Origin of the sequence: Arthrobacter halodurans (assembly GCF_041877255.1) — a bacterium.
In the GTDB taxonomy this organism is placed as follows: Bacteria; Actinomycetota; Actinomycetes; order Actinomycetales; family Micrococcaceae; genus Arthrobacter_N; species Arthrobacter_N halodurans.
This window is the reverse complement of record NZ_JBHDLJ010000001.1, coordinates 229,816-286,280: the sequence shown is the minus strand read 5'-3', so window position 1 is coordinate 286,280 and position 56,465 is coordinate 229,816. Positions and strand designations below refer to the sequence as shown.

The following is a 56,465-nucleotide window of genomic DNA, read 5'->3' as shown; positions in this document are numbered from 1 at the left end:
GGGGCGGCCTCCTCGCGCGGCGCCTTCGACCTCTCCTCGCTCGCCGGCGGCCCCGCGGCCGCCTCCGCCGACGGGGCTGCGCCGTCCGGGACTCCGGGAACCGCCGGAGCCGGATCCCCGGCACCGGCCGCCACGGGCGACACCTGGGTCCGGTCGGTCACCCAGCAGGAGTTCCCCGAGCTGATCCAGCTCTCCAACCGCGTTCCCGTCGTCGTCTCGCTCGGCAGCGGCGGCGTCCCGGCCTCGGCCCAGCTCGACGCGGCCATCGGCCGGGCCGTGGACGGCTACGCCGGACGCCTGGTCCTCGCGACGGTGGACACCGACCGCGAACAGGCCATCGCGCAGGCCTTCCGCATCCAGCAGGTCCCGGCGGTCGTGGCGTTGCTCAACGGCCAGCCCGTGCCGATGTTCCAGGGGGCCATGGCCGAGGACCAGCTCCGGTCGCTCCTGGACGAGCTCCTCCAGCTGGGCGTGCAGCACGGCGTCGCGGGCACCGTGCCACCGTTCGGCGGGGCGCCGGAGGAGGCCCCCGTGCCGCCCCTCCACCAGGAGGCGATGGACGCGATCGACGCCGGCGACTTCGACGGCGCCGCGGCCGCCTACCGCAAGGCCCTGGCGGAGAAGCCCAACGACCACGACGCGGCCACCGGGCTGGCGCACGTCGAGCTGCTCCGCCGCACCACGGGAGCGGACCTGGAGGCGGTCCGGCGGTCCGCAGCGGAGAACCCCGATTCCGTGGATGACCAGCTGGCCGTCGCGGACCTGGATCTCACCGGCGGGCACGTCGAGGACGCGTTCGCGCGGCTCGTCGCGCTGATCGGCCGAACCGGCGGCGACGACCGGGAGACGGCCCGCGCGCGCCTCGTCGAGCTGTACTCGGTCGTCGGCAACCAGGACCCGCGGGTCGCCGCGTCGCGCCAAGCCCTGGCGCGCGTGCTCTTCTAACGGGGGAGCCCGGGCCGGGCCGGGCGGCCGACGGGCGGCAGCGACGGCGGATCCGGGGCCCGCCGCCGTGGGTCAGCGGAGGACCGCCAGCCGTGGTTCCGTCGTCCGCAGGGATGACGCGCCCGGGCCCCCCGGCCGGGGCGCGGCCCGGGATTCGTCCCGAGGGATGATGCCAGCGTGCGCCCGCCGCTGCTAGGTTCGGCGTATGACTTCCGCACACACCGCCGGCCCGGCGCCGGCCATCGCCATCCGCGGGCTGGGCAAGCGTTTCGGCGAGAAGGCAGCCGTCAACGGGATCAGCCTCGACGTCCCGGCCGGCTCCTTCTACGGCCTCGTGGGACCCAACGGCGCGGGCAAGACCACCGCCCTGTCCATGGCCACCGGGATGCTGCGGCCGGACGCCGGACAGGTCTGGATCCACGGACGCGACGTCTGGAAGGACACGCTGGGCGCCAAGTCGCTGCTCGGCGTCCTGGCCGACGGCGTCCGGCTCTTCGACCGGCTCACCGGACGCCAGCTCGTGACCTACGCCGGACTGCTGCGCGGAATGGACACCGCCACCGTGCAGGAGCGCACCGACGACCTGCTCCGCGTGCTCGATCTCGAGGACGCGGCGTCGAAGCTCGTGGTCGACTACTCGGCCGGCATGACGAAGAAGATCGCCCTCGCCACCGCCCTGATCCACTCTCCCCGCGTCCTGGTGCTGGACGAGCCGTTCGAGGCCGTGGACCCGGTGTCCGCGGCAAACATCCGCGACATCCTGACCGACTACGTCGGCCACGGCGGGACCGTCGTCGTCTCCAGCCACGTCATGGATCTGGTCCAGCGCATGTGCACCCACGTCGCGGTCATCGCCCAGGGCAACCTGCTGGCGTCCGGGACGGTCGAGGAGGTCCGCGCGGGGTCCAGCCTCGAGGACAGGTTCGTCGAGCTCGTCGGCGGCCGCGGCACCAGTCAGGGGCTCTCGTGGTTGCACACCTCCTGAGGCTCAAGGCGCGGCTGCTGGCCAACGGCTTCCGCCGCAGTCCGTGGCAGCTCGTCGGCGTGATCATCGGCGGCCTGTACGGGCTCTTCGTGACCGCCATGCTGCTCGTCGGTCTCTTTTTCCTCGGCGGGCAGGGGGCGGACACCATCGGCACGGCCCTGGTGCTGGCCGTCTCGGCCACCGTGCTGGGCTGGGCCCTCATCCCGGTCGTCTTCACCGGTGTGGACCTCACGCTGGACCCCGCGCGGTTCACCACGTTCACCATCCCCCCGCGCCAACTCGTCACCGGCCTGCTGCTCAGTGGATTCATCGGCGTACCCGGCGTCGTCACCCTGCTGCTGCTCGCCGGGCAGGGACTGGCCTGGCGGGCCTCGCCCGCGGCGGCCGTCGCGGCCGTCGCCTGCGGCATCCTCGCCGCGGTGCTCTGCCTCGCCGCCGCCCGCCTGACCTCCGCCGCCGCCACTGCGCTGACGGGGAGCAGGCGTTTCCGGGAGATCGCCGCGATGCTCCTGATCGTGCCGCTTGTCCTTCTGGGCCCCATCATCAGCAGCGCCACCGCGGGCATCGAGGGTGCCATGGCGTGGCTGCCGACCGCCGCCACGGCTCTGGGCTGGACGCCGCTCGGCTCCTTCGCGGCCGTCCCGGCCGACGTGGCGGCGGGCGCCTGGGCGACGGCGGCCGCCCGGTTCGCGCTCTCGGTGGCCTACCTGGCCGGAGTCCTCTGGCTGTGGAAGGGCTCGCTCCTGCGGGCGCTCGAGACGCCGCCGCGCGAGAGCGGCGGAGGCAAGGGCGCCGAGGGCATCGGGGCGCTGCGCTTTTTCCCCGCGACCCCCTGGGGCGCCGTGGCCGGGCGGGCGCTGATCTATTGGCTGCGCGACCCGCGGTACGCCGTCAGCATCATCGTGGTCCCGCTGCTTCCCGTGCTGGCCGTGTACTGGTCGGCCCAGTCGGGGAACTACTCGTTCCTGCTCTATCTGGCGCCGGTGCTCGCGATCCTGCTGTCCTTCAGCATCTCCGCCGACGTCTCGTACGACAGCACGGCTTTCGCGCTGCACGTCGTGTCGGGCCTGCGTGGCGTCGACGACCGGCTGGGGAGGGTCGTCGCCTGCGCCGTGATCTCCGTCCCCGTGGTGCTGGTGGCCGCGGTCCTCCCGCCCCTGCTGCTCGGACAGACGGAAATGCTGCCCGCCGTGCTCGGTGTGTCGGTCGGGGCGCTGCTGAGCGGCTTCGGCGTGTCGTCGGTCGCCTCCGCGCGTTTCACCTACGCCGTGCCGCAGCCGGGTGACAGCCCCTTCAAGACGCCCCCCGGCGCCGGAGTGCGGATGATGGTGGTGCAGGTGGCGACGATGCTGGTCATGACGGTCCTGCTGCTGCCGGCGGGCGCGCTGCTGGTGGCCCAGCTGGTCACGGGCGACGCGGTGTACGGCTGGTGGGCGCTCGCCGTGGGACCGCTCGTGGGCGCCGTGCTGTTCGGCATCGGACTCAGGCTCGGCGGCCGCTGGTGGGACGCCCGCCTGCCCGAGCTCATGCAGGCGACCGTCCTGAATCGCTAGACCGCGTCGGCGGGCCACGCCCGGGGCCGCCCGGAACCGGCGCCGGCCGTCCGTGGTTCGGCGTCGTGTCCCCCGCGTGGTCCCACGCGTCGTGGGGGAGCTCGCGCTGGGCGCCGACGGGGCCGCCGACGGTTGGTAGACTGGGACGCATGAGCTTGCCTGCAGACCCCTTCGAGAACGATCCCCGCGACCCCCGCACCGGGGGAGGCACCGCGACCATCGAACGCGAGGAGCAGCTCCAGGAGGTCGAGCCGGGGGACCGCGAGCGCTTCGCGCACTATGTCCGCAAGGAAAAGATCATGGAGTCCGCCCTCACCGGCGAGCCGGTGATCGCGCTTTGCGGCAAGGTGTGGACGCCGGGCCGCGATCCGCAGAAGTTCCCGGTGTGCCCCGAGTGCAAGGAAATCTACGAGGGCATCCGTCCCGGCGGGGACGACAAGAAGTAGTTCCGCCCGCCCGGCGTATCCCGTCGGCGGCCGGTTCCGCGCGCCCGCGTCCGGCGCGCGCGGACGGACGATCGAAGCAGCGGCAGGGCCGGCGGCCCGCCATGACACACGCCATCGAGCGTTCCAAGGAGGTTGGCCGTGGACGACGCCCTGTTCCATCTGGGTGAGGACATGCCGCCCGCGTACCCGGAGCGCGCCGCCTGGGGCACGGCCCCGAAGCTCCGCCAGTGGCAGACCGAGGCGCTGGAGTCCTACTTCGCCAAGGGCCCGCGGGACTTCCTGGCCGTCGCGACCCCGGGTGCCGGCAAGACGACGTTCGCGCTGCGCGTTGCCGCGATGCTGGTGGACGCCGGCACGGTCAACCGGATCACCGTCGTGGCGCCCACCGACCACCTCAAGAGGCAGTGGGCGGACGCCGCCGCACGCATCGGACTCTCGATCGACCCCAACTTCAGGAACGCCGATGGCCGCCACGGGTCCGGCTACATCGGCGTTGCCGTCACGTACGCCCAGGTCGCAAGCAAGCCGCTGCTGCACCGGGCCAAGACGGAAGCCGCGCGCACGTTGGTCATCCTCGACGAGATCCACCACGGCGGCGACGCGCTGAGCTGGGGCGACGGCATCCGCGAGGCGTTCGAACCGGCCACCCGCCGGCTCGCCCTGACCGGTACGCCGTTCCGGTCGGACACCGCGCCGATCCCCTTCGTCGAATACGCGGAGGGCAAGGACGGGATCCGGCGCTCCAAGGCGGACTACGTCTACGGCTACGGCGACGCCCTCAAGGACAGCGTGGTCCGTCCGGTGATCTTCATGGCGTACTCGGGCCAGATGCGGTGGCGGACCTCCGCGGGCGAGGAGATGGAGGCCCAGCTCGGCGAGGGTTTCGCCAAGGACATCACCGCGCACGCCTGGCGCACCGCCCTGAATCCGCAGGGGGAGTGGATCCCGTCGGTGCTGGCCACCGCCGACCGTCGGCTGACCGAGGTTCGGAGGACGATCCCGGACGCGGGCGCGCTCGTGATCGCGACCGACCACGAGGACGCCCGGGCGTACGCGGCCCAACTGAAGCGCATCACGGGCGAGCCGGTCACGACGATCCTCTCCGACGACGCGAAGGCCTCGTCCAAGATCGAGGAGTTCTCCGCCGGGGACGCGCGGTGGATGGTCGCGGTGCGCATGGTGTCCGAGGGTGTCGACGTCCCCCGCCTGGCGGTCGGGGTCTACGCGACGTCCACGTCCACTCCGCTGTTCTTCGCCCAAGCCGTCGGCCGCTTCGTGCGCTCGCGCAAGCGCGGCGAGGTCGCGTCCGTCTTCCTGCCCTCGGTGCCGATCCTCATGGAGCTCGCGAACCAGATGGAGGTGGAGCGCGACCACGCGCTGGACCGCCCCGAGAAGCACGTGGAGGACCCCGACTTCGTTCCCGAGGAGGCCCTCATGGACGAGGCCAACCGGGAGGACAAGGCGTCGGACGCGCTGACCAAACAGAAGTTCGAGGCCCTCCACTCGCAGGCCGCCTTCGACCGCGTGCTCTACGACGGCGGCGAGTTCGGCACCGGTGGATCCATGGGGTCGGAGGAGGAACAGGACTTCCTGGGCATTCCCGGCCTCCTGGACGCCGACCAGGTGGGCATGCTCCTGCGGCAGCGCCAGCAGGAGCACGCGACGCGCCGCGGGCGCAAGTCCGCCGTGCAGGGGGACGGGACCTTGCCTCCGGTCGTGGACCACCGGCGGCTGATGGACCTGCGCAGCGAGCTCTCCAAGAATGTCTCGGCCTGGTCCGCGCGCACCGGAACGCCGCACGGGGTCATCCACACCAAGCTGCGCGAGGTCTGCGGCGGCCCGGCCGTGGCCCAGGCGAGCGCCGATCAGCTGACGAAGAGGCTCACCAAGCTGCAGGACTGGTTCGTCGGCCGCAGGTAGCGCGGAGCGCACGTGATCCGTTTCCGGCCCGGACCCGTTCCGGCCCGGAACCCGTCGGCATCGCGGTCCGTGCACTTCTCGGCGCCGGCGCCGCATAGGCTCCCGTTGTCTAGGCTCCCGTTGTCTAGGCTCCCGTTGTCTAGGCTCCCGCTGTCGGCGCGCCGGTCGGCGGCCCATGCCATCGGCGACCCCGGCCTCGTGGGCGCCCGGGGCTTCGGCTACGCTGTGCGCACCGGGCCGCGGGCGCCCGGACCCGCCCGCCCAGGCCGGCGGAAGCCCCGACGGAGGAGGCCCCGGGATGGAACTGCTGCAGGTGGCCCAGCGCGCGACCGACCTGCCGCGCGCCACGGACTTCTACACCCGGCTGCTCGGCACGGGGCCGGTCGGCCGCTTCGACCCGCCCGGGCTGGTGTTCTTCCGCCTCGGGGGCACCCGGCTGCTCCTGGAGGCGGGAGCCCCGAGCTCCCTGATCTACCTGCGCGTGGACAGCGTCCGCGCCGCGGTGCGGCGGCTGCGGGCCGAGGGTGTCGCCGTCGTCGGCGAGCCGCGGATGATCTTCCGGCACGACGACGACGCGCTCGGCACCGCGGGCACGGCGGAATGGCAGGCGTTCATCCTCGACAGCGAGGGCAACACGGTCGGTCTCGCGAGTCTGGAGGCGCCGGAACCGGAATGACGGGGCCTAATCCGCGTGGATCTGCACACCGGCGCGCCGCAGCTCGTCGAAGACGGCCCGCGCGTTGTCCGGGCTGACGGCGGCGGTCAACGGGGCCAGCACGGCGGTCGTCAGGCCGGCGTCCACCGCGGCGAGCGCCGTGGCGCGCACGCAGTGGTCCGTGGCGATGCCCGCGATCTCGACCTCGTCGATGCCGCGGTCGGCCAGCCAGCGCGCCAGCGGCACACCCGGCGCCCGGTGGGTCGGCCCGGGCTCGGGGGCGTCGTCCGCTTCCGGGGCGGCCAGGCGCCCCTCGAACCCCGAGTAGGCGGCCTCGTAGCGACCCTTCCGGAAGAAGGCGTCGATCCGTCCGGGCGGCAGGGCGGTGGCCAGCGCTGGGTGGAGGTCGGCGCCGGGCGTCCCCGCGACGCAGTGCCTCGGCCAGCTGTCGACGAAGTCGGGTTCGCTGGAGAAGTGGGTGCCCGGGTCGATGTGCCAGTCCTGGGTCGCGACGACGGCGTCGTATTCGCCGGGGTGGTCCCGGACGTGCGCCGCGAGGGCCGCGGCCACCGCCGCGCCGCCGTCGACGGCCAGCGAGCCGCCCTCGCAGAAGTCGTTCTGCACGTCCACGATGATCAGTGCCTTACCCATCATGCCGCCTTCCGGAGCCCCGGGGGCCCCACCGTTGCCTTTTCGATGATGTCCTAGAGCGCCGCCCCGGCCTGCCGCGCCTCGTCCACGAACTCGGTCGGGACGACCGGCTCGCCGCGCTGCAGCCTGCGGGCGACGCCCGGCAGCTCCTGCACGCTGTCGTGGTGGCGTTGGGCTGCGCGCAGCACTCCCTCGTGCCCCGTCCAGCCGGGCAGCAGCTCTCCGCCGTCGACGAACTGGTGCAGCAGGTCGCGGTCGTTGGCGTCCCCGGCGGGGCGCTCGCCCACGCCGACCAGCTCGGCCGTCGCCCGTCCGCGCTCGTTGAGGCGGCGCAGAGCGAACTTGCGCCCCCCGACGCTGGACTTGTTCTTGGCGGCCTTCGCGACGTCGACGAACTCGCCGGCGTCGTTCCGGCGGCTGACGAGCTTGTAGACCATGGAGGCGGTGGGGGCCCCGGAGCCGGTGACCAGCGACGTGCCGACCCCGTAGGCGTCCACGGGCGCCGACTGGAGCGCGGCGATCGCGTACTCGTCGAGGTCGGACGTCACCAGGATGCGGGTGTTGTGGTTGCCGAGGTCGTCCAGCAGCGTCCGGACCCAGCGCGCCTGCTCCACGAGGTCGCCCGAGTCCAGCCGGACGGCGCCCAGTTCCGGGCCGGCGACCTCCACGGCCGTCCGCACGCCCTGTTCGACGTCGTAGGTGTCCACGAGCAGCGTGGTGTCCCGGCCCATGGACGCGACCTGGGCCTCGAAGGCCTCGCGCTCGGAGTCGTGGAGCAAGGTGAAGGAGTGCGCGGCCGTGCCCACGGTCTTCAGGCCGTAGCGCTGTCCCGACTCGAGGTTGGACGTGCTCGAGAACCCGGCGATGACCGCCGCCCGAGCCGCGGCGACCGCCGACTCCTCCTGCGTGCGCCGTGAACCCATCTCGATGCACGGCCGGCTGCCCGCCGCCGCGACCATCCGCGACGCCGCGGAGGCGATGGCCGAGTCGTGGTTGAGTGCGGACAGGATGAAGGTCTCCAGGACGCAGGCCTCCGCGAAGGTGGACTCCACGATGAGGATCGGCGAGCCCGGGAAGTAAAGATCGCCCTCCGCGTAGCCGAAGATGTCGCCGGTGAAGCGGAATCCCTCCAGGTACTCCAGCGTGCGGGAGTCGACGACGCGGTTGCGCTCGAGGAACTCCAGCTGTTCCGCGCCGAAGCGGAAGTGCTCCAACCCCTCGAGAATGCGGCCGGTCCCGGCCACGACGCCGTAGCGGCGGCCGTCGGGCAGGCGGCGGGCGAAGGCCTCGAAGACGGACCGGCGGTGTCCGGCGCCCGAATGCAGCGAGGCCTGCAGCATGGTCAGCTCGTAGTGGTCGGTGAAGAGCGAGGTGGGCTGCTGCCACATGGGAGGGACTCCTCGGTCGGCGGGATCGGCAGGGCGGCGGCTCCCCGCCCTTTCTGCCACTCTAGCCCGGGCGCGCGCGGGTCGGTCGTAGAATGGAGCCATGCCAGTGATCACCGCCCAGACCGAGGTCCTTCCCCGGGCCGAGACCGAGGGACGCGTCGAACTCGATGTCCCGTACGTGCTGATCGTCTGGAACGATCCCGTGAACCTGATGAGCTACGTGAGCTACGTCTTCCGCAGCCACTTCGGCTACAGCGAGGCCAAGGCCGACGCGCTGATGCTGGAGGTCCACCAGAACGGCCACTCCGTCGTTTCCAGCGGAACGCGGGAGAAGATCGAGGCCGACGTGGCCGCGATGCATGCCTTCGGCCTGTGGGCCACCCTCCAGCGCGCCGACGAGTCCTGAGCGTGGCCAAGGCGTTCAAGAGCACCCACCGTGGCCTGACCTGCCACTTGGAGAAGGCGGAGCGGGACCTCCTGCGCAGCCTCTTCGAGGATGTCGTGACCATGCTCGAGCCCGAGCCTCCGGTCTCCGGAGCGGCGGACGAGGACCCGCTGTGGGCGGTGGTCGGGATGGATCCGCGGGCCCACGCCGTCGACTTCGCCGCGCCGACGGACGACGCCGTCCTGCGGCTGCTTCCGGATGCGGTGCGGGACGACGCCGAGGCCTCCCTGGAGTTCCGCCGCCTGACGGAGCGGGGCCTGCGCGAAGCGAAGGTCGGCGCGCTGCGCGCGGCCGCTTTGGCCGTGGAGACCTCGCCCGTGCTGCTCGCCCCCGGGACGGCCCCGAAGTTCGCCGCGGCGCTCAACGACGTCCGGCTGGTCCTCGCGCAGCGCCTCGGGCTCGAGACGGAGGAGGACGCGGCGCGGGTCCACGCCTTCGACGACTGGAGCGCGGCCGAGAACGTCGACGAGTACCTGGCGCTGGTCTACAACTTCGTCACCTGGCTGCAGGAATCGCTGATGCAGGCGCTCAACGAGTCACTGTGACGTGGCCGACACTTCGGTCGCGGACGCCGGGCTCCGGCGCCGCAGGCAGTATTCTCTGATGACCATGACACACCTTCCAGGCCCGCGCTCCTTCGCGGACACGGTGTCCTCCCCGCGAGCATCGTCGCCGCTGGGGATCTTCGACTCCGGCGTCGGCGGCCTCACCGTATCCCGCGCCATCATCGACCAGCTGCCCCACGAGTCCACGCTGTACGTGGGCGACACGGCCAACAGCCCCTACGGGCCACTGCCCATCGCCGAGGTCCGCGCCAACGCGCTGGGCGTGATGGACGAACTGGTGGATTCCGGCGTGAAGCTGCTGGTCATCGCGTGCAACTCGGCCTCCTCGGCGGTGCTGCGCGACGCGCGCGAGCGCTACACCGCCCGGTACGGGATCCCCGTCGTCGAGGTCATCCAGCCGGCCGTGCGCCGCGCGGTCGCGGCCACCCGCAACGGGCGCATCGGGGTCATCGGCACCGCGGCGACCGTGGGCTCCCGGGCCTACGAGGACGCCTTCGCCGCCGCGCCGCACCTCGCCATCTCGTCCGCGGCGTGCCCGCGGTTCGTGGAGTTCGTCGAACGCGGCATCACCACCGGCGACGAGTTGCTCGAGACGGCCGAGCACTATCTCGCGCCGCTCAAGGCCGCCGGGGTCGACACCCTGGTGCTGGGCTGCACTCACTACCCGCTGCTCACGGGCGTCCTCTCCTACGTGATGGGCGACGCGGTCACGCTCGTCTCCAGCGCGGAGGAGACCGCAAAGGACGTCTACGGCGCTCTGCTGCGGCACGGTCTGTCCCGGCCCGACGGCACGGAGCCCACCCACCACTTCGTCGCCACCGGGGACGCGGACTCCTTCGAGGTGCTGGCCCGCCGGTTCCTCGGTCCGGAGGTCCTGGGGGTGGAGCACGTCGACCACGTCTCGGCGCGCTACCCGACGGGCTCCATGGCCCGCATCACCCCGGAGATGATCGCCCGGGCGAACGCCGCCGCGGGGGCGCGGCCATGAAGCTCACGATCGTGGGCTGCAGCGGCTCCTTTCCGGGCCCCGGCTCGCCGGCGTCGTGCTACCTGGTCACCGCGCACGACGGCTTCCGCCCGTGGCGGATTCTGCTGGACCTCGGGAGCGGTTCCCTCGGCGTCCTCCAGCGGTACATGGACCTCAAGGACATCGACGCGATCTTCCTCAGCCACCTCCACCCGGACCACTGCATGGACCTGTGCGGACTGCATGTGGCGGTGCACTGGGACCCGGCGGGCTGGAACCGCGACCGCGTCACCGTCTGGGGACCCGCGGCCACCGCGGACCGGATGGCAACCGCCTACGGGCTCCCGCTGGATCCCGGCATGCACGAGGACTTCGACTTCAACTCCTGGGCGGCCCGCGAGCCCGTGGAACTCGGCCCCTTCACGATCACCGCGGTTCCCGTGCGCCACCCCGTGGAGGAGGCGTACGCGCTCCGCGTCGAGGCCCGCGAACCGCTGGCCGACGGGTCGGTGCGCACCTCCGTGCTGGCCTACTCCGGGGACACCGACACCTGCGACGGCCTGATCGAGGCCGCCGCCGACGCCGACATGTTCCTGTGCGAGGCCGCGTTCGAGGAGGGGCGCGACGACGGGATCGACGGCGTGCACCTCACCGGCAAGCGCGCCGGGGAGATGGCCACCGCGGCCGGCGCACGCCGCCTGCTCCTCACCCACGTCCCGGTGTGGACGGACATCAACACCGTGGTGGACGAGGCCCGCGAGACCTACGGGGGCGGGCTGGCCGTCGCCGTCTCCGGCGTCACCTACGGCGTCTGGTCCGGCGACCGCCTGGGGGAGCCGGCGGATCCGCCCGAGGCCAAGGACCCGACCCGCGCCTGACCCGGGCCCCTCGGCCCCTAGCGTCCAGTGGCCTCCCGCGGCTCGCTGCGCTCGGCGCGGGTCCCTCGGCCCCTAGCGTCCAGTGGCCTCCCGCGGCTCGCTGCGCTCGGCGCGGGTCCCTCGGCCCCTAGACTTGGACGCATGACTGACGCCACCACCGAGTCCACCGTCCTGCGCGCCGACGGGCGCACCCCCGGCCAGCTCCGCCCCATCAGCATCACCCGCGGCTGGTCGACGCAGGCGGAGGGTTCCGCCCTCATCGAGTTCGGCAACACGCGCGTGCTGTGCACCGCGTCCTTCACCGCCGGGGTGCCGCGCTGGCTCAAGGGCGAGGGCAGCGGATGGGTGACCGCCGAGTACGCGATGCTGCCCCGCGCGACCAACACGCGCTCGGACCGCGAGTCCGTCAAGGGCAAGATCGGCGGCCGGACCCACGAGATCTCCCGCCTGATCGGCCGTTCCCTGCGTTCCATCATCGACACCAAGGCGCTCGGCGAGAACACCATCGTCCTGGACTGCGACGTGCTGCAGGCCGACGGCGGGACGCGCACCGCCGCGATCACCGGCGCCTACGTCGCGCTGGCCGAGGCCGTGCGCTGGGCACGCGAGCAGAAGCTCATCAAGCCCAACGCCCGGGTCCTCCGCGACACGGTCGCCGCCGTCAGCGTGGGCATCATCGACGGCGTCCCCATGCTCGACCTGCCCTACGTGGAGGACGTCCGCGCCGAGACCGACATGAACGTCGTCGTCACGGGGTCCGGGAAGTTCGTGGAGGTGCAGGGGACCGCCGAGGGCGCGCCGTTCGACCGGGACGAGCTGGACCGCCTGCTGGACCTCGCGCTCGCCGGCACCGTCGAGCTGTCCCGGATCCAGCGCGAGACGCTGGGGGAGGCGGCGTGACCGCATCCCCGGCGGACGCCCCCGGATCCCGCCCCGTCCTGGTCCTCGCGACCCGCAACGCCGGCAAGCTGCGGGAGCTGCGGGAACTGCTCCGCGACCGCGTCCCCGGGCTCGACGTCGACGCGCAGGTCGTCGACGCCGCCGCGGTCGGCGCCCCCGACGTCCCCGAGACCGGGACCACCTTCGAGGAGAACTCCCTGCTGAAGGCCCGCGCCGTGGCGGAGGCGACCGGCCTGGTCGCCATCGCCGACGATTCGGGGCTCTCCGTCGACGTGCTCGGCGGGGCGCCGGGCATCTTTTCCGCCCGGTGGGCCGGCTCCCACGGGGACGACGCCGCCAACCTGCGTCTGCTGCTGGACCAGCTGGCCGACATCGGCGAGTCCCACCGCGCTGCGGCGTTCGTGTGCGCGGCGGCGCTCGCCGTCCCGGGCGGCGGGGAGCGCGTCGAGATCGGCCGCCTCGCCGGAACCCTGCTGCGCGAGCCGCGCGGCACGGGCGGTTTCGGCTACGATCCGATCCTGCGTCCCGAGGGACTGGAGACCAGTTGCGCGGAGCTCTCGCCGGAGCGGAAGAACGCCATCAGCCACCGCGGGCAGGCCTTCAGATCGCTGCTGCCGCACATCGTCGAGGCGCTGGGCGCCCGGTCCCGCGGCTGAGTCCTTCACCACACCCCCGGGCGCGGTCCGGCCAATCGTCCGCGGACTAAGGCAGACTTGTAGGCGATGAAGACTATGATTGCGCTCCAGACAGCCCTGCAGGACCCGACCCCGTCCTCGGGGGGACTCCTCTCGGACATCGCCGACTGGGCGGTCAACCTCATGGAGACGATCGGCGCCCCCGGCGCGGGACTGGCGATCGCGTTGGAGAACCTGTTCCCGCCGTTGCCGTCTGAAGTCATCCTGCCGCTGGCCGGGTTCACCGCCAGCCGCGGATCCTTCACGCTGGTCGAGGCGCTGTTCTGGACGACGCTCGGTTCCCTGGTGGGCGCCGTCGCGCTGTACTGGATCGGGCGGGCGCTCGGCCGGGAGCGGACGCGCCGGCTGTTCGCCAAGGTGCCGCTGATGGACCTGAACGACGTCGATCGGGTCGAGGCGTGGTTCGACCGCCACGGCGCGAAGGCGGTGTTCTTCGGCCGGATGGTGCCCCTCTTCCGGAGCCTGGTCTCGATTCCCGCGGGCGTCACCGCGATGCCGCAATGGAAGTTCATCGGCCTCACGACCGCCGGCAGCCTCATCTGGAACTCCATCTTCGTGGTCGCCGGCTTCTACCTCGGCGAGAACTGGCACATCGTGGAGGAGTACGCGGGGATCTTCCAGAAGGTGGTGATTGCCGCCGTCGTGCTGTACCTCCTGTACTTCGTCGTCAGCAAGGTCCGCAAGGTGCGGCGGGCGCGCGCCGAGGACGCCGTCGACGGCCCGGCCGCGTAGGGCGGTGCACAGCGAGATGTCCTACGACTTCACCGCCATCGACTTCGAGACGGCGAACGGCTTCCGTGGGTCGGCCTGCAGCATCGGACTCAGCAGGGTCCGCGGAGGGCTGATCGTCGAGGAGGCCTCCTGGCTCATGCGCCCCCCGGCCGGCTATGACCACTTCGATCCGCGGAACGTCCAGATCCACGGCATCACCGCCGACAGGGTCGCCGACGCGCCACGCTTCGGCGAGGTGTTCCCGCGCATCGCGGACTTCGTCGGCAGGGACACGATCGTCGCGCACAACGCCGCCTTCGACCTGGGCGTGATCCGGTCGGCCCTGGAGGTGTCCGAGCTGTCCGGACCGGCCTACGACTACGCATGCACCGTGATCCTGTCCCGGCGCAGCTACCAGCTGGCGTCGTACTCACTGCCGTTCGTCGCCGAGGCGGCGGGCGTGCCGTTGAGGAACCACCACGACGCCGTCGAGGACGCCCGCGCCTGCGCCGGGATCATGATCGACATCGGGAGGATCCACGGCGCCGCCACCGTCGACGGGCTGATGGATGGGCTGGGCGTTCGCGGCGGCCGGGCCGAGGCCTACGCGCCCGGCGACCCGCTGTCCAAGGCGACCTCCGACGCGCGCAACTGGCGCAGCTCGGCCGGCGAGGTCCCGCGGCAGCCGGACTGGGCCGTGTGGCCGCAGGAGGGAGTGGATCCCGCGCCGAACCCGGATGCCGACTCCACCCATCCGCTCTTCGGGCAGAACGTGGTCTTCACCGGCAACCTCGGCATCAGCCGGCAGGAAGCGAAGAACCGGGCCGCCGCGGTCGGCGCGGCCACGGCCAGCCGCGTGACGCGGAAGACCTCCGCGCTGGTCGTGGGCGACGGGTTCACCGCCTCGGACCTGCGGGGCGGCCGCCTGACGTCCAAGGCCAAGCACGTGTTGCGGCTCAGGGACAACGGGGCCAGCATCGAGGTGCTCGCCGAGGGCGAGTTCCTGCAGATGGTCGGCGGCATCTGGCCCGCCGGCAGCTGAGTCCCGGTCCGCCGTTGCGCACCCGGGGCGGACGTCGGGGCGCTCCGGCGCGGCGGCCCGGACGTGCCGCGCGCGCCAAGGGCACGACGGCGGCCTAGCCGAACGTGACGCGGCGCCAGCGCCGCGTCATTTCCCTCATGACCCCCGCCGACGCCGTGCGGGCCTCCCAGTCCTCCGGCAGGGCGGCCGTTCCGTGCGCTGCGGCCACGAGCGCCCCCGCGAAGGCGGCGGCAGCGGGGCGGCCGGCCAGCGGGCGCGTCGCCGCGTCGAACAGGGCCGCCGCGGTCCCCCGTTCCGCAGAGCGGGCGGGACGCTCCCGGAGCAGTTCCCCGGCCGCCGTCACCGCCGACACCGCGGCCCGCAGGGACGCCCATGCTCCGTCCGCGGACCCACCGGAGTGGTCGTCGGCATCCGACGCAGCGTCCGATCCGGCCAAGGCGTCCCGCACCAGGATCGCCGCCCGCGCGGCGGCCGCGGTCGCGTCCGGCGCGCCGTGGGTCAGCGCCGCGGCGTCCGTGGCCAGCTTGGCCGTCGTGGCGCGCGTGACGCGGGGGAGGAGGGCGCACACCGCGGCCCGGGCCAGGACGCCCGGCCCGTCGGCGGCGGGCAGGTGCGGGCGGCCCACGGAGCCCATGTCAGGGTGCGCCAGCCCCGCGAGGTCCTGCGGGTCCGCCGGCGCGATGCCGCGGACCGCCAGCGCGCCGAAGGCCCGGTCGATCCACCGCGGCTGCGGTTCGGGCGCACCCGGGGGGAAGCCGCCCGTCGCCAGGCGGTACCAGCGCAGACCGGCGAGCCACATGCAGGCCGCCTCGTCGGACCCGACCCCGTCGTTGGCCCACTCCAGCGCCTCGAGCAGTCCGTCCATGAGGTACAGCTGCAGGCTGGATCCCCCGTCGGGGGCGTCCGGCGCCGGCGCGCGCCCCGCGGTCGGGGCCACGGCCGTCGCGGCGAGAACGGCGAGCACGCGGTCGGAGAACTCGTCCGCGGTGAGCGGGGTTTCGTCGGTGGAAGTCACCGATCCAGTCTAGTGACGCGGACCGGACCCAACGCGTGGGCGCGAGCCAGTAGCGTGGAGTCATGCGACTGCTACACACCTCAGACTGGCACCTCGGACGGTCCTTCCACGGAGCGGGGCTGCTCGACGCGCAGCGGGGGTTCATTGACGAGCTCGTGCGCACGGTCACCGAGCGCCGGATCGACGTCGTCCTGATCGCCGGCGACGTCTACGACCGCGCGCTGCCCGGTGTCGACGTGGTCGCGCTGTTCGACGACGCACTCGTGCGCCTGCGCAACGCGGGCGCCCAGGTCGTGGTCAGCAGCGGCAACCACGACTCCGCCACGCGGCTGGGCTTCGGTGGCCGGCTGTTCGCCGAGGCGGGACTGCACCTGCGGACCCGGCTGGACGAGGCGGCGACGCCCGCCGTCTTCGAGCGGGACGGCCACAGCGTCGCCGTGTACGCGCTGCCCTACCTCGAGCCGCGCATGGTCGCGGAGCGGCTCGGAGTGGCGGCGCCCGGCCACGCACCCGTCGTGGAGGCCGCGCTCGCGCTCGTGCGCGAGGACCTGGCCGAACGGCGGGCGGCCTCGGCGGTGCCGGTCGCGGCGGTCGTGCTCGCCCACGTCTTCGCCGCGGGAGGCAAGGCGTCGACGAGCGAGCGCGAGCTCGGCGTGGGCGGCCTGGACGTCGTACCCGTCTCGCACTTCGCGGGCTTCGACTACGTCGCCCTCGGCCACCTCCATGGGCACCAGGAGCTCGCGGAGCACGTCCGGTACTCGGGATCGCCGCTGCCGTACTCGTTCTCCGAGGCCGGCCACAGCAAGGGGGCCGTGCTCGTGGAACTCAGCGCGGACGGGCTGCGGCACGTCGAGCGGATCGAGTGGCCGGCACCCAAGCGGCTGGCCGTGCTGCGCGGTGAGCTCGATGCGCTGCTCGGCGACTCCGCGCTGGCCTGGGCGGAGCAGGCGTGGTGCCAGGTCACCCTGACGGACAGCGAACGGCCCGGCCAGGCCATGGAGCGGCTGCGCCGGCGATTCCCGGACACGCTCGTGCTCGCCTTCGAGCCGGAGGGTCGGGCCGAGGGCGCCCCGAAGACATACGGCGACAGGTTGCGGGAGGCCGAGGACCCCCTCGGGGTCTGCGAGGGCTTCGTCGAGCACGTGCGCGAGCGCCGGACCAGCGACGCGGAGAGCCGGCTGCTGCGCGACGTGCTGGGTGCCGCCGCGGCGGCCGAGGTGTCCGCATGAGGATCCACCGCCTCGAGGTCGAGGCCTTCGGGCCGTTCGCGTCCCGGCAGACGGTGGACTTCGACGAGCTGTCCGCGGGCGGGCTGTTCCTCCTCAACGGGGAAACCGGCTCCGGCAAGACCAGCGTCCTGGACGCCATCTGCTTCGCCCTCTACGGGGGTCTCCCGGGCGCCCGCGAGGGAACCACCCGCCTGCGGAGCGACCATGCGCCCGACGGCGCCGCGCCCGAGGTGGTGTGCGAGTTCAGCACCGGCGGCCGGAGGTTCGAGGTGCTTCGCTCGCCCGCGTGGGAGCGGCCCAAGTCACGGGGCACCGGCACCACCAAACAGCAGGCGCAGAGTCGGTTGCGCGAGCTGGTCGGGGGGCAGTGGGAGGAGAAGTCCACCCGCAACGACGAGGTCTCGACGGAGGTCACGGCACTGCTCGGGCTGGGCAAGGAGCAGTTCACCAAGGTGGCCATGCTCCCGCAGGGGGAATTCGCGGCCTTCCTCCGGGCCAAGGACCGGGAACGGGAGGCGCTGCTGCGCCGACTCTTCGACACCGGGACCTACGCGTCCGTGGAGTCGATCCTCCACGAGCGGCTGTCGGCGGCCAGGGCTGAGGCCGAGGAGGCCGAGCGCCGTCGCGCCTCCGCCGTCGGACAGCTGCGCGCCGACGCCGCAGACACGCTCCGAAGCCGGCCGGACGCGGGGGCCACCGCGACGTCCGGGCCGTCCGACCCCGGCGCCGAGGTGGCCGAAGCCACCGACGAGGCGCTTCCCTCGGTGATCGCCCGTCTGCTCTCGGCGGCTCTGGCCGCGGGCGACGTGGAGACCGCCGCGGCCGAGGACCGCCTCGCCTCGTCCCGGGATGCCGCCGCGGCGCTCGCGGCCCGCGCGGACGACCACCGGCAGCTCGCCGAGTACCTGCTGCGCCGCCGCCGCCACGAGGAGGGCGCCGCGGCCGCCGACTCCGCGGCGCGGGCGCTCGGCGGCCACGCCTTGGCCGCCGCCGCCGAGCCGTTCCGGGCCGCGCTCCAGTCGGCGGAGCGCGCGGCCTCGGAGGCCGGCGCGCGCGAGGCCGACGCGCGCGCGGCCGTCGAGGACAGCGACCTCGCCGCCGGGTACCTCGCGACGGCGGGGGCGGTGGCCGCCGCGCGCGACCTGGCGGCCGACGACGTCGCGGTGGCCGCCGCGGCGCTGCCCCAGGAGGAGGAGGCGGAGGAGCTGCGACGCCGACTGCGCGGGCATCTCGACGAGGCCGCCGGGCTGGGCGAGGGCATCGCCTCCGACGAGGGCCGGCTGGCGGAACTGCGGGCCGGCATCCCGGCCCTGCGCGAAGAAATGGAGCGGCACGCCGGACCCGCGGCATCACTCGACGTCCGGCGGGCCGAACGGGACGCGGCCGCCGCCGGCCTGGACGCGGTGCTCCGCCGCGACGCGCACGCGCCGCGCCTCGCCGGGGCCGAGGCATCGTGGGTCTTGGCGGAAAAGGAACGCCTCGACGCCGTGCAGGAGCTGGCGCGTCTCGGGAGGCTCCGCCTGGCCCAGGCGGCGGCCGCCCTGGCGATCGCCCTGGAAGACGGCCAGCCCTGTCCCGTATGCGGCTCCGCGGAGCACCCGGACCCCGCGGCGCGTCCGGGCGCGGACGTCGTCCACGAGGCCGCGATCGAGGCGGCCGAGCGCGTCGCCGGCGCGGCCGATGAGCGCGAACGCGCCGCCCGGGACCGGCGGGACGGCGAACGCGGCGAGGACGCGCGCTTGCGGGCCCTGGCCGGGACCGTCGACGAGGCCGCGGCGCGAACCGCGCTCGAGCGGGCGGACGAGGCCCTGGCCCGGGCGCTGGGCGCCGCCGAGCGCCACCGTGAACTGGTCGCGAGCGAGGCCGCCTCCCGGCTCGACGCGGAGGGCCTGGCCGAGCGGATCGCCGCCGCTCGCCAGCGGCGCGCGGGTCTGGAATCCGCCGGCGCCGAACTCGACGGACAGCTGCGGCAGCGGGAGGCGGCGCTGGCGGAACTCAGGGCCGGCAGCGCCACGCTGGCCGCACGCCTGGCCGGGCTGCGTGCGGCGGAGGACCTGCTGCGCCGGCTGGGCGAGGCGGGTCGGGAGCTGGCCTCCGCGGGCTCCGCGCGGGAGTCGGCCGGTTCCGCGTGGGCCCGCGCCCTGGAGGAGCGCGGGTTCCCGGACCTCGCCGCGCAGCAGGACGCGCTGCTGGCCCCGGCCGTCGAGGAGGAGCTGCGGCGGACGGTCGCGGCGCGTGAGGCGGAGGCCGTCCGGCTGGAGACGCTGGACGCCGCCCCGGGTGTCGGGCGTGCCCGCCGGGACGCCGGGGCCGGGACGCCGGGCCCGGACGCGGACGAGTTGGCCGCGGCCGACGTGGCCCGCGAGGCCGCCGCCGCCGACCGCGACCGCGTGCTCCAGTCCCGGGCGGTCCTGGACGCCTACGGCAGGCGCTTCGCCACGGGACGCGCGGCGCTGGAGGAGTTGTTGGAGGCCCAGGGGCCGGTGCTGGAGCGCTACGCCACGGTGCGCTCCGTCGCCGAGCTGGTGCGCGGCGGGGGAGAGAACCTGCTCAACATGACGCTGTCGACGTATGTCCTGGCCGCGCGGCTGGAATCCGTGGCCGCCGCCGCGACGGAGCGCCTGCACGTGATGAGCAACGGCCGCTACGCGATGGTGCACGACGACACCAAGCGGGGCAACAGCAAGTCGGGGCTCGGCCTGCAGGTGATCGACGCCTGGACGGGACGGCAGCGGGACACGGCGACATTGTCGGGCGGGGAGTCCTTCATGGCCTCGCTCTCGCTTGCGCTCGGGCTGGCCGACGTCGTCCAGCAGGAGTCCGGCGGCATCGACATGGAGACGCTGTTCGTCGACGAGGGCTTCGGGTCCCTCGACGAGGGTGCCCTGGAGATGGTCATGGATGCGCTTGACGGGCTCCTGCGCAGCGGCCGGACCGTGGGCGTCGTGAGCCACGTGGCCGAGATGAAGCAGCGCATCCCGGCGCAGTTGCGCGTCCACAAGGCGCGTCGGGGATCGCGGCTGGAGGTGGTCACCGAGGCGGTCGGGGTCATGTAGCGCCCCGCGATATAATCGAGTGGTTCACGGGTTGGGCGCTCCGGGTGGCAGGGACGGGCGCACGTCTTTTGAGGAACCCAGAACCATGGATACGACCGTCAGGTCTTCCCCCTACCGCGGACTGCTCGAAGTCGCCGGCGCCGCCTTCTTCCCCATCGCGTTCTTCGCCAGGCTTCCGCTGGCCATGCTCACCATCGGCGCCCTGACGCTCGTTTCCGCCACCACCGGTTCCTACGCGTCCGGGGGATTGGCCGCGGGAGCCGTCGGCATCGGGTCGGCGATCGGTGCCCCCGCGCTCGGCTACGCCGCCGACCGCTGGGGGCAGCGGCCGGTGCTGCTGCCCGCGGCCGTCGTCCACGCCGCCGTCGTGGCCGGCCTCCTCCTTGCCGCGGGACCCGGCGCGGAAGCGTGGCCGGTCCTGCTGCTGGCCTTCGCGGCCGGCGCCACCTGCCCCCAGGTCGGGCCGATGGCCCGCGTGCGCTGGATGTCGCTGACCTCGGGCCGCCCCGCGGGACGGCGCGAGCTCGAGACGGCGCTCAGCTACGAGAGCACGGTGGACGAGCTGACCTTCGTCATGGGCCCCGCGCTGGTGGGTCTCCTGGCGTCCCTCGTGGCGCCGTGGCTGCCGCTGGCGCTCGCCGCGGCCCTGACGCTTGCGCTTGTGCCGGCCTTCGCCGTCCACCGGACCGCTGCCGCCGTGCCGAACCACCGCGACCACCCGGCGTCGCCGACCGCGCGGTGGGACCGCGCGCGCGCCGTGCGCGTCGGCACCGCCGTCACGGGCATGATCGGCATGGGCACGCTCTTCGGGGCCACCGCGGCGGGCGCCGTCGCCTTCGCCGGCGCGACCGGCGACTCGAGCGCCGGCGGGCTCCTCTACGCGGCCTTGGGCCTGACCTCGGCCGCGGCCGCCCTGTCCGTCTCCGCCTGGCCGTCCGGCTGGGCGCATCCGGCCCGCTGGGTCGTGTGCGCACTGGCGCTGGTGCCCCTGGCGCTCCTGCTGCAGCTGCCCGTGTCGACGCCGGCCATGGTCGCCGTGCTGCTGCTCGTGGGCATCCCGGTGGGCCCCGTGATGGTCACGATCTTCACCGTCGGCGGCGACGTCGCGCCCCGCGGCCTGCTCGGAACCACCATGACCCTGCTGGCCAGCGGGATCGTGGTCGGAACCGCGATTGGCAACGGCCTGGCCGGCGCGCTCGCGGACGAGTTCGGCCACCGTGGCGCGTTCGCGGTCGCGGCGGGCGCCGCGTTCGTGCTGTTCCTGGCCGGCGTCCTGATGGCCTACCTGCGCCGCCCGGGCGCGGGCCGCGGCGCCTGATTCGGTGGTGCCGCGCCGTCACCGCGGATGCGTCGCCGCCGGCACCGGTCGCTAGCCACCGAGCGAGCGCTCGATGGCCGACGCCGCGTCCGTGAGGCGACGGCCGATCGTCTCCGCGTCGATCCGGCGCGTCGCCGTCGCATAGACCACGGCGACGGCCGCGGGCAGCTGGCCCGGCACGCGCAGCGGCGCCGCGACCGAGGAGACGCCGTTGATGACCTCGTCGTGGCTCGTGGCGTAGCCGAGCTCGCGCGCCTCCGCGGCGGCTGGCCGGTACTCCTGGTGGGGAGCCAGTCGCTCCCACTCCTGTGGGGTATGCGAGGACTGGATGGCGATGCCGGGCGCCCCCTGCGAGAACGGGTGCCGGGAGCCGGGACGCTCGATCACGGCGGCGTGTCCGTGCCGCGGCTCGATCGTCACGAGCGTGATGCAGTCGTGGTGGTCCCAGACCGCCACGAAGGCGCTCATCTCCAGCTCGTTGGCCAGCGCCGTCAGCTCGGGCAGGGCCGCGGACTGCAGGTCGCGCTGCACCCCCCGCGCCAGCGCCGCGAGGCCCGGCGCCGGCTGCACCCGACCCGAGTCGTCGCGCATCACGAGGGAGTGGTCCTCGAGGGTCCGGAGGATCCGGTAGGCGATGGACCGGTGCACGCCCAGGCGCGCGGCGAGATCGGAGATGGTCAGCGGGGCGGCCGCGTCGGCCAGAATCTCCAGCGTCCGGATGCCGCGCGATAGGGTCTGGCTGTGGCTGGTCTTGGGTTCAGCTGGAGCGGTCATGGTGGGGTCCCCGGGTCGTCGGTGGCGTGGCGTCGCCCTTGTGCCGGGCGCCACCGTGATCTATCGTCGAACTAGCAAGTTCTTTATGGGAACTTTGAATTCTATTATAGAACGCAGCGAACCCTCGCGGCACCCCTCGCCGGCGAAGGGGAGCGGCCCTGCTAGGAGCTCGCCATGACCGTTTCCCGGAAGGGTGCCGTCGCAGAGGGTGGCATCCCCCGGAGGATCGATGTCCCCGAGATCCACCACTTCCGCGGCAGCCTCGGCCGCTTCGCCACCGGCGTGGCCATCGTGACGTTCGACGGGGCCACCAAGCGGCACGGCATCACCGTCAACTCGTTCACCTCCGTGAGCATGGATCCGCCGCTCGTGCTCGTGAGCATCGCGCGCGACACCAAGGCCCACGACGAGCTGGCTGACCGTCCGTTCACCGTCAACATCCTCGGCGCCGAGCAGCAGGCGCTCGCCCTGCACTTCGCCGGACGCCCCGGGCCGGAGCCGCTGTTCGTCGAGGGCGAGACCGCGCCGCGGCTGGCCAGGGTGCTGGCGTACTTCTCCTGCACCCCGTGGGCCGCATACGACGGCGGCGACCACACCCTCTACCTCGGCGAGGTCAGGGACTTCGACTACCGCACGGGCGACGCCCTGGCCTTCGCCAACAGCAGCTTCACCACCATCCCCGAGAGCCAGCTGGGAGTCGAGGAGCTCCTCTAAGGGGACGCGCGGCGATCCCCCCGGCAGCCCCATCCACGAGGAAGAGGACCACCATGGGAATCCGTACCGGCCAGCAGTTCCTGGACAAGCTCGACTCCATGCGACCGCACCTGGTCATCGACGGCGAGGTCGTCTCCGGGAACGTCACTCGGCACCCCGCCTTCGCGGGCGTGGCCAGGACGTACGCGCGGCTGTTCGACCTGCAACACGATCCGCGGCACCAGGACGCCCTGACCTACGCCTCGCCCACCACCGGCGACCTTGTCAACGCGTCCTTCATGGTTCCGCGGTCCGTCGAGGACCTGAAGAGGCGCCGCGCGGCCATCTCCACGTGGGCCGAGTACTCCCACGGCTTCCTGGGCCGCACTGGCGACTACATGAACTCGTCGCTGACCGCGCTGAGCACGGCCAAGAGGTTCTTCGCGACCGCCGACCCGGTCTTCGGGGAGCGCATCGAGGCCTACTACGAGATGGCGCGCGAGAACGACCTGCTGGCCACGCACACGCTGATCCCGCCGCAGGTCAACCGCTCGGTCTCCGGCTCCGAGCAGCTCGGCGGCAACGTGGCCGCCCGCGTGGTCGAGGAGCGCGGGGACGGCATCGTCGTCAAAGGCGCCCGCATGCTGGCGACCATCGCCCCGATCGCCGACGAGCTGCTGGTCTTCCCGTCCACCGTCCTGCGCGGCACGCCCGAGGACGCCCCGTTCTCCTACGCCTTCGCCATCCAGAACGACGCCCCGGGGCTCCGCTACCTGTGCCGCACCGGACTGCACAACGGCGGCGGTGTCCACGACGAGCCGCTGGCGAGCCGCTACGAGGAGATGGACGCCGTCGTGGTCTTCGACAACGTCTTCATCCCGAACGAGCGCGTGTTCATGCTCGGCCGACCGGACCTGTGCAACGCGTGGTACCAGGAGACCGGCGCCGGCGCGCTGATGACCCACCAGGTCGTCACCCGCACGATCGCCAAGAGCGAGTTTTTCCTGGGGCTGGCCTCGGAGATCGCCGCGAGCATCGGCATCGACGGCTTCCAGCACATCCAGGAGGACCTCGCGGAGCTGATCCGCAACGTCGAGATCGGCAAGGCGCTCGTCGTCGCGGCGGAGGCGCAGGCGCAGCCGAACGAGGACGGGGTCTACCTGCCGCACTGGCCCACCCTGAACGCCGCGCGCAACTGGTACCCGAAGGCGTCCCAGCGCTACCCCGAGATCATCCGGAAGTTCTGCGCGTCCGGGCTGATGGCCTTGCCCGGAGAGGCCGACCTCGAGGTCGCCCGCGAAGACATCGAGATGTACCTGCAGGGCAAGACCCTGACCGGGCCGGAGCGTGTGCGCCTGTTCAAGCTGGCCTACGACGCGGCGATCACGGGCTTCTCCGGACGCCAGGCGCTTTACGAGTACTTCTTCTTCGGCGACCCCGTCCGCATGGCCGGGGCGCTCGTGAACAGCTACGACCGCGAGCCTGCGCGCGCGCGGATCCGCGAGTTCCTCGCCCGCGAGGACTGACGGCCGCGGCCGCCGGGGCCCGGCGGCGACATGGTGCGGAGTCCCCGCGAAATGTGCGGGACGCCACAGCCATATGTGACGTACCATGAATCCCATCACATAAACCGTCCGAACGGTCGGTATAGCCCGTTCATACAGATCAACCCGCGCACCCACAGCGCCGAACAACGGAGTTCACATGTCAGCAGCCATCTCCCTCCCCTCGGGGTCGTCGAAGGCGGAGGAGCGCAAGGTCCTCGCCGGCACGCTCGTCGGCACGTCGATCGAATGGTACGACTTCTTCATCTACGCCCAGGCGGCGGCCCTCGTGCTCGGTCCGCTCTTCCTGGCGCCCGTGTCGGAGGACAACCCCGGTCTGGCCCAGATCATCGCGTTCGCCACGATCGGCATCTCCTTCCTGTTCCGCCCGCTGGGCGCCGTCGTCGCCGGACACCTGGGCGACAAGCTCGGCCGCAAGCAGATGCTGGTGTTCACGCTGGTCATGATGGGCGCGGCCACCGCCCTCATCGGCGTCCTGCCCACGTACGCGCAGATCGGCATCTGGGCGCCGATCCTGCTCGTCTTCCTGCGCATCCTGCAGGGCTTCTCCGCGGGCGGCGAGTGGGGCGGCGCGGCCCTGATGTCCGTCGAGCACGCCCCCATCAACAAGCGCGGCTTCTTCGGTGCCTTCCCGCAGATCGGCGTCCCGATCGGCATGATCCTGGCGACCGGCGTCCTCTGGGTCCTCAGCACCTCGATGAGCCCGGAGGCCTTCAACTCCTGGGGCTGGCGCGTTCCGTTCCTGTTCTCGATCGTGCTGATCATCGTCGGCTTCCTGATCCGCCGCTCCGTCGAGGAGTCCCCGGTCTTCAAGGAGATGCAGCTGCGCAAGAAGGAGTCGGCCGCCCCGCTGGGCCAGCTCTTCAAGCACAACACCCGCGAGGTCGTCCTGGCGGCCCTGATCTTCGTCGCCAACAACGCGGCGGGCTACCTGCTGATCGCGTTCTTCCTGTCGTACACCACCCGCGTGCTGGGCATGGAGCGTCCGCCCGTGCTGCTGACCACCACGGTGGCCGCGTTCGGATGGCTGATCTTCACCCTCATCGGCGGCATGCTCTCCGACAAGATCGGCCGCGTGCGCACGTTCCAGATCGGCTACACGCTGGTGTTGCTCTGGGTGATCCCGATGTGGTTCCTGATCGACTCGAAGAACCTGTTCCTGTTCTTCGTCGCCGCGTTCGTCCTGACGATCGGCCTGGGCCTGTCCTACGGCCCGCAGTCCGCCCTCTACGCCGAGATGTTCCCGGCCACCGTGCGCTACTCCGGCGTGTCCATCGGCTACGCGTTCGGCGCGATCCTGGGCGGGGCCTTCGCCCCGATGATCGCCGAGGCGATCTTCAACGCCACCGGCGTCTCCTGGCACATCGGCGTCTACCTCGCCGTGGCCACGCTCGTCTCGCTGACGGCCGTGAGCCTGGTCAAGGAGACCAAGGGCGTCGACCTGCACGTCAAGGAGGTGCACGAGGAGTTCCTCCGCGAGCACCCCGAAGCCGTGAAGGAGTTCGGCCTGGCCGGCGAGCACCAGACGAAGTAGCACCCCGGTTCCGGCGCCGTCCCCGACGACGCCGGAGCGAGGGTCGAGGGGGCGGGATCCGCGCGGATCCCGCCCCCTTTGCCGTGCGTGGGGTCCGGCTGTGTGTGGGGTCCGGGACGCGCGTGGCCCCGCGTCCCGCGCGTGCCGCCGCGCACGAGGAGGGGCGGGCATCCGCCGGACGCCCGCCCCTCCTGCCGCAACCCGCCGCGCGGGCTAGAGCTGGTGGCCCATCTTGAAGCCGATCTCCTCCGCCGGCTCGCCCAGCATGGCGTCGCCGGGGGCTCGGGTGTAGGAGAAGCCGTCGGCCCCGACCGTGACCGCCATCTCGGACCTGTCCTCGCGCACGTGCACCTCCTGCGGGTTGCCGTCCAGGTCCAGGACCAGCGATGCCTCGGTGTACCAGGACGGGACCACGGGGTTGCCCCACCAGTCGCGGCGCTGGTTGTCGTGCACGTCCCAGGTGATCACCGGATTGTCCGGGTCGCCCGTGTAGTAGTCCTGCGTGTAGATCTCCACGCGGTGGTTGTCCGGATCCAGGATGTACAGGTAGAACGCGTTGGAGACGCCGTGGCGGCCGGGGCCGCGCTCGATCCGGTCGCTGATCCGCAGGGCGCCCATCTTGTCGCAGATCTGGATGATGTTGTGCTTCTCGTGGGTGGCGAACGCGACGTGGTGCATGCGTGGTCCGTCGCCGCCGGTGAGCGCCGTGTCGTGGACCGTCTGCTTGCGGTGCATCCACGCGGCGTAGGTGACGCCGTCGGCGTCCTTGATGTCCTCCGACACGCGGAAGCCGAGGTCCTCCAGGTACTTGCGGCCGCGGGGGACGTCGGGCGTCACCTGGTTGAAGTGGTCCAGGCGGACCAGCTCGCCGGCCGAGTACAGGTCGTAGCGCTGGTGCAGGCGTTCGACGTGCTCCACCTCGTGGAAGAACTCGTAGGGGAAGCCCAGGGGGTCCTCCACGCGGACCGCGTCCCCGATCCCGCGGACGAAGCCGTCCCTGCGGCGCTCCGTCCGGCAACCGAGCTCGCGGTAGTACGCCTCGGCCGCGTCGACGTCCTCGGGGGTGCGCACCCGGTAGGCGAACGCAGCGACCGCCGCGAGCGGACCCTTGCGCAGCACCAGGTTGTGGTGGATGAACTCCTCGAACGAGCGCAGGTAGATGGCGGTCTCGTCCTCGTGGGTGACGTGGAGCCCGAGCAGGTCCACGTAGAACTTGCGGGACGCGTCGAGGTCGGTGACGACGATCTCCATGTAGGCGCAGCGGACGATGTCCGGCGCGGGGACGGAGGGCGTCGGGATGGTGTTGGTCATGATTCTCTCCTTCGAGACATCGGAACCGATGGTGATGGTGGGATACGCGGTGGGTGTCAGGCGCCGAACTTGGGGGTGTGCACCTCGCCGAGGGTGATGTGCACGGCCTGCTGGTCGGTGTAGAAGTCGATCGAGCGGTAGCCGCCCTCGTGCCCGAGACCCGAGGCCTTGACGCCCCCGAACGGCGTCCGGAGGTCGCGGACGTTGTGGCTGTTGAGCCACACCATGCCGGCCTCCACGGACTGCGCGAAGGTGTGGGCGCGCTTGAGGTCGTTGGTCCACACGTACGCCGCGAGCCCGTACTTGGTGTTGTTCGCCAGGGCCAGCGCCTCCTCGTCGGTGTCGAACGGGGTGATCGCGACGACCGGCCCGAAGATCTCCTCCTGGAAGATTCGCGCGTCGGGCGCGACGTCGGCGAACACGGTCGGCGCGACGTAGGAGCCGTTCTCCTGGCCCGCGGGCAGGTGATCCGGGCGTCCGCCGCCGGCGAGCAGCCGGCCCTCGGTCTTGCCGAGTTCGACGTAGGACATCACCTTGTCGTAGTGCTCCGGATGGACGAGCGCCCCGACCTGCGTCTGCGGGTCGTGCGGGTCGCCGACGACGATCCGCTTCGCCCGCTCGGCGTAGGCCTCGCAGAAGCGGTCGTAGATGTCCCGCTGGACCAGGATGCGCGACCCCGCGGTGCAGCGCTCGCCGTTGAGGGAGAAGACGCCGAACAGGGTCGAGTCGATGGCGGCGTCGAAGTCGGCGTCGGCGAAGACGATGGCGGGGGACTTGCCGCCGAGCTCCATGGACATGCCCTTCAGGCCCGCGGCGCAGTTCCGGAAGATCGTCTGGCCGGTGGTGGATTCGCCGGTGAAGGAGATCAGCGGCACGTCCGGGTGCTTGACCAGCGCGTCGCCGGCGGATTCGCCGAGGCCGTTGACGAGGTTGAACACGCCCTCGGGCAGCCCGGCGTCCTCGAAGATCCGCGCCCACAGCGACGCGGAGAGCGGGGTGAACTCGGCCGGCTTGAGCACCACGGTGCAGCCGGACGCGAGCGAGGGGGCCAGCTTCCAGGACTCGAGCATGAACGGGGTGTTCCACGGGGTGATGAGTCCGGCGACGCCGATGGGCTTGCGGTTGACGTAGTTCAGCTGCGAGCCGGGGACCTTCAGCGCCGTGTCGTGCTGCGCGACGATCAGGTCGGCGAAGAACCGGAAGTTCTCGGCCGCGCGCCGCGCCTGCCCCCGCGCCTGGGTGATGGGCAGCCCCGTGTCGAAGGTCTCCATCTCGGCCAGGCGGTCCTCCTGGGCGACGACGGCGTCGGCGATGGCGTAGAGCACGGCGGCCCGCTCGCGCGGTTTCATGCGCGGCCACGGGCCGTGGGCGAACGCCTCGCGGGCCGCGGCGACGGCGGCGTCGACGTCGGCCTGCTGGCCGGACGCGGCGGTGGCGTAGGGCCGGTTGGTGACGGGGTCGAGGACCTCGAAGGTCTCGCCGCCGACGGAGTCGACGAAGGAGCCGCCGATGTAGTGCTGGAGGTGGGCGGGCAGGTTGTCCGGGACGTAGTGGCCGGTCATGGTGGTCCTTCCGGGAGGGTTGTTCGGGTCTGCGCTGCAGGGGTTGCGGTCGTGGGGTTCAGATCGCGGACGGCGGGTGGCCGCCGGCCGCGAGGTAGGCGTTGAGCGTGTTGGTGCGGTGGGCCCGGGCGGCGCGCTCGATCTCGGCGGCGGGGGCCCGGGCCTCCAGCAGGTCCAGCAGCGCGTCGTGCTCCGCGACGGACTGCAGCGCCCGCCCGGGGATGTGGCTGAAGCTCGAGGCGCGCAGGGCGTTGAGCCGGGTCCAGCCGCGGTGGACGAGGTCCAGGATGTGCGGGTTGGGGCAGCGTTCGTAGACCGCGGCGTGGAACCGGTCGTTCAGCTCGGTGAAGCGCCGCGGGTCGAAGTCCGCGAGGCTGGCGCGCAGGTCCCCGTTCAGCGCCCGCGCCCGCGCCAGGTCCTCCGCGGTGAGCAGCGGGGCGGCCAGGGCCGTGGCCGCCCCCTCGATGACGGAGAGTGTCTGCATGGTGTGCAGGTACAGCTCCGTGTCGACGCCGGCGACCGTGGCGCCGACGTTCGGCTCGAACGCGACCAGCCCCTCGGCCTCGAGCCGGCGGATGGCCTCGCGGACGGGGACGGTGCTGCAGCCCAGCTCGGCGGCGATGGTGCCGAGGACCAGGCGGTAGCCCGGGACCAGCTCCCCGGCGGAGATGCGCCGGTGCAGCAGCTCGTACGCCCGCTGCGACTTGCTCGCCGTCGCGGCAGGCATCTACCGGCCCCGCTCCGCGGCCCATTGGTCGTACCGGGCGCGCCACTGCGGGTTCATCGGATAGAGGCCGTCGACGCTGTTGCCCTCCCCGACCATGGCGAAGATGAACTCCTCCTCGGCCTCTTGGCGGATGCACTCGTCGGCGAGCTCCTCGGCGATGGCCGGGGGAACGACCAGGATGCCGTCGCTGTCCGCCACGATGATGTCGCCGGGCTGCACCGTGGTGCCCCCGCAGGCGATGGTGATGTCCGTGTCCCACGGGATGTGCCGCCGGCCGAGGACCGCGGGGTGCGGGTTGGAGAAGAACGTGGGCATGTCCAGCCCGGCGACGGCGGTGAAGTCGCGGACTCCGCCGTCGGTGATGATGGCCGCGGCGCCGCGGACCTGGGCGCGCAGGCCGAGGATGTCCCCGACCGTGCCGGTCCCCTTCTCGCCGCGGGCCTCCATGACGAGGACCTCGCCGGGGTTGACGGAGTCGATGGCGCGCTTCTGCGCGTTGAAGCCGGCGCCGTGGGTCTTGAAGAGGTCCTCGCGGTTGGGCACGTACCGCAGCGTGCGCGCCAGTCCCACGACCTTGGAGCCCGGGCGGGTGCACTGCAGCCCGTCGATGCTGACGTTGTTCAGCCCGCGCTTGCGCAGGTTGGCGGAGAGGGTGGCGGTGGCCACGGACTCGAGCTTGGCCTTCAGTGCGGGGTCGAGCCCCGGCGTGGGCACGCCGGCGGCCTCGGCGCTGCCGTAGGCGTCGACGCGGTCCGCGTCGGTGAGGCGCGGGCCGTTGCCGAAGCCGGCGAACGGCGTCTGGCCCTGCGTCACCGGGGTGCTGAGGCGCCCGGTGCAGAGACCGGCCGCGGGTGCGTCCACCTCCACCTCGACGACGTCGCCCGGGACGACGACGGAGGAGCCTGCGGGGGTGCCCGTGAGGATGATGTCGCCGGGGTGCAGCGTCATCAGCTGGGAGAGGTCGGCGACGATGCGCGGGAGGTCGAAGAGCAGCCCGGCCGTCGTGTCCTCCTGGACGGTCTCCCCGTTGACCCAGGTGCGCAGGCGCAAGCCGGCGGGATCGACGGACGAGGCCGGGATCAGCCGCGGGCCGACGGGTGTGAAGCCGTCGCCGGACTTGGAACGGACGTTCGAGCCCTTGTCCGCGTATTTCAGGTCGTAGACGCCGAGGTCGTTGCTGGCGGTGACCCAGCCCACGTGCCCCCAGGCGTCGTCGGGCAGCACGCGGCGGGCCGTGGTGCCGATGACCAGCGCGATCTCGCCCTCGAAGGCCAGCAGCTCGGTGCCGGCCGGCCGCTCGACCGGGGTCCCGGACAGGCTGAGCGAGGACGCGGCCTTCATGAAGTACGACGGGTGCTCGGGGATGCGTCCGCGCTGCTCGGCGCGCGACCGGTAGCTCAGGTGGACGGCGAGGACCTTGCCCGCGCCCTCCAGCACCGAGGCGTCGACCGGGCGGATGTCGGATTCCCTGGCGTCGGTGCCCTGGGTCACGGTTCCTCCTATGATGTACGAAATCGTATACGATCCAGTGTGACCCCGGTCTCGCGCGCTGTCAAGGGCGCCGTCGCACGGACACGCGGATCCCGGACAGCCGGGACCCCATCGCCCGGAGGGCCGGCAGCCGGGGGCCCTGCGCGCGGGCCGCGGCACCGGCCCGCGCCCCGACCGGGTCCGGCCCGCGTCGACCGGTCAGCCGTTGAGGAAGGCGAGGGCGCCCTGCTTGAAGGCGCGGGAGGTGATGGCGTTCGCGTGGGTCCGTGCGGGGAGGATCAGTTCCTCGACCCTGGTCCTTCGGTCGCGGAGCAGGCGTCCGAGCTCGGGCAGTGACACGGCAATCTCGTCCCGCTCGCCGGCGACCAGCAGGACCGGCATCGTGGGCACCGTGTGGGCCGGGTCGAAGGGCTCGGACTTCACGGCCTCGACCATGCTCATGAGGGCGAAGAGGTCGTTGTCCGGCACCAGGCGCGCCATGCGCACCAGATCCGCCGTCGACGGGTCCGCTATCGGGGACCCGTCGGCGAGGTGGCGCTGGGCCGCGGCCAGGTCGAAATCGGCCAGCGGGTCGTGTGCGGCGGGTCCTCCGAGCACCATGCCGTGGACCAGCTGGGGCTGCGTGGCCCCGAACTCCCAGGCCAGCCGCGCCCCGAGGGAGTAGCCGACGACGTCGACGCCGGACCCCGGGTCGCCGTCACGCAGGGGGCGGACATGCTCGTCCTGCAGGACCTGCAGAATGTCGGCGCGGATGCGGCTGGGCGTGTACGCGTCGAGGTCCTCCGGGGCCGGGTTGCCGCCGTGCCCGGGGAGGTCGACGGCTATCACCCGGCGGCCGGCGTCGTTCAGCGCGGTGATCCAGCCGCTGGCGACCCAGTTCAGCTCCGCGGACGAGGCGAAGCCGTGCACCAGGAGCACGGGGCGGGCCCCGGCGTCGTCCTCCGCCGGGAAGACACGCACGGCCAGGCCGTTGCGGGACCCCTCCACCAGGTGCTCGTGGTGCTCGGCCACGGCCTAGTCCTCGTCCAGGTTCGCGCTCAGCCGGACGCGGCGCTTGGGCGCCGACTCCTGCGGCACCGTGCCGACGATGCCCGCGGTGTCGTCGGGGACCTCGAAGACGATCAGCGTCTCCCCGACTTCGATGGTGTCGCCCGGGCCGCCGTGCGTGCGCACGACCTTGCCGGCCTGCGGGCTGGGCAACTCCAGCGCGCTCTTGGTGGTCTCGACCTCGACGAGCGGCTGGTTGCGTTCGACCTGGTCGCCCTCGGCGACCAGCCACTCCAGGATGGTGGCTTCGATCAGGCCCTCGCCCAGGTCCGGAAGCGGGAAGGAAAGCTCAGCCACGGCGGTACTCCAATACTCGTTGAATGCCGAACAGGATGCGGTCGATGTTCGGGATGTACTCGTCCTCGAGATCGCCTGAGGGATACGGTACGTCGAATCCGGTCACGCGCTCAACGGGCGCCCGCAGCGTGCCGAAGCAGCGCTCCGTGATCAGCTGGGCCACCTCGGCGCCGAGGCCCGCGGTCTGCGGGGCCTCGTGCACGACGACGGCGCGGCGCGTCTTGGACACCGACGCCGCCAGACCGTCCGCGTCGATGGGCTTGAGCCAGCGCAGGTCGAGCACCTCGATGTCGATGCCGTCCTCCGCCGCGAGCTCCGCGACCTGCAGGCAGCGCGCCACCATGGCGCCCCACGCGACGAGCGTCAGGTGCCGGCCCTCGCGCGCCACCACGGACCCCTCGAGCGACCCCGCGCGTTCGAGGTCGACCTCCCCCTTCTGCCAGTAGCGCGACTTCGGCTCCATGAAGATCACGGGGTCCGGCATGGCGATGGCTGCCTTGAGCAGGTGGTACGCCTGGTGCGGGTTCGACGGCGACACAACCTTCAGCCCCGGGACGTGGGCGAACAGGGACTCCAGCGACTCCCCGTGGTGTTCGGGGGCGCGGATGCCGCCGAAGCTGGGGACGCGCAGCGTGACCGGCATGGGCAGGGTGCCGCGGCTGCGGTAGTTCATCCGGCCCAGCTGGCACACGATCTGGTTGACCGCGGGGTAGGCGAAGCCGTCGAACTGGACCTCGGGGACCGGGTGGAAGCCGGCCATCGCCAGCCCGACCGCGAGCCCGAGGATGCCCGACTCGGCCAGCGGGGTGTCGTAGACGCGGTCGGCCCCGTGCCGGGCCTGCAGCCCGTCGGTGATGCGGAAGACACCGCCGAGGGCGCCCACGTCCTCGCCGAAGACCATGGCGCGCGGATCGGTGGCCAGCGTCTCGTCGAGGGCGCGGTTGAGCGCCTTCTGCATCGACAGCTCGGTGCCCGTGCCCGGGGCCGCGGGCTGCGCGGCCGAGACCGAGTCGTCCCCGGGGGCGAGGTTGGCGGCGTTCTTCGGGCGCGGGTCCATGGCGGCTGCCTCCATCGTGTCGGTCGTCGGGTTAGACATGCTCGGACTCCTCGCGCCAGTTGGCCGCCTGTTCCTTCAGCGCCGCGGTGGGCTGCTGGAAGACGAAGTCGAACATCTCGGAGCCGGGCCGGGGTCCAAGCGCCTGGACGCCCAGGCGCACGCGCTCCTCGAGCTCGGCGGCGGTGGCTTTCGCGGCGGCTACGTCCCCGGGGGTCAGCACGCCCTCGGCCAGCAGCCGGGACTCGAGCCTTGCGACCGGGTCCTCGCCGGCGTCGCGGCGCTCGTCCTCGAGCGTGCGGTACCGGCCCGGGTCGTCCGAGGTGGAGTGCGGCCCGCGGCGGTAGGTCATGGCCTCCACGATCGCCGGTCCCTTGCCGGCGCGTCCGTGGGCGGCGGCAGCACGCACGGCCCGCACGACCGCGACGACGTCGTTCCCGTCCACTTGGAGCGCGGGGATGTCGTAGGCGGCGCCGCGCGCGGCGACGGAGCCGCCGGCGACCTGGCGCTCGGTGGGCACGGAGATCGCCCAGCCGTTGTTCTGCGTGAAGAAGACGACCGGGGCGTTCATCACGGCGGCGAAGTTCATCGCCTCGTGGACATCGCCCTGGGAGCTGGCTCCGTCGCCGAAGTAGGTGATCGCGACGCCGTCCTTCCCGTCGAGCCGTTGCCCGTGCGCCCAGCCGACGGCGTGGAGCACCGAGCCGGCGACGACCGCCTGGATCGGGGCGATGTGCGTCTCGGCGGGGTTGTAGAGGCCGCCGTGCCAGGTGGCCTTGTGCGTGGACATGTACTCCACCATGTCCACCCCGGCGGCCAGGGCGACGCCCATTTCGCGGTACGTGGGAAAGGCGAAGTCGCGGGCGAAGTCCAGCGCGTACGCGCTGCCGACCTGCGCGGCCTCTTGGCCGAGTTCCGGCGCGTAGCCGGGGATGATGCCCTGTCGCTGCCAGGCGATGGCCGAGGCGTCGAGATGCCGGACCTGGACCATGAGGCCGTGGAGGGCCTTCAGCTCGTCCGGCGAGAGCTCGGCGGCGTCAGGTTCCAAGCGGGGTGCGGTGCCCATGCGGCTGCTCCTTCGTTGCGGGTGGTCGGTGCCGGCGCGTTCGGCGGCCCCCCGAGGCACCGCCGACGCGCACAGGCGTTCAGGTGACCGTAGTCACTGGCCCGATTCTGCGCAATCTGGTCAGCCAGTGCTCGGCAATCTGCGCCCTTGGTGGCAGGATGTGGATGATCGGCTAGACAAATTGTCACATGACGGAACGGAGTGGAATGGTGCGATTGGATGCTCTGGACGGCAGGATCCTCGAGGCGTTCTCCGGGGATCCGCGGATGTCCGTGCTGGAGGCCTCGCGGGAGCTGGGCGTGGCGCGGGCCACCGTGCAGGCCCGGCTGGACAGGATGCGGCGCGAGCGCGTCGTCACCGGCTGGGGGCCGCACCTCTCGGCCGAGGGCCTGGGGTTCCCGGTGCGCGCGTACTGCTCGCTGGTGATCCGCCAGGACGCCGGGCACGACGCCGTCGCGGAGGCGCTTTCCGCCATTCCCGAGGTTCTGGAGCTGCACACCGTGTCGGGGGAGAGCGACCTGCTCGCGTGCGTCGTCGCCCGCTCCAACGCGGACCTCCAGCGGGTGCTGGACGCGGTGATCGCAACCGGGACGGTCCTGCGGTCCTCGTCGCTGGTGGTGCTCAACACGCCGATTCCCCTGCGGGCCCTGCCGCTGGCGCGGGCCGCCGCCGGGGCCTAACCCGCCGCCGGCCCACCGCCGCGAACCGCTGCGAACCGCCGCGCCTCCGCGATGGTCCGGCCGGCCGGGCCGCGCGGCGCAACAGTTGTGGCCGCGGGCGACGCGGCGTATCCTCACTTAAGGTCAATGTGACATTATCTTGGGCACCAGCGGGCGGCGGGGGAGGAAAAGGCAGGCATGGAGTTCGCGAACGTCTCCGAGCGCAGGGAGCTCAGCCCCGAACTGGCCGTCTCCACGGTCATCTTCGCCCTGCGCGACGACGCGGCGACCGGCCGCAAGACGCTGTGGCTGCCGCTCGTGCGCCGAACGCGCGAACCGTACCGGGGGAGGTGGGCGCTGCCCGGCGGTCCGCTCGGCGCCCGCCAGACCCTCCAGGACGCCGCGGCCCTGAACCTGCGCGCCACCACGGGGCTCGTTCCGCGCTACCTCGAGCAGCTCTACGCGTTCGGCGGACTCGACCGCTCTCCGACCCGGCGCGTCGTCTCGATCGTCTACTGGGCGCTCGTGCGCGAGGAGGACGCGGCCGGCGCGGACGCGGCGTCCGGGGACCCCACGTCCGTCCTGCGGGAGGACCCGAACATCGCCTGGTACGCCGCGGAGGATCCCGCCGTGCAGGACGGGCTGGCCTTCGACCACGCCGAAATCGTCCGCTACGCCCTCTGGAGGCTGCGCAACAAGGTGGCGTACGGTTCCATCGCCCACCGGTTCCTCGGCGAGCGCTTCACCCTGGGCCAGGTCCGGGAGGTCTACGAGGCGGTGCTGGGACGGCGGCTCGATCCGGCCAACTTCCGGCGGCAGCTGCGCGGGGCCACGGACATCGAGCCGACGGACGAGTACCTCCTCGGCGCCAGGCACCGGCCCCCGCGGCTTTACCGCTACTCCGGGCCGCCCTCCGGCACGTCGGATCCGTCGTGGGGGACGGTTCATCCGCCACCGGCCGGGAATCCGGCACCGCCACCGGCCACGGAACTCACCCCGGAACCGGAACTCACCCCGGAACCGGAACCGGAACCCACCCCGGAACCGACCCCGGGTCCCGAGCCGTCCGTGGCCCGGGACCCGTCCACGGCACTCCCGCCGTCTGCGTCCCCCGCGCGGGGCGCCCCGCCGTCCGGCGGCCAGGACTCCCCACTCCACACCGTCAGAAACAGGAAACCAGCATGAGCAGCGTCGATTCGACCATCCAGCGCCTGACCCTCGGCAGCTCCCCGGGCTCCACCTGCACCACGGACCTGGCCAAGGCCCCGTGGCATTTCGACGCCGGGGCCCCTTCCTACGGCCCGGGGTCCTCCATGTTCGACGCCGCCCCGCCGGCCACCCCGCGGCAGGGCGAGATCCCGGCCGAGTACCGGACGGCGACCGACGGGGAGCTGGAGGACCGCATCCTGGCCGCGAAGCGGACCCTCGGCGACCGGGTGGTGGTCCTTGGGCACTTCTACCAGCGCGACGAGGTGGTTCGGCACGCGGACTTCGTCGGCGACTCGTTCCAGCTGGCCAACGCGGCACTGACCCGCGACCGGGCCGAGTACATCGTGTTCTGTGGCGTGCACTTCATGGCCGAGACCGCGGACATCCTGTCGCGGGACGACCAGGCCGTGGTCCTGCCGAACCTCGCGGCCGGGTGCTCGATGGCCGACATGGCCGACGAGTCCTCGGTGGCGGAGTGCTGGGAGCAGCTGCAAGAGCTCTACGGCACCGCCCCGGACGCCGACGGCCGCGTCCCGGTGATCCCCGTGACGTACATGAACAGCTCGGCCGCGCTCAAGGCCTTCGTCGGGCGCAACGGGGGGATCGTCTGCACGTCCTCCAACGCAGCGACCGTGCTGGAGTGGGCCTTCGCCCGCGGCCAGCGCGTGCTCTTCTTCCCGGACCAGCACCTGGGGCGCAACACGGCGAAGGCCATGGGCGTCCCGCTGGAGCTGATGCCCCTCTGGAGGCCGCGCAAGGCGCTGGGGGGCAACACCCCCGCGGAGCTTGCCGACGCGCGCGTGATCCTGTGGCACGGCTTCTGCTCCGTGCACAAGCGCTTCAGCGTCCCGCAGATCGAGCGGGCGCGGGCCGAACATCCGGACGTGCGGGTCATCGTGCACCCGGAGTGCCCCATGGAGGTCGTGGACGCGGCGGACGCCGCCGGATCGACCGACTTCATCCAGAAGGCCGTGGCCGCCGCGCACCCGGGCTCCACCTTCGCGATCGGCACCGAGGTCAACATGGTTAACCGCCTCGCGGCCCAACATCCGGAGCACACCATCTTCTGCCTGGACCCCGTCGTCTGCCCCTGCTCCACGATGTACCGGATCCACCCCGGGTATCTTGCCTGGGTGCTGGAGGAGCTCGTCGCGGGCCGGGTGGTCAACCGGATCTCCGTCGCGCCGGGGACCGCGGTGGACGCGCGGACCGCCCTCGAACGCATGCTGGCGGCGCGGCCGTGACTGCGCCGGCCTCGCTGTTGGTGGTCGGGTCCGGGATCGCCGGGCTGTACGCGGCCGTCGTGGCCGCGGAGCGCGGGCATGAGGTGCGGCTGCTGACCAAGGACCTGCTCGCCGATTCCAACACCTGGTACGCGCAGGGCGGGCTGTCCGCCGTCGGGCCCGGCGGCGCCGCGGCCGGGGACACGGTCGACGCGCACGTCGAGGACACCCTGCGCGCGGGGGCGCGCCTGAACGACCCGCGGGCGGTGCGCGCGCTCTGCGGCGGCGCGTGGGCGCACGTGGAGCGGCTCGCGGCGCTGGGCGCGGCGTTCGACGCCGACGGCCGGCTCCCGGACCGCTCGCCCGCCTTCCTCCTGGGGCTCGAGGGCGCGCACACCCACCCGCGCATCCTGCGGGCCGGCGGCGACGCCACGGGCCGGGCGATCGCCCGCAGCCTGATCGCCGCGTGCCGGCGGCTCGAGTCCGAGGGTCGCCTGGCCATCGACGAGGAGTCGTTTGTCGAGTCGCTCGTGCTCGACGCCGGTCGCGTAACGGGCGCGCGCGTGCTCGCCGGGTCCCGCGCCCCGCACGCCCGCCGGACCGTGGGGGCGGACGCCGTGCTGCTCGCCACCGGGGGGATCGGCCGGCTGTATCCGTCGACGACCAACCCGGCCGGCGCGACCGGCGACGGCGCCGCCCTGGCCTGGGAGGCCGGGGCGGTCATCGCCGACGCCGAGTTCGTCCAGTTCCACCCCACGCTGGTCCCCGAGGGACCGTTCATGGTCTCCGAGGCGGTGCGCGGCGAGGGGGCCGTGCTGCTCGACGGCCACGGCGTCCGGTTCATGCCCGCGGTGCACCCGGACGCCGAGCTGGCCCCGCGGGACGTCGTCGCCCGCGCCATCCACCGCGCGCGCGCCGAGACGGGCGCCGTGTACCTCGACGCCACCGCGGTGGAGCGCTCGCGCGGCGCGGGCTTCCTCGCCCGCAGGTTCCCCGCCATCACCGCCCGGCTCGCCGAGCTGGGCCACGACCTGGCCGCGCGGCCCGTCCCCGTGGCCGAGGCCGCCCACTACTGGATGGGCGGTGTCGCCGCCGACGCCTTCGGGAGGACCACCGTGCCCGGCCTGCTCGCCGCGGGGGAGACCGCCTGCACGGGAGTCCACGGCGCCAACCGGCTCGCCTCCAACTCCCTGCTGGAGGGCCTCGTCTACGGGTGGGCGGCCGTGCAGGGCCTGTCGGCCGGGACGGGTTCCGGGACGGGTTCCGGGACCGTCCCACCGGGCGACGAGGAGGCGGGCGAAGCCGGCGGGCCGACCGCGGCCCACGGGCTGGCGTCGGTCACCGGGCTCGACACCGCGCCCGGCGAGCAGCCGGCCGACCTCGCCGCGCTGCACGGCGTCACGGGGAGCGCGCTCGCCGTCGAACGGGAGGCCGGCCAGTTGGAGGTCGCCGCGAAGCAGCTCGCGCAGTGGGGTGCGCCGCCAGTCGGGCGCGCCGGCCACGAGCTCGCGAACCTGCTCACGCTCGGCCGCGTCGTCGCGGCGGCGGCGCTCGCCCGGACCGACTCGCTGGGCGCCCACCACCGCACGGACTTCCCGCTGCCACCCGCACCCTGGGCCAGCCCGGCCCACGACCACATCCCCGCCCGGCCCAGGTTCGCCCGCCGCGGCCTCGTCAAGACAGGAAGCTGACCACATGGTCCCCAGCCACCCGCCCGCCCCCGCACCGGCACCCGCCTCGCCGCGCGTCCGGCCGACGCCCGAATCCCCGACCCCGGCGCCCCCGACGTCCCCGCACGGGTCCGACGGCGCGACCTGGCCGCCGCCGGCCCGCGTGATCGAGCGCGTCGTGGCCGCCGCGCTCGCCGAGGACGCACCGTCGGGGGACCTGACCGGGTCGGTCCTCATTCCCGCCGACGCGACCGCGCGGGCGGACGTCGTGGCGCGCGAACCCGGCGTGTGCGCGGGGCTGGCGGTGTTCCGCGAGGCCATGGTCCAGACGGATCCCGCGTTGGAGGTGCTTCCGCTGGTGGCGGACGGCGACCGGTTCGCCGCCGGCGCCACGTTGGCGACCGTCGCCGGCAACGCGCGCGCCGTGCTCGCCGCGGAACGCGTGGCCCTGAACCTCCTGCAGCGGCTCAGCGGCATCGCCACGGCCACGCGCGCCCACGTCGACGCGGCCGCCGGCACTGGGGCGCGGATCGCCGACACGCGCAAGACGACGCCGGGGCTCCGGGCACTGGAACGCTACGCCGTGCGCTGCGGGGGCGGCTTCAACCACCGGGACTCCCTCTCCGACGCCGTCATGGCCAAGGACAACCACCTGGCCCTCCTCGGCACGGGCAGCGGGCTCACCGCCTCTCTCCGGGCCGCCCGCGCCCGGCTCGGACACACCGTCCACTTCGAGGTGGAGATCGACCGGCTGGACCAGCTCGAGGCCGTCGTCGCGGCCGGAGTGGACACCGTCATGCTGGACAACTTCGGGCTCGAGGACCTGGCGGAGGGCGTGCGGCGGGTGGGCGGCCGCTGCCTGGTGGAGGCGTCCGGGAACGTGCGTCCCGAGACGGTCGCGGCGATCGCGGCCACCGGGGTCGACGTGATCTCCTCGGGGGCGCTCACGCACGGCGTCCGCGCGCTGGACCTCGGCCTGGACTTCCGCGCCGACGGGTCCGCGCCGTGATCTACCTCGACGCCGCGGCGACCACCCCGGTGCGTCCGGAGGTCCTCGACCTCGTCTGGCCGCTGCTGACCACCGAATACGGAAACCCCTCGAGCCGCCACACGGTCGGGGAGGCCGCGGCCCGGGCGCTGGACTACGCGCGGGACACCGCGGCCGGGGTGCTGGGCGTGCGGACCGGTGACATCGTCTTCACCTCCGGGGGAACCGAGTCGAACAACCTGGCGCTCAAGGGGCTCGCCCTGGCCGCCCCGCGCGGCCGGCACCTGGTCACGAGCGCCGTCGAACACTCGTCCGTCCGCGCCAGCGCGGACTACCTCGCCCGGCACCACGGCTTCGCGGTCGACGTGGTCCCGGTGGACCGTGCCGGGCGGATCGACCCCGACGCCCTGCGCGGGCTCCTGCGCCCCGACACCACGCTGGTCAGCGTCATGGCCGTGAACAACGAGGTGGGCACCATCCAACCCGTCGCGGAGGCGGCCGCGGCCGCCCGCGCCGTGGGCGCGCTCTTCCACACCGACGCGGTGCAGGCCGCCGGGTGGCTGGACCTGCGGCCGCTGGCGGCCGTCTCCGACGCCCTGAGCCTCTCCGGGCACAAGATCGGCGGGCTCAAGGGAGCCGGGCTGCTCATGCTCCGCGGCCGCCTCGAGGCCGAGCCGGTGCTGCACGGCGGGGGCCAGGAGCGTGGCCGGCGCAGCGGCACGGAGAACGTCGCCGGCGCGGTGTCCACGGCCGTCGCGCTGCGCCTGGCCGCGGAGGCCGTCGCCGCCGGTGGGCCGCAGGAGGGCTACGGCGCGTACCTGACCCGCGCCATCGTCGATGGCCTGCGCGGCGACGGCGGCGCGGCCGTCCCGGTCCCGACCGGCGACCCGGAGCGCCGCGTCCCGGGGATCGTGTCCTTTTGCTTCCCCGGCACCTCCGGCGAGGCGGTGCTGCTCGAACTCGAGCGCCGCGGCGTCGTCTGCTCCTCGGGCTCCGCCTGCCACGCCGGCTCGGACGAGCCCTCGACCGTGCTGCTGGCCATGGGCTACGACCCGGACACGGCGCTGACCGCGGTCCGGCTGAGCTTCGGCCGCGGGGTCAAGGAGGCCGAGTTGACCACGGCGGCCCGGGGCGTCGTCGCCGCGGTGCGCGCGGTCGCCGGCGGCTGAACGGCGATTCGCGCGTCGCGCGCGGGGCCCTCGGCGCGCGAGGCACTACGCTGGGACGCGTGTCCCGGCCGGCCCGTGCCGCCCCCGCCCCGACCCCCGAACGGACCCGCATCATGAAACGCACCGCCTCCACGCGGATCGCCGCGCGCGCCAACGCCGGAACGCGCCTGGTCTTCGCCGTCGCGGCCGTCCGCGACCCCGGCTACGAGGCGTTCGCCGAGGAACTCGCCGTGACCGTCGACGGGCGCCCGGTCGAACCCGAGGAGATCGCCGACCACCACGGGGGCCGTTTCCACGTGGTCGACACCGCCGAGGCGGCCGACGTCGTGCTGGAATACCGCGCCGAGGTCGCGGGCCTGGCGCGGCCCGCCCCGGTCGACGCGGCGGACCTGATCCGCTACGTGCGGCCCTCGCGCTACTGCGAATCGGACAAGCTGCTCCCGACGTCGTACGCGCACTTCGGTTCCCTGCGGGGGGAGGAGCTGGTCGTCGCGGTCCGCACGTGGGTCGGCGCGGAGCTGGCCTACGTGTCCGGTTCCTCGCGCGGCAGCGACGGCTCCGTCGACACGCTGCTGGCGCGACGCGGTGTCTGCCGCGACTTCGCCCACCTGGTGGTCGCGCTGCTGCGCGCCAAGGACGTGCCCGCGCGCCTGGCCTCCGCCTACGCGCCGGGCCTGCGGCCGATGGATTTCCACGCCGTCGTCGAGGCGTACGTCGACGGGCGCTGGGTCGTCGTGGACGCCACGGGGCTGGCCCCGCGCCAGGGCCTGCTGCGCATCGCCACGGGCGCCGACTCCTCGGACACCGCGTTCCTGTCGACGGTCGGCGGATCGCTGACGCTCCGGGAGCTGAAGGTCGACGCCGCGTGCGACGAGGAGCTCGCCGACCCCGGCGCCGACGTGCTCGTCGAGCTGGCCTAGCGGGGGTCCGGCGGCGTCAGAGGACGGACGGCACGCCGTCCACGACGTGCCAGCGCTGGTCGAGCCGGACGTTGCCGAGCAGCCGGCGGTCGTGCGAGACCAGAAGCAGGGCCCCGTCGTAGCTTTCCAGCGCCTCCTCCAGCTGCTCGATCGCGGGCAGGTCGAGGTGGTTGGTCGGCTCGTCGAGGACCAGCAGGTTCACGCCCCGGGCCTGCAGGAGGGCCAGCGCCGCGCGCGTCCGCTCGCCCGGGGAAAGGCGCCCCACCGCGCTGGAGACCTGGTCGGCCTTGAGCCCGAACTTGGCCAGCAGCGTCCGAGCCTCGGCCGGATTGAGCTCCGGCACGGCGCCGCAGAACGCGTCGCCGAGCGGCAGGTCCTCGTCGAGTCCCGTGCGGGCCTGGTCGATCTCGCCGATGGCGACACTGGCGCCCAGGCTGGCGCTGCCGGCGTCGGGGGACTCGTGCCCGAGCAGGAGGCGCAGCAGCGTGGTCTTGCCCGCCCCGTTGGGGCCGGTGATGCCGATCCGTTCGCCGGCGTTGACCTGCAGCGAGGCGGGCCCGAAGTCGAAGCCGCCGCGGCGCAGCGTCGCCTCGTTGAGTGTCGCGACCACGGAGCTGGACCGCGGGGCCGCGCCGATGCTGAACTGGAGGGCCCACTCCTTGCGCGGCTCCTCCACCTCCTCGAGGCGGGCAATCCTCGACTCCATCTGGCGGACCTTTTGGGCCTGCTTCTCCGAGGACTCGGTGCTGGCCTTGCGCCGGATCTTGTCGTTGTCCGGGCTCTTCTTCATCGCGTTGCGGACGCCCTGGCTGCTCCACTCGCGCTGGGTCCGCGCCCGAGAGACCAGGTCGGACTTCTTGTCGGCGAACTCCTCGTATGCCTCCCGGGCGTGGCGGCGCGCCACGGCCCGCTCGGCGAGATAGGCGTCGTAGCCGCCGTCGTACAGGGCGACCTTGTTCTGGGCGAGGTCCAGCTCGACCACCTTGGTCACGCAGCGCGCCAGGAACTCGCGGTCGTGGGAAACCAGCACGACGCCGGCGCGCAGCCCGCGCACGAACCCCTCGAGCCGCTCGAGCCCGGCCAGGTCGAGGTCGTTGGTCGGCTCGTCCAGCAGGACGAGGTCGAAGCGGCTGAGCAGGAGCGCGGCCAGCGCCACGCGCGCCGCCTGGCCGCCCGAGAGCCCGGTCATGGCCGCGTCGGGCCCGAGGGTGAGGCCGAGTTCGCCGAGGACCGGGGGGATCCGCTCGTCGAGGTCGGCGGCGCCGCACGCCAGCCAGTGGTCCAGCGCGTCCGCGTAGGCGTCGTCGGCTCCGGGCGCGCCGGCTCCGAGCGCCTCCGCGGCGGCCTCCATGGCGGCGGTGGCCTCGGAGCATCCGGTGCGGCGGCCGAGGTACCCCGCGACGGTCTCGCCCTCGATCCGTTCGTGCTCCTGCGGGAGCCATCCCACGAAGGCGTCCGAGGGGGCCGTCGAGACGCTGCCCTGCTGCGGACGGTCCGCCCCGGCCAGCAGGCGCAGCAGCGTGGACTTGCCGGCGCCGTTGGCGCCCACGACCCCGACGACGTCGCCCGGGGCGACGGTCAGGTTCAGTCCGGAGAAGAGGGTGCGGTGGGCGTGGCCTCCGGAGAGGTCCTTGGCCACGAGGGTAGCGCTCATCCCTCCATCCTAAGAGGAGCCGACGGCCCCGCCGAGTCGCGTGGTCAGGGCTGTGAGCTCCCGGAGCTGCTCCGGGGAGAGCGCGGGGGAGAGCAGCTCGTGGATGTGCCGGACGTGCTCCCTGCCGATCTTCCGCTGCAGCTCGCGTCCGCGGTCCGTCAGGGTCAGCCGAACGGCGCGCTGGTCGCACGGGTCCGGCCGCCGCTCCACGAGTCCCTTGGACTCCAGCCGCTCGACCATGCGGCTCAGGCTCGGCTGGCTCATCAGGACGTGCTCGTTGAGGTCGCCGAGCCGCAGGCCTCCGCTGGGGCAGCGGCTGAGGTTGAAGAGCACGTCGTACTCGCGCATGTTCACGCCCTTGAACGCGGGATGCTTCTGCAGGCGGCGCATGATGGTCACCTGGCAGCGGAACAGCGCCTCCCACGCCTCGGAGGCCTCCCGCAGCGAGGCGGCCTCGTCAGGCATGGTGCACCTCGCGGTCGGCGGGCGCCCCGCGGCCGGCCGGCGCCGCGGCCGCCGTCGTGTCCGCCGCGTGCGCGGCCTTCCGGGCGGCCACGCGGCCGGCGTGGGTCGGTGGGGCCGGGTGGTCGGCCGGCTTCCGCTTGGCGTACTCCTCCCGCAGGGCGGGCAGGACGGTCTCGCCGAACAGGTCCAGCTGCCGGAGCACGGTCGCCAGCGGCAGGCCGGCGTGGTCGATGAGGAACAGCTGGCGGTGGTAGTCGCCGAAGTACTCCTGGAAGCTCAGGGTCTTCTCCAGCACCTCCTGGGGGCTGCCGACCGTCAGCGGGGTCTGCGCGGTGAAGTCCTCCATCGACGGACCGTGTCCGTAGACGGGCGCGTTGTCGAAGTACGGCCGGAATTCCCGGACCGCGTCCTGCGAGTTCCGGGCCATGAAGAACTGGCCGCCGAGGCCGACGACGGCCTGGTCCGCCCGTCCGTGCCCGTAGTGCTCGTAGCGCTCGCGGTAGAGTCCGATCAGCTGCTGGTAGTGCTCCTTGGGCCAGAAGATGTTGTTGGCGAAGAACCCGTCGCCGTAGTAGGCGGCGATCTCCGCGACCTGCGGCGTGCGGATCGAACCGTGCCAGACGAAGGGCGCGACGCCGTCCAGCGGCCGCGGCGTCGATGTGAAGTTCTGGAGCGGGGTGCGGTGCTTGCCGCTCCAGTTGACGGTGTCCTCGTCCCAGAGGCGGCGGAGCAGGTGGTAGTTCTCGACCGTCAGCTCCACGGAGTCCTGGTTGCTCTTGCCGAACCACGGGTAGACCGGGGCGGTGTTGCCGCGTCCCAGCACCAGGTCGACGCGGCCGTCCGAGAGGTGTTGAAGCATCGCGTAGTCCTCGGCGATCTTCACCGGATCGTTCGTGGTGATGAGGGTGGTGGCGGTGGAGAGGATGATCCGCTCCGTCTGCGCGGCGATGTGGGCCAGCAGGGTCGTCGGGGAGGACGAGAAGAACGGGCGGTTGTGGTGCTCTCCGATGGCGAAGACGTCCATGCCGATCTCCTCCACCTTCCGGGCGATCGCCACCGAGGCCTTGATGCGCTCGTGCTCGGTGGGGGTGCGTCCGGTGGTGGGGTCGGTGGTGATGTCGCTGACGCTGAAGACGCCGATCTGCATGGGGTACCTCCTGGTTGCCTGACACCATCATGCCAGAATTTCAATGCATATGCATGTAAAAGCGCGGGAGGCGGCGGATTGATTCCCCCGGACGCGCGTGACGTCGGACACCCGTCCGCCCAGTGGCGCGGGCATGGCGCGGGACGGCGAAGGACCCGCGCCCGGGACGGGGGACGGGCATCCCGCCCCGACGTCCCGGGGGAGCGCGGCCGGCTCAGGGGCGGGCGCCCGCGCCCAGGGGGTCGAGGTCGTCGTCGCTGCGGCGCGGGCCGCCGCCGTCCGACGTCGCGGCCGCTTCGCCGTCCCGCGCGCGGCGCCGGCCCGAGGGGGCGGGCGCCGCGCCCGCCGGCGAGCCTTCCGCGGGAGTCCTGTACGGGTCTGCCCCGGCCGCGGGGCGGCCGTCCCCGGCGCGGCGGGCGGCCCGGCGCTCACGCCGACCCTCGACCAGCCGGTAGAGCACCGGCACGAGGACCAGCGTGAGCGCCGTGGAGGAGACCAGACCGCCGATGACGACGACGGCGAGGGGCTGGGAGATGAAGCCGCCCTCGCCGGTGAGGCCCAGCGCCAGCGGGGTGAGCGCGAAGACCGTGGCCAGGGCGGTCATGAGGATCGGGCGCAGGCGTTGCCGGGCGCCGTGGTGGATGGCGTCGTCCAGGCTCATGCCGGCGGAGTGCCCGCCGGGGTGCCGGTACTGGTTGATGAGGTCGATGAGCACGATCGCATTGGTCACGACGATGCCCACGAGCATCAGCATGCCGATCAGGGACGGCAGGCCCAGGGGGACGCCGGTGAGCAGCAACAGCCCGATCGCGCCCGTCGCCGCGAACGGGACCGAGACCAGCAGGATCAGCGGTTGGATCAGCGACTTGAACGTCGCGACCATGATGACGTAGACGATCGCGACGGCGGCCAAGAGGGCCAGGAACAGCTGCTCGAAGGACTCCGCCTGCTGGGTGGCGGCACCGCCCAGCTCGGCCGTCGCGCCCTCCGGCAGGACCAGCGTCTCGAGCCGCTCCGCGACCGCGGTGGACACGCCGCCGAGGTCGTTCTCGCCGGGGGTGATGGACACCGTGGCGATGCGCTGGCCGTTGTTGCTGGAGATGCTCGCCGGTGCCTCCGTCAGTTCCACGGTGGCGACGTCGCCGAGGGCGACGGGTCCGCTCGCGGTCGGCAGCACCACCTGGCGCAGGTCCTCGACGGTCTCCGCCGAGCCGCCCTCTCCGATGCTGACCGGGAAGTCCGTGAAGCCGAGGCGGACGCTTCCGGCCGGCACGGGCTGGAGCGCCGCGGCGGCGAGGCCGCCGACCTGTTCGTCGGACAGGCCGAGCCGGGCGGCCTCCTCCGGGTCGACCGTGACGGACACCTGCGGACGGGCCGCGGAGAGGTCGCTCTCCGCCCCGCGCGAGCCGGGAATGCCGTCCATGGCCGCGAGGACGTCGTCGGCGGCCTCCTCCAGCAACGCGGGGGTCGGCGCGAAGACCTGGACCGAGACGTCGGAGCTGGCGCCGAAGCCGCCGCCCTGGGTGCTGAACGAGATGTCACCGTCGGCGTCGACCGCTTCGACCCGGGCGCGCGCGTCGTCGATGATGGCTTCGAGGTCCGCGCCGGCCTCCGCGATGACGGTGTAGGACGCGGAATCGGTCGAACCCCCGCCGGCGAACGAGGCGATGCCGGTGGCGGTGCCGGCGGTGAGCTGGACGTCCAGGACGCCTGGCGTTCCGCGCAGCGCCTGTTCCACGCCCTCGGCGGCGGCCAGGGTCGTGTCCAGCGAGGACCCGGCCGGGAGCTGCTGGTCCACGCTGAAGCTGTTCTGCCCCGTCGACCCCAGCAGGTTGGTCGGCAGCAGGGGCACCATGAGTGCGGTCGCGGCCAGCACGAGGCCGGCGCCCGTCAGGGTCACGACGGGGTGGCGCTGGGTCGAGTCGAGGACGGGGCGGTAGCCGCGCTGCAGCCACGAGCGTTCCTCGGCCTCCTCGGCCGCCGCGCGGGCACGCCCGGCCGTCGCCGCGTCGGCGGCGCCCGGCCGGGTCCGTCCCAGGAACCAGTAGGCCAGAACGGGAACAATGGTGAGCGACACGACCAGGGAGGCCAGCAGGGCGACGGTGACCGTCAGCGCGAACGGGCGGAACAGCTCGCCGGCCAGGCCGCCGACGAAGGCGACCGGCGCGAAGACCGCGACCGTCGTCAGCGTCGCCGCCGTCACGGCGGTCGCGACCTCGCGCACGGCCGTTCGGATCGCCGCGCCCTTCTCTTCGCCGTAGGCCAGGTGTCGCTTGATGTTCTCGATCACCACGATCGAGTCGTCGACGACGCGGCCGATCGAGATGGTGAGCGCCCCCAGCGTCAGGACGTTGAGGGAGTAGCCGGAGACGCCCAGCCCGATGAACGTCACGAGCAGGGACAGGGGGATGGAGATGGCGGTGACCAGTGTGGCCCGGGCGCTGCGGAGGAACACCAGGATGATGACGACCGCGAAGCCCAGCCCCAGCAGGCCCTCGGTGGTCAGGTCCTTGATGGACTTCTCGATGAACGGGGCCTGGTCGAAGACCGTGGTGAACCGGACGTCCCCGCCGAGCTCGGCGGTGAGGCCGGGCAGCTGTTCCGCCACGAGGTGGGAGATGGCCACGGTGTCGCCGTCCGGCGTCTTGGTCAGCGACAGGGCCAGGGTCGGCAGGCCGTTGGTGCGTGTCACCGACGTCGGTTCGTCGTCCACGATGTCCACGGTGGCGAGGTCGCCGACGGTGCGGACCGCGCGCTCCGCGGGTGCGCCGGGCTGCGCGGCCGCCCCGGCCGTCGGCTGGCCGGCGCCCGGGGTGGCCTCGCCGTCCGCGCCGGCCACGGGGATGCCCCGCAGGTCCGCGAGCGAGGCGATGGTGGTCCCCGCCTGCACGGGCAGGGTCAGTCCGTCCTGGCCGACGGAGCCGATCGGGAACAAGCCGGAGTTCTCCTCGAGGGCGGTCCTGAGGTCGGCGACGGTCAGCCCCGAATCCTCCAGTGCCGCCTCGTCCGGGAGGACGGCGATCCGCTGCGTCGCTCCGCCGGTGACCTCGACGGTTCGCACGCCCTCGATCTTGCGCAACTGCGGGACGGCGAGGCGTTCGACGTCGGACTTGAGGGCGTTGAGCGACTCCCCGCCGGAGACCGCGAGGTAGACGATCGGGAAGTCGGAGATGGACCCGGCGAACGACGACGGCTCGACATCCTCGGGCAGGATCGCCTGGGAGTTGGCGACCGCCCTGTCCACCTGGCTGCGCGCCCGGTCGAGGTCGGTGCCGTACGCGAAGGTCAGGGAGATCGTGGAGACGCCCGTGCGGGAGGTCGCGGTGGAGGACTCCAGCCCCTCGACCGCCTGCAGCGCGCTTTCCAACGGCTCGCTCACCTGCTTGTCGACGACCTCCGGGGACGCCCCCTGCATCGCGGAAACCACGGTGATCCGCGGGAACTCCAGTGACGGGATGAGCTCCTGCTTGAGCGAGCCCATGGTGATCACGCCGAACACGGCGGCGAACACCGTGACCAGCGCGATCAGAGCCCGGTTGCCGAGTGACAGCGCGGCCAGACGGTGCATGGGGTCTCCTTCGGGAGGCTAGGCCAGTTCAAGGACCCTGTTGGTGGAGGCGGTGACCTCGGCGAGGAGCGCCGGGTTCGAGTTCAGCGCGGTGCCGTGGCTGGGAATGATCTCCGTCAGCCTCGGCTCCCAGCCCGCGAACCGCTGGGGGAAGCAGCGCCGGAGCACCTCGACCATGATGGGTGCGGCCGTCGACGCGCCCGGGGACGCGCCGAGCAGGCCGGAGATGGTCCCGTCGGCGCTCGTGATGACCTCGGTGCCGAACTGCAGCACCCCGCCCTTCTTCGGGTCCTTCTTGATGACCTGCACACGCTGGCCGGCGCTGATGAGCTCCCATTCGCCCGCCTCCGCGTTCGGGACGTACTCGCCCAGCGCCTCGTCCTTCTTCGAACGCGACTTGAGGACCTCCTTGACCAGGTACTTCGTCAGGTCGAGGTTGTCCTTGCCGACGGCGAGCATCGGCAGGATGTTGTGGGCCCGGATGGACAGCGGCAGGTCCAGCAGCGAGCCCGTCTTGAGGAAGTTCGTGGAGAAGCCCGCGTACGGGCCGAACATCAGGGAGCGCTTGCCGTCGACGAACCGCGTGTCCAGGTGCGGAACGGACATCGGCGGGGCGCCGACGGACGCCTGGCCGTAGACCTTCGCGTGGTGCCGGGCGATCGTGGCCTCGTTGGTGTTCCGCAGGAACTGGCCGGAGACGGGGAATCCGCCGAAGCCCTTGGCCTCGGGAATGCCGGACGCCTGGAGCAGCGACAGCGCGCCGCCGCCGGCCCCGACGAAGACGAACCTCGCGTTCACCTCCCGCTTCTCGCCGGTCGCGCGGTTCTTGACCGTGAGCTTCCAGCCGGAGCCGGAGCGCTCGAGGTCCGTGACGCGGTGGCCGAAGTTCAGGTCGGCGCCCGCGGTGCCGAGGTGGCTGGTCAGCTGGCGGGTCAGGGAACCGAAGTCGACGTCGGTGCCGCCGGCGACGCGCGACGCGGCGACGCGGGTGTTCGGGTTCCGGCCCTCGGCGACGAGGGGAGCCCACTCGGCGATCCGCGCCAGGTCCTCCGTGTGCTCGATCGACTCGAAGAGCGGCTGGGAGCGCAGGGCCTCGTAGCGCGTCCGCAGGTAGTCGGCGTGGCCGTCGCCGATGACGAAGCTCATGTGCGGCAGGGCGTTGATGAAGGACTTCGGGGAACCGATCAGCCCCTTCTCGACCATGTGCGCGTAGAACTGACGCGAGACCTGCCACTGCTCGTTGATGCCGATCGCCTTCGTCGGATCGACGCTGCCGTCGGGGGACGCGGGCGTGTAGTTCAGCTCGCACAGGGCGGAGTGGCCGGTGCCGGCGTTGTTCCAGGGCCCGGAGGACTCCAGCCCGGCCTGGTCCAGGTTCTCGAAGAGGCCGATGCTCCACTCGGGCTCGAGCTCGTGGACGAGCGTGCCCAGGGTGGCGCTCATGATGCCGCCCCCGATGAGTGCGACGTCGAGGTTTTGCGGGGTGGTGGGGGCGGGCACGGTGTTCTCCATCCGACAGTCACTGGTGGCTTAGGGCAAGGTTAGCGTGGCGGCGAGACCCGGATGAAATCAGGCCGACGCGCCGGCGTCGTCAAGTGGCCAGTGTCACGCGGTCGAACACCTCGTCCAGCACGGGGCTTGAGGGATAGCTCACGACCCGGTCGCTGGCGGCGACCGCGGAGATCGGATACGCGATCGGCAGCGCCGGGAGGTCGTTCGCGAGCACCTCGCCGATCTCCTGGTAGGCCGTGGCCCGGGCGTCGCCGTTGGGCAGGGACCGCGCGGCGGCGAGCCGCGCGCGCAGCGCGGGGGACTCGTAGCCGAATTCCGCGGAGGCGTCGCCGAAGAGGGAACCAACGAAGTGGTCCGGGTCGCGGTAGCTGCCGTTCCACCCCAGCAGGTGGAAGCCCGGCCGCTTGCCGCCCAGCACCGTGTCCAGGTAGCCGTCCGACCAGTCGATGGGCACGGGCCGGATGTTGAAGCCGACGGCGGTGAGCTGGCGGCTGAGTTCGGCGTAGATGCGTTCCGGCAGCGGCAGGTAGGCGCGCGTGATGTTCAGCGGGTACGCGAACGGGATGGGTTCGCCGTCGTAGCCCGACGCGGCCAGGAGCTCGCGGGCCTCGTTCTCGTTGAAGCCGAAGTAGGTCTCGGCGTCCGGAACGCCGAGGCTCGGGGGGACGAACCCGCGGGCCTCCTTGGTGCCGGCGATGAAGAACTGCTCGATCAGCCGCTGGCGGTTCACGGCGTGGGCGGCGGCCCGCCGCACGCCGTCCTCGGCCAGCGCCGGATGGTCCCGGTTCATGCCCAGGTAGAAGACGGAGAACGGATCCCGCTGGAGGATCTGCTGCCCTCCGCGGACCAATTCGCGCAGCTCGTCCAGGGTCACCATGTCGTAGCCGTCGATGTCCCGCCGGCGCAGCGCGCGCAGGCGGGACGCGGGATCGCGGAGAGCCTCGAAGGCGACCGTGCCGAGCTGGCCCTGTGCGCGCCAGTGGCGCGGGTTCCACTCGAGCGTGACCTCCTCGTCCGTCTGCGCCGTGAACACGAAGGGTCCGGTACCGACCGGGTTCCGGCCGAACCCGGACGCGATGCGCCCCGACGCGTCGGCCGTCGGATTGTCGGCGTCGAGTTCGCGCAGCGCCGCGGGGGAGGCGATGCCGAAGCCGGGCATGGTCAGGGCCTCGATGAGGCCCGTGAGCGGCCGGCGCAGATACAGGATGAAGGTGCGCGCATCGGCCGCCCGGCAGCCCGCGTAGTAGCTGCCGGACGCCTCCGGCTCCGGTGCGTCGCGGGCGTCCCCCGAGGCCGGTTGCGACGCCGGGGCGGACCCCGGGCCGGACGCCGAGACGGGGCGGTGGTGGAACACCAGCTCGAAGGCCCGGCCCGCGCGGCCACCCACCTTCTCCGTCAGGCCGGACCAGCGCTGGAAGTTGGCGACCACGGCGTTGGCGTCGAAGGCCGTGCCGTCGTGGAAGAGGACGCGGTCGCGCAGGGCGAAGGTGACGGTGAGGCCGTCCTCGCTGGCCTGCCAGCCGGTGGCCAGCGCCGGCGTCGGCGATCCGGTGTTGGGGTCGACGCCGACCAGGCCCTCGAAGATCTGCCGGGTGATGCGGAACGACTCGTTGTCGATGGCCAGCGCGGGGTCCAGGGTGTCCGGCAATCCGGCGGCGCCGAACCGGAACCCGGGGCGTGGGGCGGCGCTTCCCCCGGAGGTCGTCGACGGTCCGGACGGTGGGCGGGCGACGGTGCACCCCGTGGCCGTGGCCAGCAGGGCGGCGCCGAGTCCCAGCACGGTGCGGCGGGACGGCGCGGGAGGCGTCCGGCGGGGGCCGTTGTCGTGTGGGCTGCGCTGCACGCTGTGGGGCTCCTTGCTGCGGGAGAGGTGGCAGATGGGCGTCCGTGGCGGAACGCCCAGTCTATGGTGCAACGCACGGGGCCCCCGGAAAGATCCGGGGGCCCCGTGCCGGGGTGCGAGCGGGGGGACTTGAACCCCCACGTCCGAAGACACTGGAACCTAAATCCAGCGCGTCTGCCAATTTCGCCACGCTCGCGCGGCCGCCGCCGCGGCGGGTCCGGCCGGACCCGCCGGCGGGCGGGCGCGGCCCTTCGGGCCTGCACCAGTGTAGCGGAACGCCTTCGCCGCGCCGGCGCGGAGCGGTGGGTTGCGGGCGCCGCCCCGCTGGTGGCGGCCCGAAACTATGCGGCGTCCAGCCCCAGATCGCGGCGGAGTTTGGCGACGTGGCCGGTGGCGCGCACGTTGTACTGGGCAAGGTCCACGCGCCCGTCCTCGCCGACGACGACGGTGGACCGGATGAGCCCCTGGTAGGTCTTGCCGTAGTTCTTCTTCTCGCCCCAGGCGCCGTAGGCGGACGCGACGGCGTGGTCCTCGTCGCTGAGCAGCGGGAACGTCAGGCCCTCGGTCTCCTGGAACTTCTTGAGCTTCGCCGGGGCGTCGGGGGACACCCCGACCACGCGGTATCCCGCGGCCGCGAGCGAGGCCAGGCTGTCCCGGAAGTCGCAGGCCTGCGTGGTGCACCCGGGGGTGGCCGCCGCCGGGTAGAAGTACACGACGACCCGCGACCCGGAGAAGTCCGCGAGCGACACGGGCCGGCCCTCGGCGTCGGGGAGCGTGAAGGCCGGGGCGGTGTCGCCGGCCGCGAGACGGGATCCGGTGGTGGCCATGGGGTTCCTCCTGGGGACGGCGGTCTGGTGGCGTGTCGGCGGGGACGAAAAAGGAGGCCGACCTGACGGCCGACCTCCTTTTCCCGTGGTGCACCCCCCGGGACTTGAACCCGGAACCCATTGATTAAGAGTCAATTGCTCTGCCAATTGAGCTAGAGGTGCATCGTTCCTGGCGGCCGGTCCGTTTCCGTCCCCGCCGCTTCCGCAACGGGATAAGACACTACCAGCCCCGGGGCGCCCGCGCAAAGCGGGGCGGGCAGTTGAGACGGACCTCACGTCCGGGGCCCGTCGCGGCGTGCGACGACCCGTCCCGCAGTGCTGTCCTAGGCTGTCGTCATGCGACCCATCCATGCCGTCACCTTCCCGTCCGATGAGCTCCTCGCCGCGTGCTCGCCCCTGCCGGAGGGCGTCCGCGCGGGTGTCTGGGACCTCGTGTCCGGGCCCCGCGGGCTCGCCCTCGACGAGATCGAGGCCGTCGTCCTGCCGTACGCCATGGGCACGGACGCGTTCGCGGAGGTGCGCCGGGCGCCGGGCGTGCGCCTGGTGCAGACCCAGTCCACGGGATACGACGGCGTGTCGCGGCTCGTGGGCGAGGACGTCGGCGTCGCCTCCGCCCACGGCGTGCACGCCGCCGCCACCGCCGAGCTCGCCGTGGGCCTCGCCCTGGCGTCGCTGCGCGGGATCGGCGAGGCGGCCCGGGACCAGCTCGACGGAGCCTGGAACCCCGCGCGCTGGCCGGGTCTGGCGGACCGGCGCGTCGGCCTGGTCGGCGTGGGCGGGATCGGGGAGGAGATCCGGCGCCGGCTGGACCCCTTCGAAGTCGACCTGGTGCGCTTCGGCACCGGTTCGCGCGACGACGCGCACGGACGGGTGCACGCCATCTCCGAGCTGCGCGACCTGGCCCCCGGGATCGAGGTGCTCATCTGCATCGTGCCGCTGACCACGCGGACGCGCCACCTGGTGGGCCGGGAGCTCCTCGCGGCGCTTCCCGACGGCGCCGTCGTCGTGAACGTGGCCCGGGGCCCGGTCGTGGACACCGACGCGCTGACGGCCGAGGTGGCCTCCGGGCGGCTGCGCTGCGCCATCGACGTCGTCGACCCCGAGCCGCTGCCCGCGGACCACCCGCTGTGGCGGCTCCCGGGCGCCCTCGTCACGCCACACAATGGCGGCAACACCGAGGCGTTCCCGCCGCGGATCGAGGCGCTGCTGCGCCGGCAGGTGCGGGCCGTCGCGGCCGGCCGCGAACCGGAGAACCTCGTCCACCGCGGGAACCGGCTGTAGGAGCCGGCCGCGGAGCCGGCCGGCAGGCGCGGCCCGGGAGGCGGCGACGGGTCGAGGCCCAGCCGGGTGCCGGGCGCCTCAGCCCCGCCGCTGGCCGTCGCCCGACGGTTCCCCGTCGCCAGCGCTTCCCGGGCCGCCGCCGTCGAACCCGTCGAGCATGGTCATGAACTCGTCCATGAAGTCGCGGAAGTCCAGGGCGTCGCGTGCCTGGTCCAGGCGCACGCGGCCCCCCGCGGCCGTCGACACGGCCGCGGGGGCGTCCACGGAGGGCGTGCCGTCGACGCCGAAGCGGAAGACGCGGCCGGTGCTGGTGCCGACCTCGTGCCCGCCGGCCCGCACCTCGGCGAGGTGGCTGAGGTTCGTCAGGTTGATCGCCACGGCGGGCTCGAGCGCCGCGAGCGTGCGGGGGTGCAGCGGGGCGACGACGATTTCCATCGGCTGTCGCCGGAATCCGACCACGAAGGCCCCGCCCGCCCCGGCGCGGCCGGCGGCGTAGACGAGGTTGTAGCTCCCGTAGTTCGGGATCTGCCCGTCGAAGGCCCGGTGCAGGTGGGACTTGAGCGCGGCGTCGCCGTCGTCGTGCACTTCGTTGCCCATGGCCCCAGTCTAGGCCGGGGTGCCGGACGCCCGCGCGGTTATGTTGCGCCGCCGGGTCACGGGTTCGTTGCGATCGTTAACGAGTCCTACAATCGGGTTCATGAGCCAGGACACCACCCCAGACATCAAACCCCGCAGCCGCGCCGTCACCGACGGCATCCACGCAGCCCCCGCCCGCGGCATGTTCCGCGCGGTCGGGATGGGCGACGACGACTTCGCCAAGCCGCAGATCGGCGTCGCGAGCTCCTGGAACGAGATCACGCCCTGCAACCTGTCGCTCAACCGCCTGGCGCAGGGCGCCAAGGAGGGTGTCCACTCCGGGGGCGGGTTCCCGATGCAGTTCGGCACCATCTCCGTCTCCGACGGCATCTCCATGGGCCACGAGGGCATGCACTACTCCCTGGTGTCCCGCGAGGTCATCGCCGACTCCGTCGAGACGGTCATGATGGCCGAGCGGATCGACGGCTCCGTCCTGCTGGCCGGCTGCGACAAGTCCCTGCCCGGCATGCTCATGGCGGCCGCGCGGCTGGACCTGGCCAGCGTCTTCCTCTACGCGGGATCGATCATGCCCGGGTTCGCGAAGCTCGAGGACGGCACGGAGAAGGAGGTCACGCTCATCGACGCCTTCGAGGCGGTCGGCGCGTGCGCCGCCGGGAAGATGAGCCTGAAGGACCTCGACGCGATCGAGCGCGCCATCTGCCCGGGCGAGGGAGCCTGCGGCGGGATGTACACCGCGAACACCATGGCCTGCATCGGCGAGGCGCTGGGCATGTCGCTCCCCGGTTCGGCCGCCCCGCCGTCGGCCGACCGCCGCCGCGACATGTTCGCACGGGCCTCGGGCGAGGCCGTCGTGAACCTCCTGCGGCTCGGGATCACCGCCCGGGACATCCTCACGAAGAAGGCGTTCGAGAACGCCATCGCCGTCACCATGGCCTTCGGCGGGTCGACCAACGCCGTGCTGCACCTCCTGGCCATCGCCCGCGAGGCGGAGGTGGACCTGACGCTCGAGGACTTCAACCGCATCGGCGACCGCATCCCGCACCTCGGCGACCTCAAGCCGTTCGGCCGCTACGTCATGGTCGACGTGGACCGCATGGGCGGCGTCCCCGTCATCATGAAGGCGCTCCTGGACGCCGGCCTCCTGCACGGCGACTGCCTCACGGTCACGGGCCGCACGGTCGCGGAGAACCTCGCCGAGATCAACCCGCCGGACCTGGACGGCAAGATCCTGCGCGCGCTGGACAACC

At 72.8% G+C, this 56,465-nt stretch carries 48 protein-coding genes, 2 tRNA genes and 1 pseudogene (2 of these 51 only partly in view); 29 read left to right on the top strand and 22 right to left on the bottom strand.

Translation table 11 applies throughout. The annotated features are described in order from the left end of the window. The 6 genes from ACETWP_RS01305 to ACETWP_RS01280 form a co-directional block, all read left to right on the top strand. Positions 1-945: the 3' portion of a tetratricopeptide repeat protein gene (locus tag ACETWP_RS01305; RefSeq protein WP_373970375.1), read on the top strand. It extends 21 nt beyond the left edge of the window; the window shows 945 of its 966 coding nt (coding positions 22-966); the start codon falls outside the window, past its left edge; it ends in the stop codon at positions 943-945. 205 nt (positions 946-1,150) lie between these two features. Further along, positions 1,151-1,930 (top strand): ABC transporter ATP-binding protein, encoded by a 780-nt coding sequence (locus tag ACETWP_RS01300; protein WP_373970374.1) that lies wholly within the window; start codon positions 1,151-1,153, stop codon positions 1,928-1,930. Further along, on the top strand, positions 1,912-3,483 hold the full coding sequence (locus tag ACETWP_RS01295) for a transporter (RefSeq protein ID WP_373970373.1): 1,572 nt from the start codon (positions 1,912-1,914) through the stop codon (positions 3,481-3,483). Before ACETWP_RS01300 ends, ACETWP_RS01295 begins: the two co-directional genes overlap by 19 nt. Before the next feature lie 149 nt (positions 3,484-3,632). Next, positions 3,633-3,929 (top strand): DUF3039 domain-containing protein, encoded by a 297-nt coding sequence (locus tag ACETWP_RS01290; protein WP_373970372.1) that lies wholly within the window; start codon positions 3,633-3,635, stop codon positions 3,927-3,929. Positions 3,930-4,100: 171 nt separating this feature from the next. Further along, a complete protein-coding gene (locus ACETWP_RS01285) occupies positions 4,101-5,849 on the top strand; it encodes a DEAD/DEAH box helicase (RefSeq protein WP_373970576.1) in 1,749 nt (582 codons plus the stop codon). A 298-nt stretch (positions 5,850-6,147) separates the two neighbouring features. Then, positions 6,148-6,525, top strand: coding sequence for a VOC family protein (locus ACETWP_RS01280; RefSeq protein ID WP_373970371.1), 378 nt, complete (start codon positions 6,148-6,150; stop codon positions 6,523-6,525). Positions 6,526-6,531: 6 nt separating this feature from the next. Here the strand turns inward: ACETWP_RS01280 and ACETWP_RS01275 are convergent, their stop codons facing one another. Both ACETWP_RS01275 and ACETWP_RS01270 read right to left on the bottom strand, forming a co-directional pair. Beyond that, positions 6,532-7,155, bottom strand: a complete 624-nt coding sequence (locus ACETWP_RS01275; protein ID WP_373970370.1) for an isochorismatase family protein — start codon at positions 7,153-7,155, stop codon at positions 6,532-6,534. A gap of 53 nt (positions 7,156-7,208) precedes the next feature. Then, entirely contained in the window at positions 7,209-8,543 is a 1,335-nt protein-coding gene (locus ACETWP_RS01270; protein ID WP_373970369.1) for a nicotinate phosphoribosyltransferase, read from the bottom strand. 100 nt (positions 8,544-8,643) lie between these two features. On the opposite strand from ACETWP_RS01270, the gene clpS reads away from it, so the two are divergent. The 8 genes from clpS to ACETWP_RS01230 all read left to right on the top strand — a co-directional run bounded on the left by clpS (position 8,644) and on the right by ACETWP_RS01230 (position 14,747). Then, positions 8,644-8,949 carry an ATP-dependent Clp protease adapter ClpS gene (gene clpS / locus ACETWP_RS01265; protein ID WP_373970368.1) on the top strand — a complete coding sequence of 102 codons (306 nt, stop codon included), beginning with the start codon at positions 8,644-8,646 and terminating at the stop codon, positions 8,947-8,949. A gap of 2 nt (positions 8,950-8,951) precedes the next feature. Continuing rightward, complete coding sequence (locus ACETWP_RS01260; RefSeq protein WP_373970367.1) at positions 8,952-9,533, top strand: DUF2017 domain-containing protein; 582 nt, start codon at positions 8,952-8,954, stop codon at positions 9,531-9,533. A 64-nt stretch (positions 9,534-9,597) separates the two neighbouring features. Beyond that, positions 9,598-10,542 (top strand): glutamate racemase, encoded by a 945-nt coding sequence (gene murI, locus ACETWP_RS01255; RefSeq protein WP_373970575.1) that lies wholly within the window; start codon positions 9,598-9,600, stop codon positions 10,540-10,542. Then, the gene (locus tag ACETWP_RS01250; RefSeq protein WP_373970366.1) at positions 10,539-11,399 is read left to right on the top strand and encodes an MBL fold metallo-hydrolase; all 861 of its coding nucleotides are present in this window, start codon (positions 10,539-10,541) and stop codon (positions 11,397-11,399) included. The genes murI and ACETWP_RS01250 overlap by 4 nt, the downstream gene beginning before the upstream one ends. A 141-nt stretch (positions 11,400-11,540) precedes the next feature. Then, entirely contained in the window at positions 11,541-12,299 is a 759-nt protein-coding gene (gene rph / locus ACETWP_RS01245) for a ribonuclease PH (protein WP_373970365.1), read from the top strand. Continuing rightward, positions 12,296-12,955, top strand: coding sequence for an RdgB/HAM1 family non-canonical purine NTP pyrophosphatase (gene rdgB / locus ACETWP_RS01240; RefSeq protein WP_373970364.1), 660 nt, complete (start codon positions 12,296-12,298; stop codon positions 12,953-12,955). The genes rph and rdgB overlap by 4 nt, the downstream gene beginning before the upstream one ends. A 66-nt stretch (positions 12,956-13,021) precedes the next feature. Next, positions 13,022-13,726 carry a DedA family protein gene (locus ACETWP_RS01235; protein WP_373970363.1) on the top strand — a complete coding sequence of 235 codons (705 nt, stop codon included), beginning with the start codon at positions 13,022-13,024 and terminating at the stop codon, positions 13,724-13,726. A 16-nt stretch (positions 13,727-13,742) separates the two neighbouring features. Beyond that, the gene (locus tag ACETWP_RS01230) at positions 13,743-14,747 is read left to right on the top strand and encodes a 3'-5' exonuclease (RefSeq protein ID WP_373970362.1); all 1,005 of its coding nucleotides are present in this window, start codon (positions 13,743-13,745) and stop codon (positions 14,745-14,747) included. 94 nt (positions 14,748-14,841) lie between these two features. Here the strand turns inward: ACETWP_RS01230 and ACETWP_RS01225 are convergent, their stop codons facing one another. Beyond that, positions 14,842-15,762 (bottom strand): ADP-ribosylglycohydrolase family protein, encoded by a 921-nt coding sequence (locus ACETWP_RS01225; RefSeq protein WP_373970361.1) that lies wholly within the window; start codon positions 15,760-15,762, stop codon positions 14,842-14,844. Between the two features lie 62 nt (positions 15,763-15,824). On the opposite strand from ACETWP_RS01225, the gene ACETWP_RS01220 reads away from it, so the two are divergent. The 3 genes from ACETWP_RS01220 (at position 15,825) to ACETWP_RS01210 (ending at position 21,365) form a co-directional block, all read left to right on the top strand. Next, the gene (locus tag ACETWP_RS01220) at positions 15,825-16,991 is read left to right on the top strand and encodes an exonuclease SbcCD subunit D (RefSeq protein ID WP_373970360.1); all 1,167 of its coding nucleotides are present in this window, start codon (positions 15,825-15,827) and stop codon (positions 16,989-16,991) included. Next, positions 16,988-20,047, top strand: coding sequence for an AAA family ATPase (locus ACETWP_RS01215; RefSeq protein WP_373970359.1), 3,060 nt, complete (start codon positions 16,988-16,990; stop codon positions 20,045-20,047). Before ACETWP_RS01220 ends, ACETWP_RS01215 begins: the two co-directional genes overlap by 4 nt. 85 nt (positions 20,048-20,132) lie before the next feature. Next, positions 20,133-21,365 (top strand): MFS transporter, encoded by a 1,233-nt coding sequence (locus ACETWP_RS01210; protein WP_373970358.1) that lies wholly within the window; start codon positions 20,133-20,135, stop codon positions 21,363-21,365. A 51-nt stretch (positions 21,366-21,416) separates the two neighbouring features. Here the strand turns inward: ACETWP_RS01210 and ACETWP_RS01205 are convergent, their stop codons facing one another. Next, on the bottom strand, positions 21,417-22,139 hold the full coding sequence (locus tag ACETWP_RS01205) for an IclR family transcriptional regulator (RefSeq protein ID WP_373970357.1): 723 nt from the start codon (positions 22,137-22,139) through the stop codon (positions 21,417-21,419). A 174-nt stretch (positions 22,140-22,313) separates the two neighbouring features. Between ACETWP_RS01205 and ACETWP_RS01200 the strand changes: the two genes are divergently transcribed. The 3 genes from ACETWP_RS01200 to ACETWP_RS01190 all read left to right on the top strand — a co-directional run bounded on the left by ACETWP_RS01200 (position 22,314) and on the right by ACETWP_RS01190 (position 25,931). Further along, positions 22,314-22,853, top strand: a complete 540-nt coding sequence (locus tag ACETWP_RS01200) for a flavin reductase family protein (protein ID WP_373970356.1) — start codon at positions 22,314-22,316, stop codon at positions 22,851-22,853. Between the two features lie 53 nt (positions 22,854-22,906). Next, positions 22,907-24,358: a 4-hydroxyphenylacetate 3-monooxygenase, oxygenase component gene (hpaB, locus tag ACETWP_RS01195; RefSeq protein WP_373970355.1), complete on the top strand. Its 1,452-nt coding sequence runs from the start codon at positions 22,907-22,909 to the stop codon at positions 24,356-24,358. Between the two features lie 178 nt (positions 24,359-24,536). Then, entirely contained in the window at positions 24,537-25,931 is a 1,395-nt protein-coding gene (locus ACETWP_RS01190) for an MFS transporter (protein WP_373970354.1), read from the top strand. Positions 25,932-26,144: 213 nt separating this feature from the next. Here ACETWP_RS01190 and hpaD read toward each other — a convergent pair whose 3' ends face one another. The 8 genes from hpaD to ACETWP_RS01150 all read right to left on the bottom strand — a co-directional run bounded on the left by hpaD (position 26,145) and on the right by ACETWP_RS01150 (position 34,486). After that, positions 26,145-27,242: a 3,4-dihydroxyphenylacetate 2,3-dioxygenase gene (hpaD, locus tag ACETWP_RS01185; protein ID WP_373970353.1), complete on the bottom strand. Its 1,098-nt coding sequence runs from the start codon at positions 27,240-27,242 to the stop codon at positions 26,145-26,147. Positions 27,243-27,298: 56 nt separating this feature from the next. Next, a complete protein-coding gene (hpaE, locus tag ACETWP_RS01180; protein ID WP_373970352.1) occupies positions 27,299-28,804 on the bottom strand; it encodes a 5-carboxymethyl-2-hydroxymuconate semialdehyde dehydrogenase in 1,506 nt (501 codons plus the stop codon). A gap of 58 nt (positions 28,805-28,862) precedes the next feature. Continuing rightward, positions 28,863-29,531 (bottom strand): GntR family transcriptional regulator, encoded by a 669-nt coding sequence (locus ACETWP_RS01175; protein ID WP_373970351.1) that lies wholly within the window; start codon positions 29,529-29,531, stop codon positions 28,863-28,865. Next, the gene (locus tag ACETWP_RS01170) at positions 29,532-30,989 is read right to left on the bottom strand and encodes a fumarylacetoacetate hydrolase family protein (protein WP_373970574.1); all 1,458 of its coding nucleotides are present in this window, start codon (positions 30,987-30,989) and stop codon (positions 29,532-29,534) included. A 231-nt stretch (positions 30,990-31,220) separates the two neighbouring features. Further along, positions 31,221-32,033 (bottom strand): alpha/beta fold hydrolase, encoded by an 813-nt coding sequence (locus ACETWP_RS01165; protein ID WP_373970350.1) that lies wholly within the window; start codon positions 32,031-32,033, stop codon positions 31,221-31,223. A gap of 3 nt (positions 32,034-32,036) precedes the next feature. Next, positions 32,037-32,366: a biotin/lipoyl-containing protein gene (locus tag ACETWP_RS01160; RefSeq protein WP_373970349.1), complete on the bottom strand. Its 330-nt coding sequence runs from the start codon at positions 32,364-32,366 to the stop codon at positions 32,037-32,039. Next, positions 32,359-33,324 (bottom strand): alpha-ketoacid dehydrogenase subunit beta, encoded by a 966-nt coding sequence (locus ACETWP_RS01155; RefSeq protein WP_373970573.1) that lies wholly within the window; start codon positions 33,322-33,324, stop codon positions 32,359-32,361. The genes ACETWP_RS01160 and ACETWP_RS01155 overlap by 8 nt, the downstream gene beginning before the upstream one ends. A gap of 130 nt (positions 33,325-33,454) precedes the next feature. Next, the gene (locus ACETWP_RS01150; protein ID WP_373970348.1) at positions 33,455-34,486 is read right to left on the bottom strand and encodes a thiamine pyrophosphate-dependent enzyme; all 1,032 of its coding nucleotides are present in this window, start codon (positions 34,484-34,486) and stop codon (positions 33,455-33,457) included. 206 nt (positions 34,487-34,692) lie between these two features. Between ACETWP_RS01150 and ACETWP_RS01145 the strand changes: the two genes are divergently transcribed. The 7 genes and pseudogenes from ACETWP_RS01145 (at position 34,693) to ACETWP_RS01115 (ending at position 42,324) form a co-directional block, all read left to right on the top strand. After that, positions 34,693-35,166 (top strand): Lrp/AsnC family transcriptional regulator, encoded by a 474-nt coding sequence (locus tag ACETWP_RS01145; RefSeq protein ID WP_373970347.1) that lies wholly within the window; start codon positions 34,693-34,695, stop codon positions 35,164-35,166. A 177-nt stretch (positions 35,167-35,343) separates the two neighbouring features. After that, positions 35,344-36,057: pseudogene (locus ACETWP_RS01140) on the top strand (NUDIX hydrolase); the annotation flags it as partial. A gap of 269 nt (positions 36,058-36,326) precedes the next feature. Beyond that, positions 36,327-37,598 carry a quinolinate synthase NadA gene (gene nadA, locus ACETWP_RS01135; RefSeq protein ID WP_373970346.1) on the top strand — a complete coding sequence of 424 codons (1,272 nt, stop codon included), beginning with the start codon at positions 36,327-36,329 and terminating at the stop codon, positions 37,596-37,598. Further along, positions 37,595-39,268 (top strand): L-aspartate oxidase, encoded by a 1,674-nt coding sequence (locus ACETWP_RS01130; protein WP_373970345.1) that lies wholly within the window; start codon positions 37,595-37,597, stop codon positions 39,266-39,268. The genes nadA and ACETWP_RS01130 overlap by 4 nt, the downstream gene beginning before the upstream one ends. Before the next feature lie 4 nt (positions 39,269-39,272). Next, on the top strand, positions 39,273-40,256 hold the full coding sequence (gene nadC / locus ACETWP_RS01125; protein WP_373970344.1) for a carboxylating nicotinate-nucleotide diphosphorylase: 984 nt from the start codon (positions 39,273-39,275) through the stop codon (positions 40,254-40,256). Further along, positions 40,253-41,404: a cysteine desulfurase family protein gene (locus ACETWP_RS01120; protein ID WP_373970343.1), complete on the top strand. Its 1,152-nt coding sequence runs from the start codon at positions 40,253-40,255 to the stop codon at positions 41,402-41,404. Before nadC ends, ACETWP_RS01120 begins: the two co-directional genes overlap by 4 nt. Before the next feature lie 113 nt (positions 41,405-41,517). Next, positions 41,518-42,324 carry a transglutaminase-like domain-containing protein gene (locus ACETWP_RS01115; protein WP_373970342.1) on the top strand — a complete coding sequence of 269 codons (807 nt, stop codon included), beginning with the start codon at positions 41,518-41,520 and terminating at the stop codon, positions 42,322-42,324. 16 nt (positions 42,325-42,340) lie between these two features. On the opposite strand, the gene ACETWP_RS01110 is transcribed toward ACETWP_RS01115, so the two are convergent. From ACETWP_RS01110 to ACETWP_RS01070, 9 genes are all read right to left on the bottom strand, one after another. Further along, entirely contained in the window at positions 42,341-43,978 is a 1,638-nt protein-coding gene (locus tag ACETWP_RS01110; RefSeq protein ID WP_373970341.1) for an ABC-F family ATP-binding cassette domain-containing protein, read from the bottom strand. Between the two features lie 9 nt (positions 43,979-43,987). Further along, positions 43,988-44,443, bottom strand: a complete 456-nt coding sequence (locus tag ACETWP_RS01105) for a MarR family winged helix-turn-helix transcriptional regulator (protein ID WP_373970340.1) — start codon at positions 44,441-44,443, stop codon at positions 43,988-43,990. Continuing rightward, positions 44,436-45,590 carry an LLM class flavin-dependent oxidoreductase gene (locus ACETWP_RS01100; protein ID WP_373970339.1) on the bottom strand — a complete coding sequence of 385 codons (1,155 nt, stop codon included), beginning with the start codon at positions 45,588-45,590 and terminating at the stop codon, positions 44,436-44,438. The genes ACETWP_RS01105 and ACETWP_RS01100 overlap by 8 nt, the downstream gene beginning before the upstream one ends. Before the next feature lie 214 nt (positions 45,591-45,804). After that, positions 45,805-49,158 (bottom strand): efflux RND transporter permease subunit, encoded by a 3,354-nt coding sequence (locus ACETWP_RS01095; RefSeq protein WP_373970338.1) that lies wholly within the window; start codon positions 49,156-49,158, stop codon positions 45,805-45,807. Between the two features lie 18 nt (positions 49,159-49,176). Further along, the gene (locus tag ACETWP_RS01090) at positions 49,177-50,670 is read right to left on the bottom strand and encodes a malate:quinone oxidoreductase (RefSeq protein WP_373970337.1); all 1,494 of its coding nucleotides are present in this window, start codon (positions 50,668-50,670) and stop codon (positions 49,177-49,179) included. Positions 50,671-50,749: 79 nt separating this feature from the next. Further along, positions 50,750-52,513 carry an ABC transporter substrate-binding protein gene (locus ACETWP_RS01085; protein WP_373970336.1) on the bottom strand — a complete coding sequence of 588 codons (1,764 nt, stop codon included), beginning with the start codon at positions 52,511-52,513 and terminating at the stop codon, positions 50,750-50,752. Between the two features lie 114 nt (positions 52,514-52,627). Further along, a tRNA-Leu gene (locus ACETWP_RS01080) sits at positions 52,628-52,709 on the bottom strand. 145 nt (positions 52,710-52,854) lie between these two features. Then, positions 52,855-53,340 (bottom strand): thioredoxin-dependent thiol peroxidase, encoded by a 486-nt coding sequence (gene bcp / locus ACETWP_RS01075; RefSeq protein WP_373970335.1) that lies wholly within the window; start codon positions 53,338-53,340, stop codon positions 52,855-52,857. 86 nt (positions 53,341-53,426) lie between these two features. Then, positions 53,427-53,502 (bottom strand) — tRNA-Lys (locus ACETWP_RS01070). Positions 53,503-53,676: 174 nt separating this feature from the next. On the opposite strand from ACETWP_RS01070, the gene ACETWP_RS01065 reads away from it, so the two are divergent. Then, on the top strand, positions 53,677-54,621 hold the full coding sequence (locus tag ACETWP_RS01065; RefSeq protein WP_373970334.1) for a 2-hydroxyacid dehydrogenase: 945 nt from the start codon (positions 53,677-53,679) through the stop codon (positions 54,619-54,621). 78 nt (positions 54,622-54,699) lie between these two features. Here the strand turns inward: ACETWP_RS01065 and ACETWP_RS01060 are convergent, their stop codons facing one another. After that, complete coding sequence (locus ACETWP_RS01060) at positions 54,700-55,218, bottom strand: hypothetical protein (RefSeq protein ID WP_373970333.1); 519 nt, start codon at positions 55,216-55,218, stop codon at positions 54,700-54,702. A gap of 100 nt (positions 55,219-55,318) precedes the next feature. Between ACETWP_RS01060 and ilvD the strand changes: the two genes are divergently transcribed. Continuing rightward, positions 55,319-56,465: the 5' portion of a dihydroxy-acid dehydratase gene (gene ilvD, locus ACETWP_RS01055; protein WP_373970332.1), read on the top strand. Its footprint extends 557 nt past the window's final position; the window shows 1,147 of its 1,704 coding nt (coding positions 1-1,147); its start codon is at positions 55,319-55,321; its stop codon lies off the right edge, out of view.

Coding starts and splice junctions, on each gene's coding strand:
- ACETWP_RS01205 (WP_373970357.1), bottom strand. CDS start 22,139: ATGACCGCTCCAGCTGAACCCAAGACCAGCCACAGCCAGACCCTATCG.
- rph (WP_373970365.1), top strand. CDS start 11,541: ATGACTGACGCCACCACCGAGTCCACCGTCCTGCGCGCCGACGGGCGC.
- ACETWP_RS01060 (WP_373970333.1), bottom strand. CDS start 55,218: ATGGGCAACGAAGTGCACGACGACGGCGACGCCGCGCTCAAGTCCCAC.
- clpS (WP_373970368.1), top strand. CDS start 8,644: ATGCCAGTGATCACCGCCCAGACCGAGGTCCTTCCCCGGGCCGAGACC.
- ACETWP_RS01300 (WP_373970374.1), top strand. CDS start 1,151: ATGACTTCCGCACACACCGCCGGCCCGGCGCCGGCCATCGCCATCCGC.
- bcp (WP_373970335.1), bottom strand. CDS start 53,340: ATGGCCACCACCGGATCCCGTCTCGCGGCCGGCGACACCGCCCCGGCC.
- ACETWP_RS01150 (WP_373970348.1), bottom strand. CDS start 34,486: ATGGGCACCGCACCCCGCTTGGAACCTGACGCCGCCGAGCTCTCGCCG.
- hpaE (WP_373970352.1), bottom strand. CDS start 28,804: ATGACCGGCCACTACGTCCCGGACAACCTGCCCGCCCACCTCCAGCAC.
- murI (WP_373970575.1), top strand. CDS start 9,598: ATGACACACCTTCCAGGCCCGCGCTCCTTCGCGGACACGGTGTCCTCC.
- ACETWP_RS01280 (WP_373970371.1), top strand. CDS start 6,148: ATGGAACTGCTGCAGGTGGCCCAGCGCGCGACCGACCTGCCGCGCGCC.
- hpaB (WP_373970355.1), top strand. CDS start 22,907: ATGGGAATCCGTACCGGCCAGCAGTTCCTGGACAAGCTCGACTCCATG.
- ACETWP_RS01065 (WP_373970334.1), top strand. CDS start 53,677: ATGCGACCCATCCATGCCGTCACCTTCCCGTCCGATGAGCTCCTCGCC.
- ACETWP_RS01190 (WP_373970354.1), top strand. CDS start 24,537: ATGTCAGCAGCCATCTCCCTCCCCTCGGGGTCGTCGAAGGCGGAGGAG.
- ACETWP_RS01090 (WP_373970337.1), bottom strand. CDS start 50,670: ATGGAGAACACCGTGCCCGCCCCCACCACCCCGCAAAACCTCGACGTC.
- ACETWP_RS01115 (WP_373970342.1), top strand. CDS start 41,518: ATGAAACGCACCGCCTCCACGCGGATCGCCGCGCGCGCCAACGCCGGA.
- ACETWP_RS01250 (WP_373970366.1), top strand. CDS start 10,539: ATGAAGCTCACGATCGTGGGCTGCAGCGGCTCCTTTCCGGGCCCCGGC.
- ACETWP_RS01095 (WP_373970338.1), bottom strand. CDS start 49,158: ATGCACCGTCTGGCCGCGCTGTCACTCGGCAACCGGGCTCTGATCGCG.
- nadC (WP_373970344.1), top strand. CDS start 39,273: ATGGTCCCCAGCCACCCGCCCGCCCCCGCACCGGCACCCGCCTCGCCG.
- ACETWP_RS01275 (WP_373970370.1), bottom strand. CDS start 7,155: ATGGGTAAGGCACTGATCATCGTGGACGTGCAGAACGACTTCTGCGAG.
- ACETWP_RS01290 (WP_373970372.1), top strand. CDS start 3,633: ATGAGCTTGCCTGCAGACCCCTTCGAGAACGATCCCCGCGACCCCCGC.
- ACETWP_RS01210 (WP_373970358.1), top strand. CDS start 20,133: ATGGATACGACCGTCAGGTCTTCCCCCTACCGCGGACTGCTCGAAGTC.
- ACETWP_RS01155 (WP_373970573.1), bottom strand. CDS start 33,324: ATGCAGAAGGCGCTCAACCGCGCCCTCGACGAGACGCTGGCCACCGAT.
- ACETWP_RS01220 (WP_373970360.1), top strand. CDS start 15,825: ATGCGACTGCTACACACCTCAGACTGGCACCTCGGACGGTCCTTCCAC.
- ACETWP_RS01200 (WP_373970356.1), top strand. CDS start 22,314: ATGACCGTTTCCCGGAAGGGTGCCGTCGCAGAGGGTGGCATCCCCCGG.
- ACETWP_RS01175 (WP_373970351.1), bottom strand. CDS start 29,531: ATGCCTGCCGCGACGGCGAGCAAGTCGCAGCGGGCGTACGAGCTGCTG.
- ACETWP_RS01100 (WP_373970339.1), bottom strand. CDS start 45,590: ATGCAGATCGGCGTCTTCAGCGTCAGCGACATCACCACCGACCCCACC.
- ACETWP_RS01270 (WP_373970369.1), bottom strand. CDS start 8,543: ATGTGGCAGCAGCCCACCTCGCTCTTCACCGACCACTACGAGCTGACC.
- ACETWP_RS01105 (WP_373970340.1), bottom strand. CDS start 44,443: ATGCCTGACGAGGCCGCCTCGCTGCGGGAGGCCTCCGAGGCGTGGGAG.
- nadA (WP_373970346.1), top strand. CDS start 36,327: ATGAGCAGCGTCGATTCGACCATCCAGCGCCTGACCCTCGGCAGCTCC.
- ACETWP_RS01285 (WP_373970576.1), top strand. CDS start 4,101: ATGCCGCCCGCGTACCCGGAGCGCGCCGCCTGGGGCACGGCCCCGAAG.
- ACETWP_RS01110 (WP_373970341.1), bottom strand. CDS start 43,978: ATGAGCGCTACCCTCGTGGCCAAGGACCTCTCCGGAGGCCACGCCCAC.
- ACETWP_RS01235 (WP_373970363.1), top strand. CDS start 13,022: ATGAAGACTATGATTGCGCTCCAGACAGCCCTGCAGGACCCGACCCCG.
- ACETWP_RS01215 (WP_373970359.1), top strand. CDS start 16,988: ATGAGGATCCACCGCCTCGAGGTCGAGGCCTTCGGGCCGTTCGCGTCC.
- ACETWP_RS01230 (WP_373970362.1), top strand. CDS start 13,743: ATGTCCTACGACTTCACCGCCATCGACTTCGAGACGGCGAACGGCTTC.
- hpaD (WP_373970353.1), bottom strand. CDS start 27,242: ATGACCAACACCATCCCGACGCCCTCCGTCCCCGCGCCGGACATCGTC.
- ACETWP_RS01145 (WP_373970347.1), top strand. CDS start 34,693: ATGGTGCGATTGGATGCTCTGGACGGCAGGATCCTCGAGGCGTTCTCC.